Here is a 57,671-nt window from a genome sequence, read left to right as displayed (position 1 = left end):
GAACACAGCCTTTGACGGTGACACCATCGGCGAGCGCGCCATAGCTGGCACCGGTCTGCTTCAAGCTGCATTTACAAATGATTTCCGTGACTACTCACTTGAACTGCAGGTTACGTCTCCACAAGAGGAACGCTTAAGGGGTTTGGCCGGGTTAACCTATTATGACGAGGAAGAAATTGCGCAAAACCGCACGATTGGAACGAGCTTTGGCCCAATCCCAGGCACATTTGACCGGGTACAACCAGTTACCAGTACTGTAGAAAACTGGTCAGTTTATGCTCATGTTGAATATGATCTGACAGAAGACCTGACTTTTGTAGCTGAAGGTAGATACTCGGAAGACACAATTGGCGCTATTGCACCGGTTACAAGCACAGACGAGAGCGTCAAGTTTACAAGCTTCGCCCCGCGTATCAGTTTAGATTATCAAATGAATGATGATTTACTTTTTTATGGTCTCGTCTCCAAAGGAACCAAGCCAGGCGGCTTCAATGACGGACTGTTTGACGAATCCGACGCGTCCATCGCTGCGGCACGTGCGAACGGCACCATCGCCTTTGAAGAAGAAACGTCCTGGAACTATGAAGCTGGCATGAAGTCCACACTTATGGACGGACGCGCCACCTTTAACGTAAGTGGATACTTCATCGATTGGTCGAATCAAACATTGACCAACATCATTGAGGTAATTGATCGGCAGGGTGCCACAAGCTCCGCACCCATTCTCGTCAACCTCGGGGCTACAGAAATCTGGGGCGGGGAAGTTGAAGGAAATTGGGTCGCTACTGACGAATTAACCCTGGGCTTTGGTTACGGCCTTGCAAACTCGACCATCAAAAGATTCAATGATGATCAACATGCCTTGCTCACAGGCGAAGATGATCCAACCCTTGCCAACGGCGGTAACGTAGCTGGTAATCAGCTTCCAAAAAGCCCGAAACATACTTTGAACTTGAACGGTACTTATCGGGACAGCCTTTCTGCTGATGCAGACTGGTTTATTCGTGCAGACCTCAACATCGAGTCAAAGCGTTACACCTCTGTGTCTAACTTCCAGCACAATGGCGATTCCTACAAACTGAACCTGCGCATGGGCGTTGAAGCCGATAATTGGAAGCTGACCGGATATATCACCAATGCTTTGAACGACCTGACACCCAACAACATTCTCCGGTTCCGTGATTATCGCATCGCCTCAGGCAGCAACTTTTGTGGCGCAGCGGTTTGCGGGTCTTCCTCATGGCGCGGGTTCTTCTTCAATCAGCCTCGTGGCCGCGACTTTGGTGTAGAGGTGCAGTACAGCTTCTAAGACCAAGCTTTTAACATCGAAGAGAAGGGTCGGCCTCGTGCCGACCTTTTTTTATGCACCTAAGAAAGTTACGACTCGGTGCATCCAAAGGCTCTGCTTGGCGCATCTCTAAGGTAAGAACTGGTTTGCACACCCTCAACGACAGCCGTCCTTAATAAGGATGTGGAAAAACAAGCCAAATAGAAACGGTTGGAAAGGGCTATCCGATTGCCGCGATTACACGAATTGACGTTTGCAACCTAATAATCGCAGTAATTAGATACACAACAAAACTATGAACAAGAGTCCAATAACTTCATTATTATATAGTTTGGGAATATTTCTCACATATTACTTGGTCTATTACTGGGGTCACTGTATTCGTCTTTTTCAATACAAACATAGGCGTGTCTGTTTATTGATTTTTAATGAACCCAGGCGTAAGTTGTTAATTACTGAATACGCCTCTGGTTTAGCTGAGTGAGGACGATATGCTTACAGCTGAACCTAGTTTCGAAAGAATTGCGCTAAACCGCGTCACCTTTGGTGCGCGCGAAGTCGATGAAGCGTACGTCCAAGCTATTGGCTGGGACACGTATGTATCTGAGCAACTCAATCCCCCCCCTGGTGATGACAATGGCTTAGCAGCCCATCTTGCTTCTCAAACCATGAAAATCACCTACCGGGGACAACAGAACGCGCAAGGCGGCTGGCCCGACGTCGATGAAAACCGCCCGCTCAATTACCTAGCAGCCGATACTGAGACGCTTTTCAAAATTGCGATAGATGCTGGCAAAACTGTTTCATTCGCTGAGCAGGCCCGGATACAGCAAGAGATTGCCGCAGCATCTTGGATTAGAGCTGCACACGCGGAATTCCAAATCCGCGAATTCATGGTCGATTTTTGGCACAACCACTTCAATATCGGTCGGGGCGATAGTCAGTTTGGTTCGGCTACGCTTCCGGTTTATGACCGGGAACACATTCGCCCGCATGCGCTTGGAAACTTCCGTGAAATGCTCGAGTCCAATGCTACATCGACAGCAATGTTACTCTATCTGGACAATGCGAGCAGCGTCGCCAAGCTACCCAATGAGAACTACGGTCGTGAACTGTTAGAACTTCACACTTTGGGCGAAGAGGCCTACCTCGGCTATTCAGACCCTGCCGATCAAGGCCCCGTCGGCCTTGGGTCAGCTATTGGTGTGAAATCCGCTGGCTTCTCAGACTTAGACGTTATCGCAGCATCGCAAGCGCTGTCTGGCTGGACTGTTGAATTCGGACAACCAAACTCCCTTGGCGGTGGCCGCGCACCAATTACCGGGAACTTCTTTTACAATCCACTGCAACATAGTTCTGGTGCCCAGAAATTCATGGGCGTTTCTCTTTCGGGTAAAACTGAACCCATGGCGCAAGGGCAGGCCGTTTTGGATATCGCCGCGGGGCACGCATCAACCGCTGAGTTTGTATGCGGCAAACTTGTGCGTCGTATCTTCGGCGACAAACCACCTGAGGCTGTTCACAACCGCGCCGTTGCAGCTTGGAAACAACATCAAGATGCTCCCGATCAAATTAAGCGTGTGATGGAAGCTATTTTACTCGACGGTCCTGAAGTTGGACAAAACCCAACGGCCAAGATTCGCAGACCCTTCGAACGTATTATTGCTCTATTCAGAACAACCGATACCGTTGTGCATGCCCATCCCTGGATGGCCTATCTGCTGGAGCCACTGAAAGATGGCCTATTTACTTGGCCAGCACCGAATGGACGGCCAGATGTAAACGGCTATTGGTTCTCGACAACTGCAAATCTAACAACCTGGAACTTGTGTCTTTGGTTGTTTTATTTAAAAGAAATATCCACATCATTTGCCAATCAAACGCCATTAGACATTCAAGATTCACCCACGCAAATGGTTGAATTCTGGTTGGGGCGTATGATCGGGTACGAACCGTCAGAGCAGGTTGTAAACACTTTAATTGATGACGCTATTGGTCCTGCCGGTATTATGACAGGACTGAACTGGGGGGCAGCAGCGGATATTGAAAGTTCGTTCGCACGCCTAGCGGCACTAATTTCCACCACCGAAGAATTTTCCTTCCGATAGGAGAGACCCATGAGACTCACACGCAGAAATCTATTGCTCGGAGCTTCGGGTGGCGCATTTATGGCCACGATGGGTCCAGGGCTAAGAGTATCTATGGCAGCGGACAGCACGAATAATGAGATTCTCGTTGTTCTGTTTGCACGCGGCGGAGCCGATGGTCTGCAGCTTGTCGCACCGGCTGATGAAGCAGCCTATCAAAAAGCCCGCCCAAGCATCGCCGTCAAAGCGAATGGAATCAGCGCAGGGCTGCCTTTGGCAAACGGACTAAGCGGTGTCGACTTTTTTCTAAACCCTGATGCCCCGGAGCTTAACAACCTCTATAGCGGCGGCGACCTTGCTTTCATCCATGCCGCTGGAGTTCCAACAGAAAACCGTAGTCACTTTAAGTCCATGGATATGATGGAACGCGGCCTAGCTGATAATGAAAACAACCTAACGTCGGGCTGGCTAACGCGGCACTTGCAAACACTATCGCAAGACCGCCCATTACTCTCAACGATCTCAACCGCATCCAATAATCCGATATCCCTATTGGGATACCCTCAAGCCGTTAGTATTCCTGATGTGAAGGACTTTAATGTTGCGGGTGGAGACGTAAATGCTGAGGTAATCGCAGCCCTGAATTCAGGAAGTTCACCCTATCAGCAAGTGGCACAGCAAACTTTAGAGGCGATCAATACTGTACAAACGAAACTTGAAGGTCTGCCTGAAACTAACAATGATGACTCGTTATCTGAGAATGGTCCTGCCTATACGAATGGCCCCCTTTCTAAGGCGCTGAAGAACCTTGCCACTTTAATCAAAATGGACGTGGGACTGGATGTTGCAACTGTTGATCATGGCGGATGGGATCATCATAACAATCTAGTGAACGAATTCCGTGGTCAAGTGACGGAATTGTCTCAGTCGCTAGGCGCGTTCTGGGAAGATGTCGCAGACTACAAAGACCGCATTTCCCTTGTGTTCATGACAGAATTCGGTCGCCGACTGAACGAAAATGCCAGTAACGGAACAGATCATGGCTCCGGTTCGGTCATGATGGTGCTTTCAGGTAATGCAAATGGCGGACAAATGTACGGCGACTGGCCCGGCTTAAATACTGCAAATTTGGATAATGGGGACTTGGCCGTAACCACAGACTATCGCCAAGTGATCGCTGAGATTCTAGCAAAACGCCACAACAGCCCATCGCTTGAAACGGTATTTCCGACCGTGCCTTACGCCCCACTCGGAATAATTAACGGCGACGATACGGTGGTCACTCAACCGGCTCTTGCCAACACGACAACAGTGAGTGCGAGTTGAGAGAAGCTCTTTCGATAATCTCGAGGCTGTGCCTAAAACTTCAGATTAAATACTGAGCCAAATAGAATAAATATTTTGGCTAACAAGCCGTTGATGAGATCGCCACCTTAAATGAACTCGCCTAACGCTAAGTTTTAGCAGTCCAAGCGCCTAATTCATGGGCAACCTGATCCAAAACAGTGTCCCAGTCACCAACAGTAGGTTGACGAAAAACCCGGACATTTTGATACCATGGCACAGAATTGCCTTTTAATCCCCATCTCCATTCTGGGTAAGCCGGGACCATCACCCACACCTGTTGCCCCAAAGCCCCTGCCAGATGAACAGTCGTGTTGGACGTTGAGACCACCAAATCCATCGCAGCAACTTGCGAGGCTGCCGCATCAAAATCTTCCATCGGATTAACTGACTCATCAATAAAAATTTCAGCGCCGTATTGTTGAACTGCATCCCTAACGGTTTCTTTAACATCACCGTATTGCAATGAGACAAACAAAACGTTCTCCGTGGTTAGAATGGATCTCCAGTTATGCAACTGCAGTGATTTCGCTTGTCCAATTTGAGCGTTGATGCTGTGCCAAGAAATACCGACAATTTTCCGGCCAGAAGCCAACCGCTCATATGTCTTGCGAAGACGAGAGGTCTGCCCAATATCACTCTTTAGGTAAGCTTTAGGCTTTGGGAAAAATGATACATCCGATCTTAGGAATCGTCCTAAAGACCCCAAAGGAACCTGAGCGTCGAACTTTGGAACAAAATCCTCAGGCACCATGTCATATTCGTAGACTTCCAATAACGGGAAACTTCGGCGCAGTAACGTTACTAAACGTTTATCAACCTCAAGTGCAAAATGGGTCTTTCGGTCAACAAGGTCAGAGAGCTGACTGATAAACATAACCTGGTCTCCCAAGCCTTGTTCTCCCCAAATCAAGAGTTTCTCATCAGCCTGCGTTGAACCATTCCAAGCCGGAATCTTTTTAGTACGTGGGATAGAATTGAAATCTTTCATTCCCCACCTTGCCTCAAAGTTTTCCCAGCCGGTTGACCACTCTCGCTGTAATAGATCCAGACAAGCCAGAGCAAATTTTGCCGCCGCCGATTCTGGATCAAGTAAAACTGCTTTAGTGAAGTCCGCATAAGCACCATCAAGGTCTCCAAGCGGCTGCTTAACCTCTCCTCGATTAACGAGAGTCTGAGTGTTATCTGGACATACCCTTAAAACTGAATCATAAAACTCAAGAGCCTCCTCAATCGCTCCCTGTTGCTTTTTGATCAGGCCAAGAGTCATTTTTGCTTTTGCCCAGTTTATTGATCCAATCTCCGCTACTTTAACAGCGCGTTCCAGGTCAACCTGAGCCAAATCGTACTGTCCAGTTTCTCTATACAATTCCCCTCTGTTAAACAGCAGTTCTGCATTTGTCGGGGCAATAGTCAGAGCCGCCGCAAACACATTATCGGCCTCTATCACACGGTTGAGTTCCCATAACGCCAAAGCTTTGACATTGTGGGCCTCAATCAAATTAGGGTCGATTGCAGCAGCCCGCGCCGCCATTTCCAGAGCAGAAACAGCATGTCCATCATTAAGCTCATATCGCGCTATATTCGCGAGGACACTCGGAATGTTAGAGTCAATCACGAGCGCATCCTCAAAACACTTTCTAGCCTGAATCTGCTGCCCTAGCGCCTCATGAGCCATGCCGAGATCATTCAGAATACCGGCATCGGTTGGCCGCCGACGTAGTGCTTTTTCCAACCATTCTAAAGCCACATCAGGCTCTCCTAAGCCTAAAAAGGCAACGCCTTTCAACCACAATGCATCCGCTTGCAGAGGTTTCTTTTTTAGGACAGCAGAATAAGCAGAGATCGCAGCCTGAAGGTCCCCGACCTTATGACTTGCCAAGCCCTTATCAAGAAGCGCAGCAATCTTAGGAGTCAATGCGCTCACTCGCTACACCTCAAGAGGTGTGCCAACCAATGGTCAATTACCTCACATCTAAAATCGTCTAGAATCGGGCTCATAGACCTTATCGCCTTACATTTTAATTTACAGTGTCAGAATTTACTCCGATACCGTTTTATTACAAAGCATGAGGGTTGCACGATACATTTTAGCGTGGAAGTTTACAGATACTCTTCCGTTAGTATTTTGGTGTGATCGTAAAGATGGGTTGGCAATTTTGGGTAGACCGTGGCGGCACCTTCACAGATATCGTGGCCTGCTCTCCAGATGGGCGCATAATGACGTCGAAGTTGCTGTCGGAGAACCCTGAACACTATCAAGACGCCGCCGTCGAAGGTATTCGTAAACTCCTAAACATTCCCAAAAATGCGCCGTTCCCTTCACAAGATATTGACGCAATCAAAATGGGAACCACAGTTGCTACCAATGCACTATTAGAACGGGGCGGAGAAAAAACGCTACTCGCCATCACTAAAGGGTTTGCAGACGTACTTACCATTGGAACTCAACAACGCCCCTCACTGTTTGAATTGCATATCCGTCGGCCCTCGGCTTTGTATTCTGACGTCATCGAAATCAATGAACGGCTGTTGGCAACCGGGGATGTTGAAAAGCCGTTACACGAGTCCGACGCGTCTCACAAATTAAAGAAGGCTTTTGCTAAGGGGTATCGCTCAGTTGCTATCGTGTTGTTGCATGCAGACAGGCATCCACAACATGAATCCCGCGTTGCAGAACTGGCAAAAGAAATCGGCTTTACACAGATATCAACATCATATGACGTTATCCCATTGATGAGGGTCGTTAGCCGTGGAGAAACCACAGTGGCTGACGCCTATCTGTCCCCAATACTATCGCGTTATGTCAATCAGATCAGAGAAAGTATTGGAAATACACGTCTATTCTTCATGCAATCCAATGGTGGCTTAACAGACGCAGTGAAATTTAGAGGTAAGGATTCTGTTCTTTCCGGCCCCGCAGGTGGTGTTGTTGGTATGGCCGGAATTGCTAAGGATTCTGGAATAGATAAGGTCATCGGCTTTGATATGGGTGGCACATCTACAGACGTCTCGCATTATGCTGGCACGTTTGAACGCAGCTTTGACTCTGTCGTCGCGGGCGTAAAACTGCGCGCGCCGATGATGGACATTCATACTGTGGCAGCCGGTGGCGGGTCCTGTTGTGTTTTCGATGGCCTCCGCTTACGCGTCGGTCCGGAAAGTGCCGGCGCAAACCCCGGCCCCACCGCATATCGCCGCGATGGACCGCTAACAGTGACCGACTGCAATATTTTACTCGGTCGCATACAGCCTAAATACTTTCCAAATGTTTTCGGGAAGTGCGCCAACCAACCGTTAGATCTTAACGCCGTACAACGTAAGTTCTCTGAAATGGCACAGACAGTAAACTCTGCCCTAGGCGAAAAAAAGTCTGAGGAAATGCTGGCGCAAGGCTTTCTAGACCTTGCTATCGAAAATATGGCAAACGCCATCAAAACAATTTCAGTTCAAAAAGGACACGACGTCTCTGCATACACCTTAGTAAGTTTTGGCGGCGCAGGTGGGCAGCATGCCTGTCGGGTGGCCGATGTTCTTGGTATGACTCAAGTTCTTGTGCACCGATACGCAGGCGTATTATCAGCTTATGGCATGGGACTAGGCGCGTTGAGAGCTCTGAGAGAGCAAACTGTATCAAAAACGTTAGATCGAGCGAACCTGGCTCAGATTGGAATCATATTCGAAAAACTGACAGCAGCTGCAACGCAGGATTTGTTAGATCAAGGTGTGCCAGAACAACAGGTCGAAGTCATAAAACAAGTTCACGTGCGATATGATGGGTCCGACACCGGATTGCCGGTTTCTTTTGATCCACCTAGCGATATTACTAAGACTTTTGAGCGCTTTCACGAAGAGCTGTTCGGCTTCATCCAGGACGGCAAAGCCCTGGTTATAGAAACAGCTTCAGTCGAAGCGGTTAGCCGTCGCGATAGCAGTCGAGCAGACCAATCATTACCGTCAAAAAGTCCTGAGGCAAAACCACCCAGACCCATTGACAACATCGACATGTGGTCAGAATCAAATTGGATAACCGCACCTGTGTTTGATGCCAAAACATTAGAACCCGGAAAGTGCATTAGGGGACCGGCCCTCATTACTGCATCAGACGGAACCATTGTGGTCGAAGCAAATTGGCAATGCCACGTCCAACCTCAGCGCGATTTTTTATTAAAGCGTGCTGCAAAGAAGGCAGCTCGCATCGCAATCGGCACGCATGCTGATGCCATTCAAATTGAGATTTTTAACAGCCTTTTCATGTCAATTGCTGAACAGATGGGAGCGGTTCTTCAAAACACAGCCCATTCAGTTAACATCAAAGAGAGGCTGGATTTTTCCTGCGCCGTTTTTGATTCAACGGGCGCCCTTGTCGCGAATGCGCCACATATGCCCGTGCATCTAGGCTCCATGGGGGAAAGTGTGCGCGCCGTCATTCAAGCCCAGAAAGGACGCCTAAAGCCACAAAGCGCATTTGTTACCAATGCTCCCTACAACGGCGGCACTCATCTTCCAGACATTACAGTTGTAATGCCGATGTTTGATAAAACATCGGACGAACTAATATTTTTTGTCGCAGCGCGTGGCCATCATGCTGACATTGGTGGGTTAACCCCTGGCTCTATGCCCCCCCATAGCCATAACATCCTCGAGGAAGGCGTACTTTTAGATGCCTTACCGCTTGTTGTAGGTGGTCAATTTCTCGAACAAGAAATGTGCCAGATTCTGAGCGGCGGTTCCTATCCTTCGAGAAATGTGAGTCACAACATTGCCGATCTTAGGGCGCAACTGGCAGCCTGCAATAAAGGCGCAAAAGAACTGCAAAAGGTGGTTAACGAGTATGGCTTAGACGTCGTCAAAGCCTTCACACAGCATGTGCAAGACAATGCTGAGGAAGCTGTAAGGCGGGTGTTGGATTCTTTAACTGATGGGCGATTTACCGCACCGATGGACGATGGGGGAGAAATTCACGTCTCTATTGCTGTCAATCGTCAGGATAGATCAGCCACCATTGATTTTACGGGAACATCTCCGCAAAGACCTACTAACTACAATGCGCCTAGCGCAATTTGTAAAGCCGCAGTGTTATATGTGTTTCGTACTCTTGTTAATGATGACATCCCGATGAATGAAGGATGCCTGAAACCTTTAAACATCATTATTCCAGAAGGGTCGATGCTTAACCCAACGCACCCTGCAGCGGTCGTTGCTGGAAACGTAGAAACCTCACAAATTGTATGTGATGCATTGTATGCGGCATTAGGTCGCCTCGCAGCAAGCCAGGGCACTATGAACAATCTGACCTTTGGCAATGCGGAGCATCAGTACTACGAAACACTATGCGGCGGCACGGGGGCAAGTGCAGATTTTGATGGTGCAGATGCAGTTCACAGTCACATGACCAACTCTCGATTGACGGACCCCGAAATTCTGGAGTGGCGTTACCCAGTGATCGTAGATTCCTTTTCAATCCGAGCAAATTCAGGCGGCGCGGGTCATCACTGCGGTGGTCATGGTGCTGTGCGCAAAATAAGGTTCCTCGACTCTATGTCAGTCGCGATATTGTCTGGTCGTCGTACGACTTCCCCCTTCGGACTCAATGGCGGGGAAGACGGTTTGCGCGGCGAGACCCTTATAGAACGCGTCAATGGTGATATCGAAGCCCTTGCGTATTCGGATGCTGCTGACGTGCAGTCTGGAGATAGAATTATCGTCAAAACACCAGGTGGCGGTGGCTACGGCTCAAAGAACTAAGAACAAATAGCGTTTATCTGTTACTGAGCCACATCCTAAATTGACGAGCCCATATGAAAACGCCAACAACCTCAGCAACGCGACCTAAAGATGATGGATTCTTTATGCCACCGGAGTGGTGCCGCCACGCCCGCACATGGACGACCTGGCCAGCTTGTTCTGACGCCTCGGTCAACTCCGAACTCAAGGACACACTTTCAGAGATTATTCAATCGGTGAGAGAGCTTGAACCGATTACCGTCGTGGCAACCAAAGGCAGCTATGATGACGTTGCGAACCGTTGCGGTCCAAAACTAGATATCATTACAATCCCACACGACTCGCCTCGCATCAGAGATACTGGGCCCACATTTCTTGTCGATGGCAAAGGCGGGTCAGCCGCTGTAGATTGGAAATTCAATTCATGGGGTCAAAACGATCAGGGCAACGAAAGCGATTCAAAGTTAACTCACACCCTACTTGGGGAGGCTGAAGTAAGACGATTCCGCGCTCCGTTGACCCTCGAAAGCGGTACCTTTTGTAGTGACGACAATGGCACGCTCATCGTTTCATCTGCGGCTATTTTTGACAGCAAGCGCAACCCCAACTTGTCACGCCTGGATGCCTTCGACATCCTGACGTCTTGGCTCGGGGTTCGACACGTTATCTGGTGTGATCAGACACTGGGCAAAGATGTTTGGAAGAGTGAATTGCGACGCAGTTGCGTTTTTGCGCGCTCGGGACATGCCTTGGTCGGAAAATCTTCTGACGATGATATGGCTGGCCCGTTAGATTTAACTGCTCAACACCTGGCTCAATCAGAAGATGCTCGGGGAGCACGGCTTACCGTTGAACGTATTCCGGTGGTTTCCCTGCCAGAGGGGATTGCCACATACACAACTTTTTACGTCCTCAATGAAGCCGTCCTCTTACCTAAATATGGAGCGCCGGAAGACGATGTCGCGTTAAGCCTTATTCAGCCCTACTTTGCAAGTCGGAAGATCATCCAGATCAATTGTATTCCCTTGCTGAGAGCGAATTGCAGTCTCTCTAGCTTGCTGCAATATCAACCAGCACGACTACTGGAAAGGCATAAAGCAACACTGTTACCGAAATCTGCTTGGCACCGCCCCGTTCCTGACTATGAGGGCCTCTTGGACAGTTATATTGAGCGTCTAGAAAATGAGGATTAATCCCTCGTTCTCAGCATGAAAAGTCAAGGTTCTTGCCAATTGAAGCTCCGGCGCGTAGGACACCTTTACAGTTTAATTCCTGGATAGGCAGTATATCTTGTCGCAAGTCCTTCCTTATATTTATCTGATTATCGGCCTCGTTTTACTGAGCGGTGGTGCGGACTACCTCATTAAGGGGGCGGTGGCGGTAGCCGCTCGTTTCAATATATCGCCTCTGGTTGTTGGTCTAACCATTGTTGCTCTTGGAACCTCTCTCCCTGAATTGGTTGTGTGTGTGAGAGCCGCCTTGGAGGGAGCTTCAGGAATCGCCGTGGGTAACGTAGTGGGGAGCAATATCGCAAACATTCTTTTTATCCTCGGGGCTGGTGCAATAATGTGCCCAATTGCAGCCAACAGAGCGCATTTCATACGTGACAGTTCCATAATGATTGGCGCGACAGCATTATTCATCGGCGTAGCTTTTACAGGGTCGTTCGGTAGTGTTTCCGGAATGATTATGTTTGCACTACTGATCGCTTTTCTGTTTTTTTCTTATGCACAGGGCAAAAAACACGGGATAGACGATCTCAGCATGCTCGACCTTGATGAAGCCGTGCCGGAAGCTATTGTCGCACCGGCTGTTGCTGCTTTCTGGGTTATTGGTGGGCTGGCTGCCGTTGCCTTAGGAGCCGACCTTCTGGTCAACGGCGCAACGACAATTGCGCGCAGGATCGGCGTAAGTGAAGAAGTCATTGGCTTGACGATGGTCGCCGTTGGGACCTCTCTGCCAGAACTGGCCACCGTGGCAGCTGCGGCCGCAAAGCGCCATACCGACCTCATTGTTGGTAATGTGATGGGAAGTAACATCTTTAATATTCTTGGTGTTATGGGTGTAACAGCGATAGTTGAGGAGGTTCCAGTCGCTCATCAGATCTTATCGTTTGACGTTTGGGTCATGCTTGCAGCAGCTGTGATTCTGGTTCCTTTTATGCTCTCTGGTAACACGCTATCCAAACGTGAAGGACTTGTTTGTTTGCTTCTATACGTGGCCTACATTGGCATTCAATACGCAGGCGTTGAGAACTTTGTCTGATGGTACAGGAAACGCATAAAACCATTTTGATAACGGGCGGAGCCAAACGTATTGGCCGTGCACTGTCTGAAGCTTTAGCTGAAGATGGATGGAATATTGCCATTCACTATTTCGGCTCAAGTGAAAGCGCTGAAATCTTAGCGCACACTCTTCAACAACATGGCTGTCAGGTCGCAACGCTGTATGCCGACCTCAGTGATGAGGATGAAACACGGAAGTTAGTAGCGTCTGCAACAGATGCCCTTGGTCCCTTGGGTGCCCTAGTTAATAATGCTTCAATTTTTGAAGAAGAACAGTGGGATGAAGTAACCTCCTACTCTTGGGCACGGCATTTGAACGTGAATCTGCATGCCCCCTTTATCTTAAGCCAAGACTTTGCACGTGCATTGCCGTGTGAGTCCCACGGAATCATTACCAATATAATTGATCAAAGGGTGTTCAATCTCACACCAAATTTTTTCTCTTATACCATCAGCAAATCAGGGCTGTGGGCAATGACGCAGACCTTAGCCTTGGCGCTTGCGCCTCGGATACGGGTGAATGGTGTCGGCCCAGGCCCAACACTTGCGAACGAACACCAAACGGAAGAGACATTTATGGCTCAAGCGCGCGCTACTCCGCTTCAACGAAAAGTAGACGTTGAAGATATTGCAAATGCGGTTAAGTATTTGCTCGGTGCATCAGCCGTCACCGGGCAGATGATCGCCGTTGATAGTGGAGAGCACCTTGGATGGGCCCAACCGGTTGAAGGACGACATAAAGATGGCTGATATCAGAAAAAAACGAGTCATCGAGCCGTTATACATAGCAAATGCAGTGGATCAGGTCCGCCACGTCTTTGTTCGCGACCTTGTGCTCCCCTGCGATATTGGAATCCATCCTCACGAGAGAGGGGTGCCACAGAGAGTCCGCATCAATCTAGACCTCGCGGTCACTGATGATGGAAAACCGCTTTCAGACCGTCTTGAGAACGTGGTGTGCTATGAGGATGTTGTCACACGCATTCGTGCTATTACGGCTGACGGGCATACAAACTTAGTAGAAACTCTCGCAGAACGAATCGCACAAACGTGCTTGCAACACCCTGACTGCCATACGGTCAGGGTGCGTGTGGAAAAACTCGACGTTTTCGAAGACGTCGAGAGTGTCGGCGTAGAAATTGAGCGCCGCACCCCATCCTAAGACAGTCTCCAGGCATTTAACGTGTTGATTTGTAATAAAATCTAAACTTCGAATCAGCGTTACTCTCCAACTTAGAACTTTAGTCAAGTAAGTTGTGCACACGGATTTATTTGATCTTTGAACTCAATAGCAGGCGATGACTTTTCCCTATTTGCAACGTCTTGTTTTCCAGTTTATTATATTTTATCTATACATCTCAGATACTTAGAGGGTTTTTCAGAAAATAAACCTGAATAACTCTTTTCTTGGTTATTTTACATGGCCTATGGCTTGCAGTTCATATTCCCACAGACTTTTCCACAGCTTTCCTGGATATCCTCACCTTATTCCCTGAAGTTATGTTCAGCGGTTGACCGAACATGACATCAGTGCCAAATCCGGGGGATGGAACGTTCAAGCAACACAAAGAATTCTGGTAGAGACCAACCAGCTGAAGCCGTGCCTAAGGGTTCATATACGCCCGGTCAAAAGCTCGGCAACGGCTTAAAGGTCATTTCAGATGCCCTCAAGAACCTTCCAAGCCGCCCTGGTGTTTACAGAATGATAAATGCATCAGGAGATGCGCTTTACGTTGGCAAAGCCAAAAATCTAAAAAAGCGTGTCACCGCTTATACGAAGATAGAGCGCCTTCCTATGCGACTGCAGAGGATGGTCACCGAAACCGCTCATCTGGAAATTGTCACAACCCATACCGAAGCTGAGGCATTGCTGCTTGAAAGCAATCTCATCAAGCAACTTAAGCCACGATACAACATATTACTCAGAGACGATAAATCTTTCGCCTACATTATGATCACAGGAGATCACGCGTTTCCCCGTGTCATTAAACACAGAGGAGCACGCAAAGCTCAGCATCAATATTTTGGGCCCTTCGCTTCTGCAGGAGCCGTGAACCATACGCTGACCACATTGCAGAAAGCTTTTCTGCTCAGAACGTGTTCAGACAGTGTCTTCGAAAATCGATCAAGGCCGTGCTTACTCTATCAAATCAAAAAATGCTGCGCACCTTGTGTCGATGCAGTGCCACAGGAAGTCTATGCTGACCTGATACGTCAGTCGCGCGATTTCCTAAGTGGTGAGAGCCGTGAAATTCAACAAGACCTCTCCCGGCGCATGGAAACAGCCAGCGCAGAGTTAGATTTTGAAAATGCAGCAATATATCGTGATCGCATCCGTGCCTTAACGTCTGTTCAGAATCATCAAGATATTAACTTACCATCAACGGAAAACACCGATGTCATTGGTCTGCACCGTGAAGGTGGCCAATCTTGCATCCAAATCTTTTTCTTCCGTGGCGGCCAAAACTTTGGCAACCGCGCCTATTATCCGTCTCATTCTGCTGATGACGATGATGGCGAAATCATAGAAGCTTTTCTAGGGCAGTTTTACGATGCGGCCCCAGCCCCCCGCACCATACTTGTAAGCCATCCTCCCCCGCACAGGGCCCTCATATCAGAGGCTTTAGGTATACGCACCAATCATAAGGTCGACATCATAGCCCCACAAAGAGGGGCCCGCCGAAAACTGATTGATCATTCCAAATTGAATGCTCGAGAGGCATTAGGCAGACGCATGGCGGAAAGTTCGGCCCAACGAAAGCTGTTGGAAAGCGTTGCAGAAATATTTAGTTTACCAACTTCGCCTGATCGCATTGAAGTCTATGATAACTCGCATATATCAGGAACGCATATGGTCGGCGCTATGATTGTCACTGGCGCAAATGGCTTAGAGAAAAATTCTTATCGGAAATTCAACTTAAAATCTGAAGACCTGGTCCCGGGCGACGACTACGGTGCTATGAAAGAAGTTCTGCAGCGCCGATTTGGCCGCGCCCAAAAAGAAGATCCAGAACGCACCAAGGGAATATGGCCAGACCTTGTCCTTCTTGACGGCGGACAAGGTCAACTTTCGATCGCCTATCAGACGCTAGAAGAACTTGGTATTAATGACGTTCCAATGGTTGCCATTTCAAAAGGCCCAGATCGAAACGCTGGTAGGGAGCAATTTCACAGGCAAGACAAGCCGCCATTCACCTTGCCACCATCGCACCCGGCGCTTTATTTCCTGCAACGCTTGCGCGACGAAGCACATCGGTTTGCGATTTCATCGCACCGCAACAAACGATCTCGAGCAATAGTGCAATCTGAACTTGATCAGATTCCTGGCATTGGAGCCCAACGAAAAAAGGCACTTCTTCATCGTTTTGGATCAGCGAAGGCCATCGGGCAAGCTGGAACAGAGGATTTAGCCGCAGTTGATGGTATCAGTGCAGGGCTGGCAAAAAAGCTCTATGATCATTTTCACCCTGATCAATAAGTCATACTAAAAACTTAGGCCTGATGGAAATTACCTGTGCTCAACCTTCCCAACATTTTAACGCTTTCAAGAATTTTTATCATTCCTGTTGTCATTTCACTTTTTTACTGGGATAGCGCCACAACACGCTGGGTAATGCTCGGACTGTTTATTATCGCCGGAATCACAGACTTCTTTGACGGTTATATCGCCCGGCGGAGCAATCAGGTCTCACCGTTCGGTCGTTTTCTTGACCCAATTGCAGATAAGCTGCTGGTTGCCGCATTGCTTTTAATGCTCGTCGGGTTTGAGCGCATGAGTACCTGGGCTTATTTACCTGCGGTGGTTATTCTAACCCGTGAATTGTTAGTCTCAGGATTACGTGAGTTCCTTGCCCAAACACAGGTTAGTGTGCCCGTCTCAACTTTAGCGAAATGGAAAACCACGTTGCAAATGTTTGCTCTGGGATTCTTAATCGTCGGCACAGACGCCCCATCTTGGATACCGGCTCAATTGATTGGTGAGATTGGCCTATGGTTAGCCGCCCTGCTTACTCTCATTACGGGATATGATTATTTGAAGGCTGGCGTTGTTCATATGCTTGATGAAGAAGAGTCTATTGCAGCCAAAAACAGTAAAACTTTGGAGTAGATCTTCGTGGCAACGACCGTCCTATATTTTGCGTGGATCAAAGAGAGAATTGGCACTGGCAAAGAACATATAGAATTTCCTAATGATGTATCCACCGTTGCAGACGCGATCGGTGTCTTAAAACAATTGAGTCCCCAACATGCCAACGCTTTGCAAGATATGACTCGGGTGCGTGTTGCGGTTGACCAGACTCATGTGCCATTCGATGCTTCAATAAAAAATGCCAGTGAAATCGCATTTTTTCCTCCCGTTACAGGAGGGTAATTATGATACGCGTTCAAGATAATCCATTTGACCCAGGCGCTGAACTAAATACGTTCTTAGCACGCAACCCCAACTCTGGTGGTGTTGCCAACTTTGTCGGGCAGGTGCGCGATTTCAATAGCCTAGATGTTGATAATAACGAATCGCCACCATCACGACCTAAGAACATCATCTCCAGCTTGGAGCTTGAGCACTACCCAGGCATGACCGAGAAAGAACTGAAACGTATTTGTGATGAAGCAAAGTCTCGTTGGCCGCTAGACGATATGATTGTCATCCATCGATATGGTGTGATGACACCTGGGGATCCGATTGTACTGGTTTGCACGGCAGCCACCCACCGGGGAGATGCTTTTGCCGCCTGCGAATTTGTTATGGATTGGCTTAAGACTCACGCTCCCTTTTGGAAACGTGAGCATAGCAGCACAGGTGCCTCTTGGGTTGAGGCAAAAGAAGTTGATGATGACCGGTCGACCAGATGGAACAGATCCGCCACTGAATCAAAGATTAAATGAGACTAGGCTGCGCTAGACTCTGAACTTGCCGTTTTTCCAACGGTAATGTCGTAAGCTTCCATCAATGTCCGGCAAACTTTGCCAGGCGTAAAAGTATAGCTACCAATCGCGCTAACAGGAGTGACCTCAGCTGCTGTGCCGGTCAAAAAGCACTCATCTGCGTCGGCCATTTCCTCTGGCATTATGGCCCGCTCAATCACGTCGTATCCCTGTTCTTTGGCCAAACCAATAACAGTGCGACGCGTAATGCCGTCCAAGAAGCAATCCGGTGTAGGGGTATGCAACTTTCCTCCCATCACGAAAAAGACGTTTGCCCCTGTCGCTTCAGCAACCTGCCCACGCCAATCTAGGAGAAGCGCATCGTCTAGACCTTTCCGCTCTGCGGCATGCTTTGACAAGGTACAGATCATGTACAGTCCGGCAGCTTTTGCAAAAACAGGGGCTGTTTGTGGCGAAGGTCTACGCCACTCCGATAAGTCAAGTTTAAGGCCCTTTAATCGTGCTTCCGGAGAGAAGTAGGATGGCCATGGCCAGACAGCGATGGCGACATTTATTTTCGACGCTGCCGCAGTAATTCCCATTAATTCGCTACCACGCCATGCGATCGGACGAACATAACCATCCGTAATGTTGTTGGCGCGGATCGCTTCGTAGGTAGCGACATTGATGGCGTCCTGATCATAGGGAATTTTCATATCCAGCGTTTTCGCCGAGAAAAACAAGCGCTCCGTATGCTCTTCAAGCTTAAAAACCTTGCCGTTATAAATGCGCTCTCCTTCAAAGACTGAAGAGGCGTAATGCAAAGCGTGGGTCAACACGTGCAGCTTAGCGCCACGCCAAGGCTGGAGTTCACCGTTGAACCAAATATAGCCGTCCCGATCATCAAAGGGCTGTATAGACATTAGAGGAATCTTCCTTATGCCGTCTCTGTACGTCCTATGTGAGACATATTATTAATCAAAATGAACGTATGACGTAACATCCGAATTAATATATGTCAATATTACTGACTTATATTCAATCCTATTGACCTGAGCCCCAAGCGATGCGACCCAGAGTTATGGTTGAATCAAAACCCGGTACAAATCTGCTCTTTCTGCGCGATGAAGACCTGCGACAAGGCATCGAATTGCTGTTCTTTGCCTATAAAGACTTCACGGCAGAGGCAGATTCTATTTTAGCCAAACAAAGTTTCGGACGGGCGCACCACCGCGTGATTTATTTCGTTGGGCAATACCCTGATATGAGCGTCAGTGAATTGCTCGGCATCCTCTCAATCACCAAACAGAGTCTATCCCGTGTGCTTCGCCAACTCGTCGATGAGGGTTACATTCAACAGAAACCTGGCACTACAGATCGGCGGCAACGTCTGTTATCCCTGACCGATAAAGGCCAAGACCTAGAAAGGCTCCTGACCAGCGAGCAAAGGGCCCGCATCGCAGCCGCTTATAAAGACGCCGGCGCTGATGCAGTTGAAGGATTCCGAAAAGTAATGTTGGGCATCATGGAAGCTTCAGCCCGACACCGGTTCAATGAAGAGAAGTTATAAGGACTGAGGCGTGAAAGTGGCAAGAACAATAGCTGGTGATGTTACACCTGAGGGACTAATATCCCCTCAGGCTCATGTATTGGTTGTTGATGACGACACGCGGCTAAGGCGCTTAATCAAAAAGTATCTAAAAGAACAAGGCTTTATGGTAACAGATGCTGCATCAGCAAAAGATGCACGTCAGCACTTAAGTTCTCTGCAGTTTGATCTCATCGTTCTAGACGTCATGATGCCAGGCGAAGACGGAATGAGCTTCGCCAAACATGTGCGTACAGAAAGCAATGTTCCGATTCTAATGCTCACGGCAATGGGCGAAGCACAGCATCGCATCGCAGGTCTGGAACATGGCGTAGACGATTACATGGGCAAACCATTCGAACCAAGAGAACTGATGCTAAGGATCACCGCAATCCTGAGGCGCGCACCGCCTCCTGAAGATGACGGCCTGCATGAGTTGTCATTTGGCCAATGCCGTTATGATGTGACACGCAACACCCTCTTGCGTGATGGCGCTACTGTTCATCTCACATCAGCCGAATCTACATTATTAAGAACGCTTGCCCTCAACGCAAATACGCCAGTACAACGCAGTCAACTGGGTAACGACGAAACCGGGCAATCGAACCCACGTACGATTGATGTTCAGGTTACGCGATTACGCCGGAAAATTGAAAGTGACCCCAGGCAACCACGATACCTCCAGACGGTTCGAGGCACCGGTTATCTGTTGCGTACCGACTAAAGGGGTCTTGTCATGACCGGTCATACCGCAAATCATAACGCTATCGTGAGAACAATAAGCCAGTGGTTTAAAGAGTCAGGCTGGACCAAATGGTTGCCTGCGACCCTCATGGGCCGCTCTGCAATGATTATTCTCGTCCCTCTGATTCTGGTTCAGATTATTTCCACCTTTATCTTTTACGATAATCACTGGGAAACTCTTTCCCGTCGCTTAGCCCAGGGGCTCGCCGGAGATATCTCACTCATTCGGGTCTACTTACGCGACTATCCAGAAGAAGCGCGCTTTGAATGGATAGAAGTATCTGCCCGACAAACCATGCAATTAGAAATCACGTTTGACCAAGGCGCTGCCCTTCCAGCGGATCAAACCATCAATGCAGATGGACCGTTTCCTGATGTCTTAACACGTGAACTCTGGCGAGAATTACGGCGCCCCTTCACAATTGATTTCGAACATTCAGAGACTGAAATTGAAATCAACATGCAACTTCCGGATGGCGTTTTGCATGTCGTTGCCCCCCGCAAACGACTCTTTAGCTCCACCACTTACGTTTTTGTGTTGTGGATGGTTGGATCGTCTCTGGTGCTGTTTGGGGTTGCAGCATTGTTTCTGAATGTTCAGGTTCGGGCGGTCAGAAGACTCGCACGCGCGGCAGATAGTTTTGGTAAAGGACGAGACGTCCCAAATTTTAAGGCAGAAGGTGCAAAGGAAGTACGGCAAGCCGCTTGGGCTTTTACCGCCATGCGCAACCGTATCAAACGACAGATTGATCAAAGGACGGAAATGCTGGCAGGAGTATCCCATGACCTACGCACACCGCTGACCCGCCTGAGACTCCAGACTGAAATGCTGAACGGAGCCAACCCAGAAGACATTGCAGACATCAAACGCGACATTGATGAAATGGAACAAATGCTCAATGGGTATCTTGCTTTTGCACGTGGCGAAGGAGAGGAAGCTCCGGAGCCCACAAACTTAGAAGAATTGATCGAAGATATTTATGATCGGTTCAAAGAGTCCATAAAGGTTTTAAATCTCACGCTGCGAGAATTAGGTGGGCCTGTGACAACAAAACCAACCGCGTTTCGTCGAAGTCTGAGCAACCTCATCAGCAATGCATCCCGTTATGGAACACGTGTTGATATATCAGCCAAACGCGCGGGAGCTCACATTGAAATACATGTGGATGACAACGGCCCAGGAATTCCTGAAGATCAAATAGAAAGTGTGTTTAAAGCCTTCTACAGGGTGGATCCCTCGCGCAATCCCGAAACCGGCGGGGTAGGTCTTGGGCTTACAATCTCACGTGACATCGCGCGTGGCTTGGGTGGAGACATAGTGCTCAGTCAGAGCCCGCTGGGAGGGCTGCGCGCGACTTTACGCCTTCCGGTTTAAGAAGACCCAGCCTTACTAGAAGGCTTCATAAACATTTTCTGCAATTGCTCCAGTCGGTCTAAGCCTTTGTCCAGAGCAGACATTGTTTGCGCCATATCTGAGCTATCATCTTTAAGCCATGTACGAAGGGCCATGATGTATATCGCACCCAACGCATGCGCGCGAGCAACGCCAAACGGCCCAGTCGCATCAATGCCTGAGGCAATAAGTAGGAGCGCCATAGAATGAATCAGACCGGGAATCCGCATGAACATACTCAATGGTCGTCTTTGCATGGACCTTAGAATAGCGGCATACCCTGCGCGCTCTGCTTGCAAAGCATCAAACCGCATCATGAGAACTTCGAAAAGTCGGTCGCGCGGGCTCTCGTCATGATTAATCTTCGGAATTGCAGCCAACACAATCGAATCAACCCGGCTAAATAAATGCGCTGCGATACGGTCCGTCGTTGGAAACGCTTCAACAACAAGGCCGAATGGCTCTTTGGCGCTATTCGCCAGATCGGAAAGTGTCAGCTCACCCCAGCCCTGCTGAGACGCAGTCTTAAGAGCCACATCGGCGACTCTGTCTTTGAGTGACCGCTCAGTTTTGACCGGACGCGATGACTTGGATGTTTTTTTAGCTGCCATGGATTAAGAGCCTCCTCCTAGCGCTCTGCTTTAGATTTGATATTAATTCAGCTATTCAGCCAGCTCTTGTGAGCGCTTCACAGCAGCAGCAACGGCACGGGTCATCAAGTCCTGTAACTCGTTGTCTTTCATCAGAACATTTAATGCGGCTTCTGTGGTACCACCAGGGCTGGTTACATTCTGGCGTAGAAGGCTGGCTTCTTCTGGTTGCGCCTCCAACAACGCCCCTGCCCCGGAAACCGTCGCATTTGCTAATTGCTGAGCCAAAGCGGGTGCAAGCCCAGCATTAATTCCTGCCTGAGTCAGTGTTTCTGCGAGCAAAAATACATAAGCCGGACCGCTGCCGGAGACGGCCGTGACCGCATTCATTTCTGCTTCTTCTGTGACCCAGGCCGTAAGCCCAACCGCAGCCATCAACACCTTACAGACACGCTTCTGTGACGGGCCGACAACGTCGGAAGCGCATAAAACGCTTGCCCCTTTCCCTATGGCTGCCGGGGTGTTTGGCATGGCACGCACAATGGCAGCCTCTGCCCCCAACAAGGATTGCAGTTTACACAAAGTTATCCCCGCAATAATCGATAGGTAGACCGTACCGCCTTTGGCAAAGCGCGCGTAATCAGGTGCAACGTCAGGTAATAGTTGTGGCTTCACAGCAAAGATGACCGCGTCGGGTCTAAAATCACTTGGAATTTCTGAAGCCTGACTCAACACAGTAAGGGCAGGGTGACCCTTGGCAGCGGCAATAGAGGAACGACCAGCAGGTTCAACAACCATGATATCCACAGGACTAAGCCCGTGAGCAAACCACCCTTCTAACAGAGCGCCGCCCATCCTGCCGCAACCAACCAATAAAAGCGTGCCTTCAATCATGTGAAGAGTTTAACACAATCAGGGTGTTTTGAACGGCGTCTTTTGTTTTGAATCGAGAGACTGGAGCTTTACGCCTCACCAACCGTATCAAGCAAAGCGCAGGAAATCGCATCGTCCGGGCTTTTGCCACCCCATATCACGAACTGAAAGGCCGGATAGTAACGCTCACATTCGCTCCGTGCGAGATCAACAAGCTCGTCAATATGAGCCGCATCCAATCGGCCCCCATGACAATGAACGGTATGGCGGAACATGGGTATACCCTCATCGATCCATACGGCGAAATGGCCAATCCACAACCGCTCGTTAAGCTTGGCGATAAGCTCATAGATATTATTCAGAACTTTTGGCTGCACCCGCATATCAAGTGCGCAAGAGAAGTGAAGAGCGTCTAGCTCTTCTGACCAAGCAAAAAACAAGCCGAAATCACACCATGTGCCTGGAGCTTCAACCGCCATCTCTTCATCGCTGCGGCGATCAAAAACCCAATCTTTTACAGTGATAACTTCCTCAATCCGATCTAACGGATTGTCTGCCGGAGCGTCTTGGCTGACGGTGGTGGTGCGCATGGAATCCCCTCATTTGCCCCGGGCCAGCTCGAAATAGCGGCCCCCAAATTCGTAGCCTAAGAATCAAGATATAGTAGGTTTCCGAGCGCTTCAATAACAAATCTTAGTAGAACTGCCGAGTCGGCCAGTTTCACGTTGTTGTCATAGGACCTGCTTGCCGTATCGGCTTTGGACAATCAGGCAGAAGGGGCGGAGCGCTTTGGTTTTGCCGCCGTTTTAGTCTTCGCAGAGGTCGTCTTGTTGGGCACTGGTTTCGCGTGCTTTACGCTTGTCGCGGTTCCAGACTCCAGTTTCTCAAGGCGCTTAAGGAGTTTTTCTTGTTCAACCCGCGCCTCAGACAACATTGCCTTTACGACCTCAAATTCTTCGCGCGTTACAAGATCACGGTCGCTGAGAAAGCGGTCGACCCTCTGGCGAACGAGGCTTTCGACCTCTTGCTTGAGGCCACCCAACGCTCCTAAGGCACCACCGGCGACCTTAGCGATATCATCAAAAATTCTCTTCTGGCTCTGCACTGTAAGTCTCCAAGATAAAGCTACAATCATAATATCGGCGTAACCGGTGTTCCCTTCAACCCCACTTGATAACAATCTCTGGGCTTTGCTTCATTGCCGCTGCACTCATGCTCCGGCATAAATACAAAACACTATAGATATCGGGATTATTCATGTTTGTTGTGACAGGCGCATCAGGGTTCATCGGGTCAAACGTGTTGGCCGTTCTGGAGCAAAACAGAAAAAGCGCCATTGCAGCTGTGGATTTTCGTGAATCAAAGGCGAAAAGACTCAATACTCAAAAAAGAAAAGGGCTGACTTGGGTAGCTCCCACCGAAATCGAAGCCTTCCTCTTTAAACACGCACTAGACATAGAAGCCCTTATCCATCTTGGAGCAGAAACAGCCACAACGGCCACGGACCGTGAGGCTGTCTTCGCTGTTAACGTAGACCTCAGCAAATTTCTGTGGCGGTGGTGCATAGAAACAGACACCTCGCTTATCTACGCCTCTTCAGCCTCCGTATATGGGGATGGACAGCAGGGTTTTGAGGACAGGCAACAGTTGGTGGAGATGCAGCGCCTTAGGCCGCTTAACATTTATGGGGAAAGCAAACTGGCCTTCGACTGCTTTGTTGCAGAACAAGTTGAGGCCGGAGGGCCGACCCCTCCACAATGGGCGGGGCTCAGGTTCTTCAATGTCTTCGGGCCCAATGAAATGCACAAAGGCCCCCAAGCCAGCGTCGTCAGCCAAATGTATCCGGTAATTGCCGAAGGATCGCCATATCCGTTGTTTCGGTCTCATCGCACCGATGTTGCTGATGGAGAACAGAAGCGAGACTTTATTTTCGTCGATGATTGTATCGCTGTTATTCAGTGGCTATTAGAAAACACCGCGGTGTCGGGAGTATTTAATGTGGGAACGGGCCGCGCCAGAACCTTCCTGGATTTGGCACATGCCGTCTACGCCAGCGCCGGTCTTGAATCAAAAATCACTTGGCGGGACACACCGGAACACCTTAAAGCGCATTATCAATATTTTACAGAAGCTGACATGTCTCGTTTAAGGAAAGCCGGTTTCGAGAAACCGTTTACGTCACTTCAAGACGGTGTCACCATAACCATCCGAGATTACTTAAGTCAGGCAGACCCTTACCGGTAACAGAAAGCCACATGACAGTTTTTGCCCTCACGTTTCCTACTATTGACCCAGTGCTGATTGAATTGGGCCCCTTCGCCATACGTTGGTATGCTCTGGCCTACATCGCCGGGCTATTTGGTGGCGCATGGTATATGCGGCGTTTGGTCGTTCGTTCGCCAGCGCTCCTGACTCCGAAGCAAGTTGACGACTTTCTGATGTGGACCCTGGTTGGCATTATACTCGGCGGGCGGATTGGCTACGTTCTCTTTTACAAACCTGGTTATTACTTATCGAACCCGGGCGAAATATTGATGACCTGGGAAGGCGGCATGTCCTTCCATGGTGGCTTGATCGGAGTGACCATTGCCATCATCCTTTTTGCGCGGCGGCTTGGAGTAGACAAATGGTATGTAGCCGACAACGTGGGTTGCGTTGTGCCAATCGGCTTATTTCTTGGGCGCATTGCAAACTTTATCAATGGTGAACTCTATGGCCGCGCAGCACCCGATGTGCCTTGGGCCATGGCTTTCCCAGCGGGTGGACCCGCTCCACGCCATCCAAGCCAGCTTTATGAGGCGGCCCTGGAAGGTCTCGTTCTACTTGTCCTGCTGCATTGGCTGTGGCGCCAAGACGCAATCCGTCACCGTCCAGGTATTATTACAGGCTGTTTTTGCGCAGGGTACGCATTAGCCCGCATTTTTGTTGAGTTCTTCCGCGAACCTGATCGGCATTTAGGCATCGTCCTCTTCGGACTAACAATGGGGCAACTTTTATCCGCCGCTTTGCTTATATTCGGCATTTGGGTTGTCTGGAGATCAGTGAACCGCGAACCCCTTCAAAAGGGCAAGTCCTAAGATTGATGAGCACGTCACCCCCTCCCCCTTTAGCTGATGCGACAACAGAGACGGGTTGCACGGATCATCTGATCGAGCGCATCAAACGCAACGGGCCAATCAGCATCGCAGCATTTATGGAAACTGTCGTCGACACGTATTACGCGCGCGGCAACATTTTTGGCCGGTCTGGTGATTTTGTGACGGCGCCTGAAATTTCTCAAGTTTTTGGCGAACTGATTGGTTTGTGGTGCATCACTGCGTGGCAATGCTTGGATCAGCCAAGAGATTTTCACCTTGTTGAGTGTGGGCCAGGTCGTGGCACCTTGATGGCAGACATCATTCGTACAACATCGAAAGCTGCGCCAAGATTTGGTTATGCTGTATCTGTCCATCTTATCGAGCGCAGCGAGAAGCTGAGAGCAGAGCAAGAAAAAACTTTAATGGGGCACAATGTATCCTGGCACGAGGACCTGTCCACCCTCCCCGAGGGGCCTGTGATCCTTGTTGCTAACGAGTTTCTCGACGCACTGCCCATTACTCAATATGTCAAAACCTCTTCTGGTTGGTGTGAACGATTGGTAAATCACAATGGGCGTGAGTTTGTATTTACCGTCGCCGGCCTTCCGACACCGAATATCGATGATGCTTTTCATGATGCTCCGGAGGGCAGCATCCTGGAACATTCAACCGCAGTGCATAATGTCGTCAGTGACATCTCAAAATTATGCATAGAACGCCCAGGCATTGGCCTGTTGATTGATTATGGCTACGTCCGCACAGACATCGGAGACACCCTACAAGCCGTTAAAGACCACGCCTACGCGCCCGTCCTCAAAGCACCAGGCTTTTCTGACCTGACGGCGCACGTGGATTTCGCATTGGTGAGCGAGGCCGCAAGGTCAGTGGGCAGCGCTGTTTATGGTCCAGTCGAGCAGGGCTTATGGCTGAAACGTCTCGGCATCAAAGTGAGAGAGGCGCAACTTTCAGACGGTAAATCCAAGCAAGACGTTGAGACCATTCGCGCCAGCATTGCGCGCCTTATCGATCCAGAAGCTATGGGCTCGCTGTTCAAAGTACTGGCTATCGCGCCATCGCACATTGCCCCGCTCGCCGGTTTTGAGGCAAAGGTTAAATAATGCTTCAAGCGTCGACTCTAAGCTCCACACCGGGTCTCAAACACGGATTCTTTACACGCCAAAACGGCACCTCAAACGGCCTATACACAAGCCTAAATTGCGGCTTCGGCTCTTCTGACATCAAAGCGTCAGTGCAACAGAACCGTGTCATTTGCGCGGATGCCTTAGGTGTAACTGTAGACGACCTTTTGACCGTGCATCAAGAACACACCACAGACGTTGTGACAGTCACGGCACCATGGGATGACTACGGTCCGCCGATCGCAGATGGAATGGTTACCGCAACGCCTGGCCTAGCCATAGGAATTTTAACAGCAGACTGCACACCCGTTCTCTTTGTGGACCCGGAAGCAGGAGTCATTGGAGCCGCTCACGCAGGCTGGAAAGGAGCGTTTGGGGGTATTATAGAGAATACACTTCAAGCCATGGTGCAGATTGGCGCAAGGCGCCGCCAAATTTTAGTTGCCGTAGGACCTTGTATCGGTGCTTCATCCTATGAAATCGGACCAGAGTTTAAAGACCGATTTATTGATAAAGACCCTGAAACTGAGAAATTCTTCACGCCGTCCCCAAAAGCAGACCATGCTTTTTTCGATATCGGGCGTTACGTTTTTGATCTCGCAGATGCGGCTGGTGTACGCCAAGTGGAACGCCTTCTGCATGATACATATGAAGAGAAGGATTTGTTTTTCAGTTACCGCCGCTCTTTGCATACGAAAGAACCAGATTATGGGCGGCAGCTCTCAGGTATTTCCTGGCTACCATAAGACATGCTGAACCGTCGAAACGTTTCACTTCAACTTGCTAGCTTTGCCGCACTGATCAGTTTGGCGGGATGCGGTAATGTTCCCCAGCCTTTCCGGCGCGCACAGAACAATAGAAACCCCTTGCTCGCAAATCCCAGCGGGGCAGGAATTGGGATATTACCACCAGCAGGTCTTGATGACTCGTCAGGACGCTATGTTGCGAACAGCATTGCTGAGACGTTAAGGCAACAGGAAATTCCAGCAGAAGCCTTGGACCGCGCAGGCGTGCTTGGTTTTACCGTCGAAGGAAACCTCAATGATTCCACCATTGAAAACGGCGTCGCTCAGGTCGCATTCGATTGGCGATTGCTGAACAGGCTGGGAGAAATCATAGAGCGGTTAAACCAAGAGATTGAAATAAATAGCCTCGCCTGGACCGATAAAAACGAAGTGGCTTTAGATGCGATTGCCAACAACATATCAGCCCAACTGATTTTACTTTTAGCCCCGCCAGTTGCCACAACACCGAACCTGCCAGAGACCAAACCCTGGGCGGGTTTAACTGTGACCATCCAACGTCCTGAAACCGCCCCAGGCGACGGGGCCCAAGCTTTGGGCCGCGCACTTGCGAACCGGCTTCTTGCTGAAGGCTTCCAGCCCCCAGAAGACGAAGCAGACTTTATTATATCCGCCCGCATTTCACTCAGTATTTTCGATGCTGCACAGGACGACGTCTCAATCCTGTGGAGCATTCTCTCCCCAGACGGAGAAAACCTCGGTGACGTGAGGCTAGATAATCGAATCCCGCGCGGTCAGCTCGACGGGGCTTGGGGGCAAATTGCCGAAGCCATCGTCGATAGCGCTTTTCCAGGCCTACTTCAGATTGTTTCCTCACAGGTCGTACCGCGGCGATGAACCCAACAATCTGTGGATAAGCACTAGATTTCAAAGGATTCAGCGCGACAGAACGTTTACAGAGCTGTGACAGGTTGGTAGGTTTTCGCCGGTTCGATACGGCTGGAGAGCGGCACCAATAGCCGGGTTGTAGGGTGCATGCCGCGAGGGGGCTGACTTCATGAAATTATTGGCTGGCAACGCCAATCGGCCGCTCGCAGAAGCTATTGCGGCTTACTTACATGTGGAGATGACCAACGCGTCAGTGAAACGCTTTTCAGACATGGAGGTCTTTGTCGAGATCCACGAGAATGTGCGTGGCGAAGATGTATTCGTCGTTCAACCCACATCATATCCAGCAAACGATAACCTAATGGAGTTGCTGGTCACACTGGATGCCTTGCGCCGCGCCTCTGCAGAGCGCGTTACAGCCGTCATTCCCTATTACGGATATGCACGACAGGATCGCAAAACCGCACCGCGCACCCCGATTACAGCCAAATTGGTTGCAAATCTTATCAACCAAGCCGGTGCTAGCCGCGTTTTAACGCTTGATCTCCACTCCGGGCAAATTCAAGGATTCTTCGATATCCCCTTAGACAATCTCTATGCTCAGCCAGTCTTTGCCGATGACATCAAAGAACGTTACCAAGGCAACGGTGGCCCAATGATTATTTCACCGGATGTTGGTGGCGTTGTCAGAGCGCGGGCGATTGCGAAAAGACTCAATACTGATCTTGCGATTATCGATAAACGGCGCGAACGAGCCGGAGTTTCTGAAGTCATGAATATCATCGGCGATGTTAAAGACCGTGACTGCATTCTGGTCGACGATATTGTCGATTCGGCAGGAACGTTGTGCAATGCAGCCGTCGCTCTCATGAAAAATGGGGCTAAAACGGTCTCAGCCTACGTGACCCATGGGGTTCTTTCCGGTGGCGCGGTGGGACGCGTTTCAGCTTCACCTATGACTGAGTTGGTCATTACGGACAGCATTCAGGCTACAGAAGCCGTGAGATTGGCTGATAATGTGCGTCAAATCTCCATTGCACCGCTGATGGCGGAAGCTGTGAAGAGAATCAGCTCGGAATCCTCGGTTTCCAGTCTGTTTGACTAAAACCTGGGGCTTGAGCCCTGCCACGAATCCCTGTATTACCCCCATCTTCTCGGCCCTGCCCTCAATGGGCAGGGCATTAATGCTGGCGGCGACACCCCTGGAGGCCTGCCAGCGATTTACTTCGCAGAGTGCTGCGATGTTAACTTATAGGAGACCAGAAATGGCTGATATTAGCGCCCTGACAGTTCAGGAACGCGACCGGGCCGGCAAGGGGGCAGCCCGCGCAACACGTCGTGAAGGCCTCGTGCCTGGCGTGATTTATGGTGACAATCAGGATCCAACCCTGATTTCCATGACACCGCGCGATCTGTTCGTCGAAATGCATAAACCCGGTTTTGCAACTAGGATTTTCGACATCACAGTCGGCAGTAAAACGCAACGCGCCATGGCCCAAGATGTACAAATGCATCCTGTGCGTGACGTCCCCCTTCATATCGATTTTCGCCGTATTGGCAAAAACACCGTCGTGACAGTTGAAGTGCCAGTGCACTTCTCAAACGAAGATGCCTCGCCGGGCATCAAGCAAGGTGGCGTGGTCAACGTTGTGCGTCACGAAATTGAAGTGCGGGCCCGACCAGACGCTCTGCCGGAACAGTTTGAGATTGACCTCACCGGCCTCGAAATTGGTGACTCAGTGCATATTAGTAACATTGAAATGCCTGAGGGAGTGGCTCCGACCATTACGGACCGTGACTTTACGATTTGCACCATCGCAGCGCCGACAGTCTCCACAGCTTCTGACGAAGAAGATGAAGCTGAAGAAGGTGATGAAGGCGAAGGCGAAGATGCAAACGCCGAAGGCGAGTCCAAAGAAGAATAAAACACTAAGCTACATTGAGGGTCCGAGGTTGCTCGGACCCTCAATACCTATACGCTTTGAAATTCGCTTTCCTACTAGTCTGATTGTATCGCGAGACTGCCATGCGCCTGCTGGTCGGCCTGGGCAATCCGGGCGCCAAATACGCCAATACCCGACACAATCTGGGTTTCATGGCCGTTGACCGTGTTGTTGATCAATATCGACTGGGCACGTGGCGAACCAAGTTTCAAGGGCACACTGTACAGGGTGAGATAGACGACACCAAAGTCGCCGTTCTTAAACCTATGACGTTCATGAATGAATCCGGTCGCGCTGTCAGTGAGGCCATGACCTTCTACAAAATTGCCTTGGAAGACGTTCTGGTTTTCTTCGATGAAATCGAACTTTCCCCTGGCAAAATCAGGGTCAGACAGGGCGGCGGGCACGCTGGGCACAACGGCATACGCAGTCTGGTGAGCCATATTGGTGAAGCCTTTTGGCGCATTCGCCTCGGCGTTGGCCACCCTGGTGATAAAAACCGTGTCTCTGGATATGTCCTTCAAGACTTTGCGAAATCTGATGAAGACTGGGTTAACACATTGGTCGATGCCGCGTCAGATGCAGTACCCTTGCTGGTGAGCGGAGAAGATAACCGTTATATGACCCAGATCGCACAAACGATGCATGGTGTACCGACCCCCCCCTCACCGCGAGACAGTCTCGCCAGAAATGAAGAAGGATAGGCACGATGGGATTTAACTGTGGGATTTAATTGTGGGATCGTTGGTCTCCCAAATGTTGGTAAATCAACACTTTTCAATGCACTGACTTCTACGGCAGCAGCTCAGGCTGCAAATTTTCCGTTTTGCACCATTGAGCCAAACGTTGGCCGGGTTGCCGTTCCAGATGCTCGTCTGACTAAGATATCTGGCATCGCAAAATCTAAAGAGACAATCCCGACCCAGCTTGAATTCGTCGATATTGCTGGATTGGTAAAAGGGGCCAGTCGCGGTGAAGGTCTTGGCAACAAGTTTCTCGCCAACATCCGCGAGGTTGACGCCATCGTCCACGTTTTGCGCTGTTTTGATGATGGCAACATCACCCACGTGGATGGTTCCATTGACCCCGTACGAGATGCGGAAACTGTTGAAACCGAACTCATGATTGCCGACCTCGAAAGTCTAGAAAAACGAGCCGACGCGCTAACCAAAAAAGCAAAGTCTGGTGATAAAGACGCGAAAGATCAGCTCGCCGTTATCGACCCGGCGTTGGCCGCCTTAAGAGAAGGCAAGCCAGCCCGCACAGCGCGACCAGATGACGAAAATGCGCTGAAACTCTTCAGACAGTTACAACTGCTCACAGCCAAACCGGTTCTCTACGCTTGCAACGTTGAAGAGGGTAACGCGGCCAACGGAAATGCCCTCTCAGCCAAGGTCGAAGAAAAGGCTGTGGCTGAGAATGCGCTTTGCGTTGTTGTATCAGCAGCCATTGAGGCGGAAGTTTCACAGTTGGATGATCCGGAAGAACGCCAAGACTTTCTTGAGACGCTGGGGTTAGAGGAAACAGGCCTGACGCGAGTCATTCGGGCCGGATATGAGCTTCTTGATCTGCTGACCTTCTTTACCGTCGGCCCCAAGGAAGCCCGCGCCTGGACCGTGAGAGGCGGAGCAAAAGCGCCTCAAGCTGCGGGCGCTATTCACACAGACTTTGAGCGCGGCTTTATCCGGGCCGAGACAATTGCTTACGATGACTTTGTGAATTTAGGTGGCGAACAGGCCGCCAAAGATGCCGGAAAAATGCGCCAGGAAGGCAAAGAGTATCTCGTCAAAGACGGCGATATCATGCACTTCCTCTTCAACGTCTAAGCACGCACTCTCAAAGCATATCCAAAAATAAACCGCCGGTTTTGATACCGGCGGTTTATAATGATCTAATTTTTAGCTGAGCCTAATAGTAGACTTGCGCGTTCGCTTCTAGTGCTCAACATCCGCCCAAATACGGCGCTTAAGGAAGTAGGCCAGCACCGTAAAGACGAAGGTAAACAGCATCACACGAACGCCTGTGCGCTTACGCACTTCCAGCTTCGGCTCGGCTGCCCAATGCAAGAAGGCCGTAACGTCTTTAGACATCTGATGAACAGTTGCTGGTGTGCCATCGCTATACTCCAGCAAGTCGTCAAATAACTGCTGTGGCATAGCGATCTGATTGCCTTCAAAGATGGTATTGTAATACATGCCATCCATCAGTTCGGCTTCCACCTCAGCAGGTGGTTCGTCGTATCCCAGCATCAGATTGTAGAGATAGTCTGGACCGCCACTGCGCGCCTTGGTCATTAATGACAAATCAGGCGGCAAGGCTCCATTATTAGAAGCGCGCGCAAACTGCTCATTTGGATACGGGTTAGGAATGCGGTCTGCCGGGATCGCGTTTCTATCAATGATATCGCCCTGATCGTCACAGCACTCCTCGACGGAGTACTCGGACGCTAAGACCTTAACCTGATCTTCGCTGTAGCCAATTGATTCGAGGTTGCGGAACGCGATGTAGTCCAAACCGTGGCAAGATGCACACACTTCGCGGTAAACCTGAAAGCCGCGCTGAAGTTGTTGACGGTCAAAGCGGCCAAAAACACCATCAAACGACCAGTCCTGATGATCCAGTTCAGCCGCCTCTCCCGCCGCGTTCACGGTTGCTGGAGCGTATCCAAATAGCAGCGTAACTGCGGCAGCAAAAAGTAAAATTCTCATGTCTCTACTCCGCAGGCTTTGCCACAACGGGCGTACTTATACTGGTGGGTAAGGGTTTAGGCGTCTCAATCCAGCCAACAACCGGCAACAGCACAATGATGTGGAAGAAATACCAGAACGTACCAATACGGGTCAGAATGAGAGCTGTCCCTTCGGCAGGTTGTGATCCACACCATCCGAGAACAACGCAAACCAGCAAGAAGACCCAGAACAAGATTTTATAGATGGGTCTAAAGGTCGCGGATCTCACACGTGACGTGTCGAGCCAAGGCAGCACAAACATGATTAAGATGGACGCAAACATCAGAATCACACCCAGCAGTTTGTTATCGACCGAGCGTAAGATCGCGTAGAACGGTAGGAAGTACCATTCAGGTACGATGTGCGCAGGTGTCGAAAGCGGATTCGCTGGAATGTAGTTATCTGCGTGACCCAGAGCATTCGGGAACCAGAATACCATTGTGAAATAGGCCAGAAGAAATACACCAAGGCCGAATGCGTCTTTTGCCGTGTAGTAAGGGTGGAACGGGATTTTGTCTTTCGGTGTCGCATCAATGCCCAGTGGATTATTGGACCCTGGGATATGAAGCGCCCAAATGTGCAGAATGACAACGCCGACAATGACAAAAGGCAGCAAATAGTGAAGCGCAAAGAAGCGATTGAGAGTCGGATTATCAACAGCAAAACCGCCCCACAGCAAGGTCACAATTTCATCGCCGATCACGGGGATGGCTGAGAACAAGTTCGTAATAACGGTCGCACCCCAGAAGCTCATCTGCCCCCAAGGCAGCACATAGCCCATGAACGCCGTCGCCATCATCAACAACAGAATGATAATGCCCAACCACCACAAGACTTCGCGGGGAGACTTATAAGAGCCGTAATACAAGCCCCTAAAGATGTGGATGTAGACAGCAATGAAGAAAAAGCTTGCTCCATTGGCATGCATGTAACGCAGCAGCCAGCCGGAATTCACATCACGCATAATGCGTTCAACACTTTCGAACGCATAATCAACGTGCGGTGTGTATGACATCGCCAGCAAAATACCGGTGATAATCATGACCACCAGAATAAAACCGGCCAGAGCGCCGAAATTCCAGAAATAGTTCAGGTTTTTAGGGGCTGGATACTTGGATCCAACGGATTCATCGATGAAGGAAACGATAGGCAGGCGTTCTTCAAACCAATCGAAGGCTCGCATGCCCCAACCTTTTTCAGTGCTCATCGCGGCTGTGCTCCTTAACCGATGCGAACGTTTGTTTCAGAGAGGAAGGTGTACTCAGGCACCTCAAGATTCGTCGGCGCAGGCCCTTTGCGGATGCGCGCAGATTTATCGTAGTGAGAACCATGGCAGGGGCAGAAGTACCCCCCGTAATCGCCACGTGGCTCGGTTGTTTTCTGACCAAGAGGCACGCAGCCAAGGTGGGTGCAGACCCCAACCACGATAAGGTAGCGCTCATCTTGAACACGCTCTTCATCTGGCTGCGGATCCGGCATATCTTGCCAGCGCTCTGAGCGGGCCTCTTCAATTTCAGCCGGTGTGCGATAGCGCGCAAAAACAGGCTTGCCGCGCCAACTGATCGTAATCGCTTGCCCTTCTTGGAGGCTGGACAAACTCACTTCAACAGACGAGAGCGCCAAGGTATCGGCGGCCGGGTTCATGCTGTTAATTAAGGGCCATGTCGCAACAGCAACACCAACGGCACCAGTTGCAACTGTTGCATGGAGCAGAAAATCTCTGCGCGACTCTTCTTCGGTAGGAACCACTTGGTTTTCTGACGTATCCGCCATCTTTCGGGCCTCTCGGTTCTTGTTTTTACGCCAGGAGTGATACGCGAGACGCGGCAAGATTGAGAGCAAAACCGTCTCAAGTGCCAAAGCAGACTTCAGACCATAATGACCTTGAGTCGCCCTGTCTTGCTTCCCTTCCCCAACGAAACTCTAAGGAAAACAATGAGATGGGGTATAGGATATTTTATAGGCCGTGAAAAGACCTTTGACTGCCTGCAATTCATTATCAACATTGGATAAAATGTCGTGATTCGCCTTGTTCTATATCAACCGGATATCCCTCAAAATGTGGGGGCAATTCTTAGGCTTTCTGCGTGTTTCAATATGCCAGTCGATATTATCGAACCCTGTGGATTTATCTGGGATGATAAAAGGGTCAAGCGTACCGCTATGGACTACACCGATTTGGCAAGGGTCGAGCGGCATCGATCTTGGGAGACTTATCAAAGATCAGCAAACGAGGGACGGCTGGTTCTTTTGACCACCAAGGCCGCCGTGCCCTACCATTCATTCGCATTTTCAGCACAAGATCGTTTGATCTTTGGCCAGGAGAGCGCCGGAGTGCCCGACGAGGTTCACAGGGCCGCCGACGCACGCATCATTATCCCAATGTCACCAGCTGCCCGGTCCCTAAATCTGGCCCAATCCGCTGCAATTGCGTCTGCGGAAGCCCTACGGCAAACCGGCAGATTCCCTCAATAAAATGGGATAAATGACCCTATTAGACCGATATGACAGGCATGTAATGCTCCTGCAATCCTCCTGTAAGGCAGAAAAACCCATATTATTCTCCAGCAATTGTCGAAAAGACAAAGGATCCCCCCAGAGTCCTGCAGTTGCTGCTGCAAACTGGCCCCGTCTTTCCCCTAGGCGGGGTCAATTTTGTAATACACTTGGCATAGTGTATTACACTTGGCATAGTTTAAGACTTACTTTGCTCAGTGAAGATTATCTTTGAGACGCCGCATCAACTCAGCTTTGCTGGCCTTAAACCCTTCTTCGACCCACCTCACTTTGACAGCATCCAGAAGCTGTCCAATCTCCGGCCCTTGAGGCACCCCTAAATTTTGAACATCTTTGCCCATTAACGGGAAAATCACCGGGGGCCAGTCCTGAACAGCCCTGTAGAACGCGCTCCAGTCTTGGACTTCATCGTTTTTAGCCCGCGCAGAGGCTAAACGTATGCCAGCTAACGCCACCTCCGCGCCGTAAGCACCGCCAACATGCTCGTGGAGGTATCGATAAAGGTTCGGGGGCACTTGTGCCTCCGGCGCTGCCTTGGCCGCAGCTATGATCGCTTCTAAAATGCGGCATTGCTTGACTGAGAATTTCATCGCCGCCGCAGCATCAACAGCACTGTCAGACATTATAGCAATCCAGCGCGTCAGCCAGAAAACATCTGTTTGCCGTGAAACATCAAATTTCCCCTCCTGAGAAATCAGTTTTTCGAAGTCTGGGGCGACGCGTGCGCCTGCGAAAAGAACCTTCAAAACGCCTGTACTCGCCATAGCGTGAACTGAGAGCAAGGGGTTTTCTGTTGAAAGCAATTTCACGAACTCCCCAGCCACCCGCTCAGCTGACAATTGGGTAAGACCGGACCTCAAGTCCTTGCATGCTTTTAAGGTTTTTGGGTCAGGAGCCGCCCGGCCATGGCTGGCAAGAAACCTGAAGTAGCGGAGAATGCGTAAATAGTCCTCTTGAATACGATCTTTTGGTTCGCCGACAAACCGCACACGTCCAGCTTTTGCATCCACTGCTCCGCCGAAAGGATCAAACACCTGCCCGTCTGAAGAAAGTGACATCGCATTGAACGTAAAGTCGCGGCGCGATGCGTCCTCCTGCCAGTTTGTTGTGAATTCAACGGCCGCGTGACGCCCATCGCACGCGGTATCGCGGCGCAATGTGGTGACTTCAAAGCCTTGCCCCCCGGCGACCGCCGTAATGGTGCCGTGTATCAGGCCCGTGGGGACGGCTTTCAACCCCGCAGATTCAAGCTTAGCGACGATAACGTCTGGAATATCTGGCGTGGCAAGATCAATGTCCGTGATGGGTCGCCCCAAGATGGCATCCCGCACGCACCCCCCGACAAACCTGACATCAATATCAGGCGCACCCAAGGCCTTGAGCACCGCACGGACCGGGGGTGCTGTCATCCAGGGCGCTGAGATGTTCATGCCAGACAAGCTTAAGACCCTCATGTCAGACATCAAGGCCTAGTTTTCCTCCATTGTCCCGGGGATCACACGCCCGTCTTCATAACGTGGCGGGATATAATTGGTCGCATCCGGGTCAGCGCCGCGCATCAAAGCCGTTGTGGCCATTAAGGCGACCGTAAGGATAGCACCCAATAATAACAGGAACGGCCACGGCCCTTGTTCGATCTTTGGGGCTTCGCCGCCGTGCTTTTTCACGTAACCAATTCTGAACCACGCCCAGGTTAAATAGATCGTGAGCGGCAGAACTAGAGGTAGGATATAGATAAAAATTGTACGAATCATGGCGTATTCAAAACCTCGCTTAGGTTGACGATCATGCCCGCCGTTGCACCCCAGATATAATGCTTTTCATAAGGCATGGCGTAATAGGCACGCTCCAGTCCGTTGACGATACGCCGGACCTTTTGATGATTCACAGGATTAACTAGAAAAGAGAGCGGCACTTCAAAAATAGCCGCCACTTCGCCGGGTTCTGGCACAAAAGATTGCGGGGGATCAGAGATCAATCCAACAACGGGCAGCACCTCGAATCCGGTGATGGTAAGATAGGGATCAAGACACCCCAAGATATCGACCGTCTTGCGGTCCAAACCAACTTCTTCTTCAGCTTCACGGAGCGCCGCCTCAGTCTGATCTGCATCACCGGGGTCCATCCGTCCGCCCGGAAAGGCAACTTGCCCGGCATGCCGGTTTAGATCGTCGTGACGTCGTGTGAGCAACACAGTCAACTCCGTCTCACGCTTAAGAAGCGGCACCAACACGCCAGCATGCACGCGCTTGACCGCCACGCCCGGCGCACCAGCTCCTTTTTCGTAAGGAATACTGCTGGACGGAACAGGCCCGTATTCCTCGTCTTTGAACTCGCTCAGGCCAGCCTCGCTGAGAAGCTGTCGCCCGGACATAACATCTCCTCTTAGCGTTGAAGGACGGGCGCGAGACAACCGGTGCCGTATATGATCCGGCGTTACCATTCCTTTGGATCGCCAATTGGAAAAAACGTGTTGCGGCTCCAGACGCCAAATTTTTTGCCGTCCTCCGCGTGATGTTCCGTCGCCAATTCAACTAGGTGATAGAACACCGATCGCACCAAACGCGCGTCCAGGTTCTTTCCAGTATGAACATAGGGCGATGGTTCACCGGAGGCCGAATCAGTTTCAACGCGCAAGGCATGCTCCGAATCCAGGGGCACAATCACATCGAGATTGGTGCGAAAATCGATAACTTGGTTTGTCCCTTCTCCGGAATGGGTTAATTCGACAATCGTGTAGGGCACATCTTCAACGTCTATGCGCCCATTTTCGACAGGTGTTGTAAGCCAATAAGAGCCATCCTCCCGCCGGTTTAAAACCGTGGAGAACAGCTTAACTATAGGCTTACGGCCAATGGGCGAGCCTTGATAGTACCACGTCCCATTGCGATCGATACGAATACCAAAATCACCGCAATCCTCCTCCACAGACGCCCGGCTACCGGATGCCCTTAAGGAAGAGAGGGATTGCAACGCAGAATCTTCTTCTAACTTACCCACCTGAGCCTCCATACTCCCTACACCAGATGAGAAATCCTTTAGTTGGAGTTATTTAGGTGTCGGATACGATAACACATTCCAAAGACAGCACAGTCCCAGAGAACACAGCCCCAAAGAAGGCTGGCGAGGTCTCAGTGGATGACGTCGAGCGGGTCAGTGCGCAAATTGCTCAGGCTAAAGAAGCTGTAGAACAAGTCATTCTCGGCCAAAGCGCTGTGGTCGAGGAAAGCCTGATCACGCTGCTGGCTGGCGGCCACGTTTTGCTGATCGGCGTCCCAGGTCTCGCCAAAACCAAGCTGGTGCAAACCATTGGCACCGTGATGGGGCTGGAAGACAAGAGGGTTCAGTTCACACCGGATTTAATGCCCGCAGATATTCTAGGCTCTGAGATCCTGGACGAAAGTGAGGACGGTAAGCGCCATTTCCGTTTTGTCCGCGGTCCTGTCTTTAGCCAGCTTCTCATGGCAGATGAAATAAATCGGGCCAGCCCCCGAACACAGTCTGCTTTGCTGCAAGCCATGCAAGAGCGACGGGTGTCGATCTCTGGCCATTATCATGAGTTGCCGCAACCCTTTCATGTGCTAGCCACGCAAAACCCAATTGAGCAGGAAGGCACCTACCCACTTCCAGAGGCGCAACTCGACCGCTTTTTAATGCAAGTGGATATCACCTATCCGGATCACGACGCTGAGCGGCAGATCATCATCGCCACCACTGGGGTCTCAGAAGTTGAGCCCAAGCGGGTCATAGGCGCAAATGAGCTGATGGCAGCGCAAGCCGTGGTGCGCAACTTGCCCGTGGGCGAAAGTGTAATTGATGCCATTTTGCGATTGGTCCGCGCTGGCCGCCCAGAAACAACCGACATCCGCGAAGTACGGGATTGGGTGGCCTGGGGACCAGGGCCGCGCGCGAGTCAGGCGCTAATGCTGGCGGTCCGCGCACGAGCGCTGATGGAAGGCCGTTTGGCACCCTCTATTGATGACGTTCTGGCCCTCGCCAAACCCGTTCTCAAACACCGCATGGCTTTGAGTTTCGGCGCACGCGCCGATGGCAGAAATCTGAACGATGTCATCGACCGGCTGCGCGACGCCGCTGACGCTGCTGGAAGCAAGGGTTAGACGTTCGCGTTTATTATGCCCATCACATCTCAATCCCTTCAGCATAGCGCAGAGCATGCGGCTTCAACGCTGCCGCCATTATTGATCGACGCCAACCGCGTCGCGGCAACAGTATCCATGGGCAGTCATGGCCGCAGGCGGGCCGGGCCAGGAGACACGTTTTGGCAGTTCCGCCATTATGAGCAAGGCGATTCAAGCCAACTCGTTGACTGGCGACAATCGGCAAAATTCGGGGCCTTATTTGTGCGCGAGCGGGAATGGGATGCGGCGCAAACCGCCGCCCTGTGGTGTGATTGTTCACCGTCAATGGCGTTTCGGTCCGCAAAAAACCTCCCGGCAAAAGGCGAGCGGGCGAGCGTGCTGGGATTGAGCCTTGCGTCTTTAATGCTGGGCGGTGGAGAACGCGTTCGGCTTCTCGGCACCCCGCAATCTGCAGCTGCAGGGCGCTTGGCACTGTTGCAAATGGCGCATCACTTGGAACGCACCTTAAATGCCAATCAAACGGCGGACCTCCCCCAAGCGCCAGAGAGCTTACCCAGACATTCCGCCGTGGTGCTGATCAGTGACTTTCTGATGCCCTTGCCAGAAATAGAGGCCGCCATCGCCTCTTTCGCCGGTCGTGATGCGCGGGGTCACTTACTCCAGGTTTTAGATCCGGCTGAAGAAAACCTTCCTTATGCAGGACGGATTCGGTTTCAGGGCCTGGAAGAAGAAGGCCAGCTGTTGATTGAGCGCACGGAAGATATTCGCGACGAATACCAGCAGAAACTGGCCGCACATCGGGACGCTCTGGTTGCTATCACCAATCGGTTTGGCTGGACCTTTGGCGTTCATCATACCGACCGGCCGCCGCACACGGCCCTTGTGAGCCTGCACACGCGCCTGTCCGAACCGCCGCGATGACATTAGGCGCTTTAACATTTGCGTTCCCATGGGTGCTGATGGCGCTGGCCGTCTTGCCATTGATCTGGCTGTTGCTGCGCGTCACACCACCAGCCGCGCGCAGCTTAAGCTTCCCCGCCATCCGCTTGTTGTTTGGCCTGGTCTCCCCCGAAACATCCTCGGCCCGGACGCCCTGGTGGCTGATGCTGTTGCGACTGTTGTGTATCGCCTTGATTATTATTGCTTTGGCTGATCCCGTCCTAAACCAACGTCAATCTATGCAACAATCGCCTCTCGTGGTGGTGGTTGATGACGGTTGGGCGGCGGCCTCCGGCTGGGCAGAGCGACAAACTGCGTTGGTGCGCATTCTCGAAGGTGCAGACCGCGATCGGCGCGCGGTGCTGCTGGCCACAACGGCTCCGACTGAATCAGGTGAATTCGATCCACTGTCCTTCGCAACGGCTGGAACCGCTTTGGCAACCGCCCGCAGCCTCGAAGCAAAGCCCTGGGCTGCTGAGCGCAGTACGTTGTTAAAACGTCTGCAGAACAGCAACATCCGCCCTCCGGCGGAGGCAATATGGCTGACAGATAATGTTGCCGCTGAGTCTGATACGGAGATTGCTTCTTTTCTTCAAAAACTGGGCCGTCTGAGCGTTCTTACCAATGACTTGCGCTCTGGCCCGTTTGTATTAGGTCCTGCAAACCGCGTCCCTGAAGGGAATGAGAATATCATCGAAGTCACCGTGCGTCGTCCAGCAGATGATATGCTGCCAGCAGTAGCCCTCACCGTCAGAGCCTTAGACGAATCCGCGCGCGCCGTGGCCCAAGCCACTGCAGAATTCGCCGATGGAGAAACCATCGCAATAGCACGCTTTAACCTGCCGACAGAGTTGGGCAATCGTATGGCCCGCCTGACACTTGAAAACAGTGCCAGTGCTGCCGGCGTCTTTCTCCTGGATGATCGCTGGACACGGCGGCCCGTTGGCGTGGTGTCCGACAACCCTGACGGCATCATCACGCCGCTACTGGAAGACGGCTATTATGTGACGCAAGCGTTACTGCCCTATGCGGAAGTCAGAGGCGGTACGCTGGGCGACCTGCTGCAACGCGACCTAGCCCTGTTGGTGCTGGCCAGCGGTAATCGGGTCACCGCCCCCGAAGCGACTTTGATCGAGCCATGGATTGAACAGGGGGGCGTTCTTGTGCGCTTTGCCGGACCAACGCTCGACGGCAATGTGGATGACCTGCTGCCCGTGCGTCTGCGCGGTGGTGGACGCAGCTTTGGCGGCACTATGTCGTGGACAGAACCTGTCGGGCTCGCCACGTTTCCTAACAATAGTCCCTTCGCTGGGCTCGCTATCCCCGATGACGTTTTGGTGTCCTCTCAAGTTTTGGCTGAGCCCTCACCCGGCCTCACAGACCGCACTTGGGCGCGGTTGGAAGACGGCACCCCGCTGGTCACAGCCGAGCGACGTGGTCAGGGTTGGATTGTGCTGTTTCATGTGACGGCCACGCCGCAATGGTCAAGCCTGCCGTTATCGGGCGTAATGGTTGATATGCTACGGCGGGTGCTCGATTTGAGCCGCGGCGTTGCAGAGAGCTCTGCATCTTTGCCCGCCAGCCTGCCCGCGCGGGAAGTGCTGAATGGCGCAGGACAATTGATCATCCCGCCCCCCACAGTGCTCGCTCTTGAGCGCGATAATGTGAGAACACCAAACTTAGGCCCGACGCATCCGCCGGGCTATTACGGGGCAGGCACAACCCGCGTTGCGGTGAACCTCGGCCCGACCCTCGGCCCCTTCAGTGCACAACGGAACTGGCCCTCAAACGTGACCGTGACCAACTTCGACTCTGTGTCGGCGGAGCGCACACTACGACCCTGGTTGCTGTTTGCGGCGCTTACGCTGTTCACCTTGGACTTCATTATCTCTTTGGTGCTGCGTGGCATCTTACAAATACCCACTTTAAGGATGATACGCACGGCGGCGGTCCTTGCCGTTGGTTTAGGTTTTATGCTCACGCCTGACGCAGGGCTTGCAGACGATGCGATCATTGACTCATCAACCATCGACGCTGTGCTGGAAACGCGCCTGGCCTATGTACCTAGTGGACGGCCAAACCTCGATCAGTTATCGGCACAAGGTCTGACGGCTCTGACCGGCGTGCTGGCCGCACGCACTTCAGCCGAAATGGGAGAACCAGCGGAAGTCAATCCGGAAACCGACGATCTGTTTCCCTATCCAGTTGTGTATTGGCGCATTGCTCCAGATCAGGAACCACCGTCAGAACAAGCTGCAACACGCCTCAATGATTATCTCGGTCGGGGCGGCATGATTGTGTTCGATGCCCCCAATCAGATCGGGGCCAACGAAAGCGGCGAAGGCGATCAAGTGGGGCGAGCGCTGAATGGGGTGCTGGCCCGTCTTAACGTGTCCTCTCTGGTGCAGGTGCCGGAAGGCCATGTGCTGCGACGCAGCTTTTATCTGCTACCCGACCTGCCGGGCCGCTACACCGGCGCACCGGTCTATATTGAGCGGGGATCTGTGGCCAACGATGGCGTGTCGTCGATCATCATCGGCAGTCATGATTGGGCGGCGGCCTGGGCACGGGACAGCCGGGGCTTGCCGGTTTATCCGGTCGTGCCGGGTGGAGAACGTCAGCGCGAATGGTCGTATCGATTTGGCGTTAACCTTGTGATGTACGCCCTGACCGGGAACTACAAAGCCGATCAGGTGCACCTGCCCGCGATCATGCAGAGGCTGACTCAATGACCGGCGTAACATTCTCAGCGTTGGTTCCGCTGCCTCTATTGCTGACCCTGTTGGTCGCGGGGCTTGGGCTTGCGGGCTATGCCATGGCACGGAAGTCGCGTGCGGCGGGTCTGCGTATTCTGGCCTTGCTGTTATTGGGAGCGGCGGTGATGGACCCGCGCGCCACCATCGAAAACCGCACCCCCCTGAATGACGTGGCCGTTGTGGTGATTGATGAAAGCCAATCGCAGCAGTTGGCAGACCGACCACAGCGCACGGCAGAGACAGCCGAAGCGCTCAAGATCAACCTGGACCGGCTCAACGCAACGGACGTTCGGACCGTGAGACTGACACCAGAGTCTGCCGGTCTGAAAAGTGACGGCACACGCCTGTTTGATACCGTTGCCAAAACCATTGCGGACATTCCCAACAGCCGTCTGGCGGGTGTCATTCTGATCACCGACGGGATTGTCCATGACGTGCCGGCCCTGGCAGAGCAGTCGGGCATTAAAGCGCCCGTGCATGTGCTGCTGACCGGTCGCCAGGACGAACGTGATCGCCGCATCGTTGTGGTCGAAGCCCCGGAATTTGGTTTAGTGGATAAAACCGTCACCTTGCGCCTGCGGGCCGAAGACACAAGCTTCCAGGCAGGCGCGCCCATCTCTGCAAGCCTGCGGACCGACGGTGGCGCTGTGCAGCAATTTACCATGCGGACGGACGAAACTCTGGAAATCGTCGCGACGCTTGATCATCCGGGCACCAACGTGTTTGAGGTGGCTGTTGCCGACGTAGATGGAGAAATCTCGACCACCAACAACAGCACCCTGATCAGCGTCAACGCCATTCGGGATCGCCTGCGGGTGTTGCTGATTTCCGGACAACCGCATGTGGGCGAGCGCACCTGGCGCAACCTGCTGAAGTCTGATCCCAATGTGGATTTGGTGCACTTCACGATTCTGCGGCCCCTGTCCAAAGACGACGGCACCCCCTTGAATGAACTGGCGCTGATTTCCTTCCCCATTCGGGAATTGTTTGAAGAGCAGCTTTACGATTTTGATCTGGTTGTTTTTGACCGCTACAGCCGCCGCGGCCTGGTGCCGTTTCAGTTTATGATGAACATCGCCAGTTATGTGCTGGAAGGCGGCGCGGTGATGCTCTCGGTCGGACCTGAATACGCCGACTCGTTTTCCTTGTTCGACAGTCCCCTGCAAAACGTGCTGCCTGCTGCGCCCACAGGGGTGGTATTTGAACGGCCGTTTTTGCCCCGCGTCAGCGATGCGGGGCGTCGACATCCGGTGACGGCATCCTTGTCACCAGGCGAGATCGAACCGGCCTGGGGCCGCTGGCTGCGCCAAGTGGATGTTCAATCCTCCTCCGGACAGGAACTCATGACCGGCGCCGACGAACGGCCGCTGCTGATGCTGGATCGGGTTGGCAAAGGCCGCGTGTCGCTGCTGCTCAGTGACACCATGTGGCTCTGGAGCAAAGGTTTTGATGGTGGTGGCCCGCAATCCGAGATGCTGCGGCGTCTGGCCCACTGGCTGATGAAAGAGCCTGAGCTGGAAGAAGAAGCCCTGAACGCCACAGTCGAAGACGGCATGATCACGGTGGTGCGCTCCAGCTTGGAAGAGACTGTGCGTCCAGTGACGATCACCAACCCGGACGGAGACACCGAAGTGGTGCAGCCGGAGTATGCCGAGGCCGGACGGTTTCTCGCCCGCGTGCCTGCTGGCCCGGAAGGCTTATACCGCATTGACGATGGTGTGCTGTCGAACGTGGTCGCCGTCGGGGCCGCAAACCCCCTGGAAAACCGCGATGTGATTGCCACGGAAGAGCGCCTCACCCCGATCACCGAAGCCACAGGCGGCGGCATGTTCTGGGTGGTGGATGAGGGCGTGCCGTCGGTGCGGCGAGTGGCCCCGGACCGCATCGCCCGAGGACAGTCGTGGATTGGCCTGCAACGAAATGAACAGTACGTTGTTGATGGGGTGCGGGAAATTGCCCTGATCCCCGCCTGGCTGGCGCTCTTGGTGTTATTAACTTTACCACTGCTGACATGGTGGCGCGAAGGCCGATAAGCGTTACACTGCTGCCATGGAAACGCCTCTGGGGAGGGAAACATGGCGGATATCACCTCAGATTCTATCGCACGCAAAGACAGTAAGACCCGAATCACTGTGCGCCTGGTGCATCGTTGGGCCGGACTTATGGCCGTGGCGTGGCTTTCGGTGCTGGGTCTTACGGGCTGGATTCTGGATCATCACGATTGGCGCTGGACCCACCAGTGGACGGTGCCGGACTGGGTGACATCGGCGCGGATTGATCGTCTGGTGCCGGGCACGGTGATGCGCCACATTGAAGTCAGCCAGACCGACGATCAGCATTGGATTGGTGCCTCGGAACGCGGCTTGTGGGAAACCACGGACGGCGGCGCAACATGGCAAGACATCCCTTTTGAAGGCCAGAGCGGTCACCCACAAGTATTTCGCTTTCTGCCAACAGGTGGTGGCGGATTAGACCTGATTTACATGGCCACAGACGATGGCATTTGGACCGTCTCAGGCAGCGCTGGCGCTAACGCCGTGGCTAAGCCTTTTGCCTTAGAGGGAGACGTCGTCACAGCACTAAGCGCGGGCAGCACAGCAACAGAAATGGTTGGGGCTTTGCATCACGGCACGCTGTTTCGGCTGGATGTGAACACGCCGCGTGACGTGACCATGATTGAGGTAGATGACGTGACGGTGTCTGGCTTGCCCGAGAGCGTGACCCTCAATCGTTTTATCTTGGATCTGCATGTGGGCAAGGGCTTTCTGGAACAACCCTGGTCGATTCTGATCAATGACTATGGCGGCATCGCCATGTTCATCCTGGGCACAACCGGCTTTCTGTTCTGGTGGTTGCCGCGCAAGTGGCGCACGGAAAAACCGAATGGCACGCTGAAAACCCGGCAGAAAACCCTGCGTTGGCTATTCCGCTGTCATGGCCCGGTGATTGGGATTTTGGCGATCGTGCCGATCCTCTATCTCAGCATCACTGGCATCATGGTCGATCACATTTATACCCTGATTGAATACGGCAAATCAGTGCATCTGCCGCGCGAAAACCTGCCGCCAATTTATCAATACCGGTCCCTGGAAGGCGAGATCAGATATGTGATTGCCTACCCCGATGAGCCGAACCGCCTGTCTGTGTCGACGCGCTTTGGGGTGCTGGATACAAACGACGGCGGCAACACGTGGACCGGCGACAAAACATTGCCAGCGACGCTCGGCACAGATGCCGGTTTGGTCAACCTGCTGCGGGAAGACGACATGGTGTTTGTCGGCATTGGCACGGTTGGAAATGCGTATCGTAAGATTGATGAAACCGAGTGGACCTTTGTGGAGATGCCCGCTGATCATCTGGCCATCACTGATGTCAGCCGTCAGGGCGACATGTGGTATTTAAAAAACTCACGGATGATTTCAAAAGGCACATTAGGCGGCGGATTCGAAGCCTCCGGCGTGGCTTACCCGCCGATCACAGGCACAACGTTCTTCCTGTTTCTGGCCGACATTCACACCGGCAATATTGTGCATACTGAGTTCATTTGGGTGAATGATCTGGTCGCGCTGATGGCGATTATTCTGGCCATCACCGGGCCGATTGCCTGGTGGCGGCGCAAGTGGATGTAAGGCGAAAATAGAAGCGTGGGCTTTTTTGTACTGGCTCGTTCCCACTGAACGAGCCCATGGACCATGCTTTTTTTGAAGCAAAAGCGTGGCGTCTCAAGGCTTTACCCTGAAGACAATCGAGTATGCATAGAGATTCAGCCATAGCGCTTTGAGTCTGAAGGAAAAAAAGGCGCTTCAACGTCGCCGAACGGCGGCGCAGTATGTCTAACTCTTAGATTTTCGCGGGAGCCGCGATTAAATCTTCGCCGGGTCCGCGAGTCCTTGCAAAATCGGGCAGTCAGGACGCCCGTCACCATGGCAGGTGTTGACCAGATGATCCAGGGTCGCGCGCAGCTCCTGCAGTTCGAGGATTTTCGCGTCGATCTCGGTCAGGTGTTTCTGGGCAATGGCTTTGACGTCAGCAGACTGACGGTTTTTATCTTCATACAACGACAGCAATTGGGCGCACTCGTCGACAGAAAACCCAAGCCCGCGGCTGTGCCGCACAAATCTGAGCTTGTGCACATCGGAGTCAGAGTAATCCCGATAGCCGTTTTCAGCCCGAACAGGCGGGGCAATCAAACCCGTCGCTTCGTAATAGCGGATGGTCTTGGCCGGTAGTCCAGATAAGCGCGACGCTTCACCAATGTTCATGCCGTGACTCCTCTCCCCTCTCAGTTAAGCTTCCAGTGACTGGACGTGCAAGGGGGAGTCAGAAAAAGGGGAGTCAGAAACAGGGCGCTTTTGGCCCTGGACTTGGGGTTACGCCACCACCGACGTCTGGCCGGGCAGCGGCGCGCCAGCGGCAACGCTGTCATGCAGGTGAGCAATCAAACCCGGCTCAAGCTTGAGCCGCGCGCCAAGCATGCCAAGATAGCCCTTCTCAGCTGGTCCATCGGGATCAATGGCCAGCAAGGAGGCGGCATATATCTCGGCGGCTTCTTGTGGATTGGATGCGCCGGCAGCCACGGCGTCGATGTCCAACGGCGCACGCAGTTCATCCATAACAAAGGCTTTGTCGTCGTTGCTAAGCGGCATGCTGCCCATGCGCTCGAAAATCCGGGTTTGCTCGGCGCTGTCGATATGACCATCGGCTTTTGCGGCGGCGACCATGGCACGTAATAACGCCCGGGCGAGGGTTTCCTCTGCTTCCGGTGTCTGAGGAATGAATCCGGTGCCGGCTGGCGGCATCGGCAACGCCTGGGGGGCTGGTTGTTGGTGCAGTTGCTGTTGTGACGCGTGTTGTTGCGGCATAGGCTGCATTTGAGGCTGCTGCATCTGGGCCTGCTGGCCAGCTTTGTGATTCTGCCAGGCTTTGTAGGCCAGACCACCGACCAGAGCGACGCCGCCATAGGTGGCCGCTGTTTTGGCCATCTTGCGGGTTTTCTTCCCTCCGACGAGCAGACCAAGCAGACCACCCGTGGCCGCGCCTTTGGCGAAACTGCCGCCATCGCCAATGAATTGATTCAACAAACCTTTGCCATCGACCATTTCACAACTCCTGAAAACATCTGCCTTGTGAGGGTCATGTAGGCGCTGGGAAGAGCAACTCAAGGCGAGATTTGATGAATTTCGTCACGGCCACAGAACGGCGAGTGTGCACTTCCGGGCCAGACAGAGCCGAGGACGCGATCTATAGTGAGGCCGAGATCTGCCAGGGCAGAAGCAAGACAGAAAAGGACGACCGCTATGACGAGAGTTTTTATCGCACTGACATGCCTCTTGCTCGGCCTGGGGCCAATAGGCGCAGTGCCCGCCGCAGCGCAATCTGGCCTGCCCCAGCACAGCATGAACTGGCAAGCGTTGGCCCAGCGGATTGTGGATCAACTACAGCTTGAGCCCGGCGAAAAAGTGATCTCGGTCGCCCAGCCCGGTATGTTTGAAGAGTTCGTGCCGCACTTCCGCTACGCTGTGATGCAAGCCGGCGGCATCGACATGGGCGTGATTGATGTCCTCGACCCGCCCTACCCCGATGGTTGGGATCAGGGCGTGATTCGCGATGGCTTTGCCAAATCCAGTGATGCCTATGTGGAGATGCTGGAAGACATCGACGCCGCCGTGATGATGCCCGGTGCTAACCCCACCTTGCCCGCTTACAAAGCGCTGCAAATTCTGTTGCAGGAAAAAGCGGGACCACGCCGGACCATTCATTTTCATTGGACCGACGCTTACAGTCCCTCGGGCAACGATACAGGACTGACCGGAGTGAATGTGTTGCCGGGACATCCACCACCGCCGATGCAGGTGATTGATCGGGTGTATCAAAACGCGGTTCTGGAAACCGACCTGGCCGCATTGGACGAACACCAAGATCGCTTCATCGCAGCCCTGAAAGACGGCGACGTGCGGGTGACCTCGCCCGCTGGTACAGACATCCGGTTTCGCGTGGAAGGCCGCGATATCATTCAACAGAACGGCGATGCCTCTGCCAAACGCATGCGCCAAGATGCGCCCTTTCTCGACCGGGAGGTGGAAATTCCCGGCGGGGCCGTGCGGGTGGCCCCACTGGAAACCACCGTGCAGGGTCAAGTGGTGTATCCCTACTCCGCCTGGAACGGACAGAGCGTGACCAACGCCACCTTGGTGTACGAAAATGGCCGTATTGTTGACGTCAAAGCCGATGCCGGGTTGGAGCATCTGCAAGCGGAATTGGACAGGGCGCCGGAGACGGCAAAGTTCTTCAGGGAATTCGCGCTGGGGTTTAACCCTCTGCTCAGCCCCGAGGTGACTCGAGGCTGGATCGGGTATTACGGATATGGGGCGGGCGTTGTGCGCCTCGGCGTTGGCAACAACGGCGAACTCGGCGGCAACGTCAGTGGCCGCTTTTTCCGCTGGCGCGACCTGCTGATTGACTGCACCGTCACTATTGATGGCGAGGTCTGGCTCAAAGAGGGTAAGTTTGTGCGTTAGATCAAGACGCCTTAACATGTGAGGCTATGACCTTACTTATCATCTATGTTTCACTCGCCCTCGTGGTGTCTTTTTTATGCTCGATCAGTGAAGCAGTGCTGCTGAGCATCCGCCGCTCTTACGTGTTGACTCTGCAGGAAGAGAAACCAGACACCGCCAAAATGCTGACGTCTCTGCTGGAAGAACTCGACCGGCCCTTGGCAGCGATTCTGAGCCTGAACACCATCGCTCATACCGTTGGCGCGGCGGGTGCCGGTGCCCAGGCAGCGATTGTGTTTGGTGACGCGGCCGTGGGTGTGTTTTCGGGCGTGCTGACTCTGCTGATTCTGGTTCTGTCAGAAATTATTCCAAAAACCCTCGGCGCAACCCATTGGCGCGCCCTGGCCCCTGTGGTTGGTCGTAGTCTGGTGATTCTGATCGCCCTGCTCAAACCGTTTATCTGGCTGTCGGAATTGATCACCAGTGTGATCACCAAAGGCAAAGCGAGCATTGCCTTCACCCGCGAAGAGTTCGCTGCCATGGTGGATCTTGGAGCTAAGCAAGGTCAGCTTGAGAGCCACGAAACCAACGTGTTTATAAACATCATGAAGCTGGACCGCTTGCAGGTGCGCGATATTATGACGCCACGTCTGGTGATGTTCAGCGTGCCCGAAACCGACAGTGTGGCCGCGTTTACAGACGCCCACGCCACCCAACCCTTCTCGCGCATTCCCGTGTACGCCGACACGCCAGACGAGGTGACCGGCTTTGTGCTTAAAAACGAAGTGCTGACACGCTTTGCCCAAGGGGACAAAGACGTCGCATTACGTGACCTCATCCGCCCAATCCCAACGGTGATCGAAACACTTTCCCTCTCGGTGCTGTTTGAAACCCTGATTGAGAACCGCAATCACATCGCCCTGGTCGTGGATGAATATGGTGGTGTTGAGGGGCTGGTGACCCTGGAAGACGTGGTGGAGACGGTGCTGGGCCTGGAGATTGTTGACGAGCACGATACGGTTGAAGACATGCGGGCCCTGGCCCGGAAAAAATGGCGCGCGCGGGCTGCTGCCTTGGGCATTGATCCGCAGTCCCTTCAAGACACGCCTAAGGAAGACAATGTTGAGAAAGATGACTCCGAAGGAACCAAGGCCGTTCAGAAGCCCCAAAAACCTTAAACTAAACCGCGCTAAACCACCTTCTGAACGGCGACTAAGTTTTCACCTGCCCCCCTGCCTGCCTGGGCGTATACTTTCCTAATGATGCACAGCGGCTTTGAAAACAGCGGCTTTGAAAGCATCGGCTTTGAGCACAAGCGCTTGAGATGGAGAACAAAATAATGGGACATAAAATGAACGACCTAAAAAGGCTTCTGGTCAGTGCCATCAGCTTGGCCGTGATCTCCGCTGCGGGCGGCATCCCTTCTCCCCAGGCTGCCGATGTCGACACCCTAAAACAGAATGCGTGGTCGTGGCTGGACAGCCAGACGCAGGTTCTAGAAACCGCCAATCTCAATATTTGGTCCTACGCCGAGACCAGCCTGGAAGAAACCAAGTCGTCCAAGGAACTGCAAGCGCTGTTGGTGGACAATGGGTTCTCGGTGGAGTCTGGCGTGGCCGGCATGGAGACCGCGTTTGTCGCCACCTACGGATCTGGCAAGCCGGTGATTGGCATTCTGGCAGAGTTCGATGCTCTGCCCGGCGTCTCTCAAGCGGCTTCACCCAGCCCCAGCGTTGGCCCCAATCCGGCAGCAGGACATGCCTGCGGTCATTCGGTGTTTGGCGTGGGCTCCACTGGCGCGGCCATGGCGATTAAAGAATTGATCGCATCTGGCGCGTTTGAGGGCACCATTAAACTGTACGGCACGCCCGCCGAAGAAACCGGCATCGGCAAAGTCTACATGCTGCGCGACGGCTACTTTAAAGACGACGATGTGATTTTAAACTGGCATCCGACCGACCGGAACCGCGCCTCCTACGGCAACACCAAAGCCATTGTGAATGTGAAATTCCGGTTCAAAGGCTCCGCCGCACATGCCTCGGCCATGCCCTGGTCAGGGCGTTCGGCTTTGGATGGCGTGGAACTGATGAGTGCGGGCGTGAACTACATGCGCGAGCACATCAAGCCGGACGCGCGGATTCATTACGTGATTACCAAAGGTGGCGGTCAGCCCAATGTGGTACCGCCAGAAGCTGAGGTTTGGTATTACATCCGCGCCGATAAATTTACCGACGTGGTGAGTTACTTTGAATGGGTCAAAGAAATCGCGGAAGCCGCTGCCAAAATGAGCCGCACGGAGTTGGAAGCCGTTGAAGTGCAGTCCGAGATTCACGAAATGATTACGGTGCAGGCGCTGGCGGAACAAACCCACAAAAACCTGAGCGCCATTGGTGCGCCAAAATGGGAAACCCAGGAACTGGCTTTCGCGCGCACCACGCAAATGGAGTTCCAAGACCCCTTTGGCCGGGCCATTGGCGATGACGACACCCCAGCACTGGCCACCCATATTGAACCGCTGCCCGATCAACCAACCCCGGCGCGCGCCTCGACAGACGTGGGCGATATCTCCTGGTTTGTGCCCATTGGCGGACTAGGTGTGGCCTCTTACGGCCAAGGTTTACCAACGCACTCCTGGCCTGTGGTGGCCGCGACCGGCACCAGCATCGGCACTAAGGCGCTGGTGACGGCGGCGAAAACAATGACGGCAACGGCCATCGACCTTTACACCGACCCAGACCTGATGGCCCGTGTGAAAGCGGACTGGCGCGCAAGCCGGGGCGACGCGCCGTTCCAAACCCTGATCCCTGACGGGCAGCCCGCGCCGAAAAGCGTGCGGTAGAGAAAGGCAAAAAACCTAAGCCGCGCGACTCTCCTCAAGTGGCAACGCCGTGGTGTATTTGATTTCTTCCATGGCAAAGGACGACGACACATCGTGGAGCGATACCTTGGCGATGAGGGTTTTGTAGACACGATCGTAAGCTTCCGTGTCCTTGACGACGACGCGGAGCAGGTAATCGATCTCGCCAGCCATGCGATAGACCTCAACAATTTCCGGCATATCTTCGACAGCGCGCGCGAATTTCCGGAGCCAGACATCGTCATGCTCTTTGGTGCGAATTTGCACAAACACGGTCAGACCGAGATTGAGTTTTTTGCCGTTGAGCAACGCCACCTTGCCTTTGATGATTCCGGCGGTTTCCATTTTTTGGATGCGCTTCCAGCACGGGGTTTGCGAGAGCCCGACTTTCTCGGCGATATCGGCCAGAGATAACGAGGCGTCGGCCTGCAATAAACTGAGAATTTTACGGTCTATAAGGTCCATAGGAGGCATCCTGATTGGGAATATGGCCAAAGCGGCAAAGCTGGACATCGTGGTGTATTGTGCTCATATAGGAAATAATTTTCTAAATAAATCTATTTTTGGTAATATTTAAGGAAATTTTTCTATATTTTCACCGCCTTAACCACCTAATGAGGGCTTGAACGGCACGCCAACACAAGGGCGTGTATATCCTGCTGAAATGCGTATTTTTCTGATGAATAAGATTAAGACTCTTGGAAACTTGATGCCTCGAACTTAAGACCAGCCAACTTAGTACTCACGAGCCTAATGCCCCCGAATAAAGACCGAAACATGATGTCAAATATGATGGAGACCTTGCGGTCGATCCAACAACGCGATCCAGCAGCGCGGTCGTTGCTACAAATCGCTTTGCTATACCCCGGTGTGCGGATCATGGTGTTTCACCGTCTGGCCAACTTTCTGTGGCGGCACGGTTTGTATTTTCTTGGGCGTCTGGTGTCGGAGCTGGGCCGATTTTTCTGCGGCATCGAAATTCACCCTGGCGCCCGAATCGGCAAACGCTTTTTCATTGATCACGGCTTAGGCGTGGTGATTGGCGAAACCGCCGAAATAGGCGACGACGTAACCCTGTATCATGGCGTGACACTTGGTGGCTTATCGCCCGATAACGGGGTCGGCGGGAACCGGCATCCGAAAATCATGGACCGGGCCGTGATTGGCGCAGGCGCGCAAGTGCTTGGGCCGGTGGTGATCAATCCGTGCGCGCGGATCGGCGCCAATGCGGTCGTCATCAAAGATGTTCCTGCCTGCGCCATTGCCGTGGGCAATCCGGCGCGGGTGATCACCCAGACCGGAACACCAGAAACCACGGACACCTTTGAACCCTATGGCGTGACCCGGGATGACATCCCTGACCCGACAGCCAAGGTGATCAAAGGTCTGATGGCCGAGATCGCCGCCTTGCGCGCCCAGGTGGAAGACAGCCAGTCGGCCACGCCCCGCGCGCCAACAGCCTCCACTGAAGACCGCGCTGACCTTCAATAGGAAAATGGACCTAACGCCCCCAGAACCTCATGTTCAGCGGGCAAAGGCTCAATGTTAGGCGGGCAAAGCCCTGGTGTTTGGCGGGCAAAGCCCTTGCAACTATGCCCAATGGTCCCTAAGTCCTAATTTCTTAGTCGGACGGGGGCCTCATGGATTTTCTTGCGGAAGCTGCCATTTTTCTTGCTGCTGCGGTGCTGGTCGTGCCGCTGTCGCGGCGCCTCGGCCTTGGTGCCATTCTGGGCTACCTGATCGCCGGGGTGATTATCGGCCCCTTTGCCCTGGGACTGATCTCGGACGCGGAAGAGGTTCTGCACTTCGCTGAATTTGGTGTGGTGCTGCTGCTGTTCATTATTGGCCTTGAATTGCAACCGAGCCGATTGTGGGTGATGCGCAATGCGGTGTTTGGTCTGGGCGGTGCGCAGGTAACGCTAAGCGCCCTGCTCATTGGCGGCCTTGCCTATATGGCGGGCACCGGGTTTGGCCCAGCGGTGGTGATCGGGCTTGGTTTGGCGTTGTCATCGACCGCTTTTGTACTGCAATTGCTGGCTGAGAAAGGTCAACTGCCGACCCATCATGGCCGGTCCGCCTTCGCTATTCTGCTGTTCCAGGATGTGGCCGTCATTCCCATTCTGGCGGTGATTCCCATCCTTGGCGTGCAGGAAGCGACCGCCGATGGAGCATCGGTTTGGTTAGCGATTGGCCAAGTGGCGGGCGTGATCATCGCCGTCATCGTCGGCGGACACTATCTGTTGCGACCGGTGTTGCGCCTGGTGGCCTCGACCAAAATACCCGAACTCTTTACCGCCACCGGTTTGCTGATTGTGATCGGCACCTCATTGCTGATGTACACGGTCGGCGTGTCGATGGCCCTCGGGGCCTTTATGGCGGGCATGCTGTTGGCAGATTCCGAGTACAGCAAAGAGCTGGAAGCTGACATTGAGCCCTTTAAGGGCCTTTTGTTGGGCTTGTTCTTTATCTCGGTCGGTATGAGCGTCAACCTGGGTCTGGTGGCGGGCACCCCCGGCACGGTGTTCGGGCTGACCATCGCGCTCCTCACCTTGAAAGGTGCGATCCTGTATGTGTTGGGCCGTCTCTGGAAACTGAAACACCGGTCCGCCTTTGAACTGGCCTGTGTGCTGCCGCAGGGGGGAGAGTTTGCCTTTGTTATTTTCACCACGGCTGTAGTGGCCGGGGTGATGCCACAAAGCACGACAGACCTGCTGATCGTCGTGGTCGGATTGTCCATGGCCGCAACCCCTCTGCTGGGGCTGGCCAGTGAAAAAATGTTCAACAGACTGACCAAACCGTCAGAGCCGACCTATGAGAAACCGCCGGAAGAAGAAGGACATGTGATCATCGCGGGCTTCGGACGGTTTGGTCAGATCGTGGGGCGCATACTGGCGGCTCGAAAAATTCCCTTTACCGCCATGGACATCAGCGCCGCCCAAGTGGACTTCGTGAAACGCTACGGCAACAAAATCTACTACGGTGACGCCTCACGCCTTGATCTGCTGCGCGCGGCGAAGGCAGACGATGCACGGGCCTTTGTTCTGGCCATAGATGACGTTGAAGCCTCGCTGAAAACCGCAGCCGTGGTGCGCAAAAGCTTTCCCAAACTGGAAATATATGCGCGAGCCCGAAACCGACAGCATGCCTATCGCCTGATGGACCTGGGCATCATCATCATTTGGCGCGAGACCTTTGTGTCTTCGCTAGAGCTGACGCGGGATCTACTGGTTGGCCTGGGAGAAACGCAAAAACAGGCGGATGAATTTATTGATATCTTCCAAAATCATGATCGCATGCGGCTGTTCGAACATTACACACATCATTCCGACGATGAAAAAATGCAGGACCTGGCGAAAGAAGGTGCCAAGGAACTGGAAGAGATGTTCGCCCGGGATGCGGAAGAAACTGATCTGGCTCTAAAGCAACGGGCAGCTGAGTAAAACGAACGCATATGGGAGCCAAACGACGATCTTCAAACACGGCTCTCTCCTCTGCCAATGCCTCCCTGACGCTGCTCAAAGACGGCAAACCCAAACAAGCGCTCGACCACGCAGAACAGGCGCTGAAAGACGCACCGGCGCATCCTGCTCTGTGGCAAGTGATTGGACTCGCGGCTCTCAAATTGGGTCAAGCTGAGAAGTCAGCAACCGCCTTGGCCGCCTCTCTCAGCGCCAAGGCTGAGCAGCCCGGCATATGGGAAATCTACGGCGGTGTGTTGGAGAGTCTAGAGCGGCATGAGGATGCGCTGAACGCCTACACCCAAGCAACGCGATATTTTCCAAACACTCCAGATTCCTACCGCTTGCAAGGCGCCACATTACAGACGCTGATGCGCTTTGACGCGGCCATTTCTGCCTACGCTAAATCGCTGAGCCTGAATCCAAAACAGCCAGAGACGTGGTTGCAAAAAGGCACGTTGGAATTCACCACCGGAAACAGCACAGCCGCAGCACAGTCCTTCGCACAGGCGCTCTCCTACGATACGAATCTCGCGAAAGCCTGGCGCGGTCAGGGCGCAATACGGGCAGAACAAGGCAACCGTGAAGCGGCCATAGAAGACTTCCGTAAAGCCATCGCCCTGGACCCACGGGATGCGGCGACTCATCGTCAACTGGCCTCTGTGCTATGGGAGATGCACCACGTGGATCAAGCAGACGTGCTGTTTCAAAAGTCTCTGGCGCTTGACCCTGAGTGTGCCGCGACTTTGGCCAGCATGGCGGCCATGTATGAGCAAACCAATCGCCTTGAAGAGGCAGAAGCCGCAGCTGACCAAGCCCTGGCAAAAGACTCCCACAATACGCTCGCACAGATAGTCAAAGCGACCCTGGCCCGGCGCGCTGGCAAAAATGACATCGCGTTGCAGGCCCTCACCCAATTGTCAGCAACGGTGAGCACTCTCACGGAACGCGAAGCGGTGGCCTTTGAACTGGCGCGACTGCACGACAAACTGGGTCAGACGGAGGAGGCGTTTAAACATTTTTCAACTGGCAATGCGGCGCAAATTCAAAGTCCGACCGGTCAGCGTATCGATCACAAAAAGTACACCGCCCAGATCACACGTGAAGCCGAATTGCTTGAAACAGCAGCCCCTCTGCACCACCCATCCGCCCCGCTAATCGAGGGGCCCGCAGATCCGGTTTTTCTCATCGGGTTTCCACGATCGGGAACGACACTGTTGGATCAAGTGCTGAACAGCCATCC

At 52.5% G+C, this 57,671-nt stretch carries 52 protein-coding genes (2 of these 52 only partly in view); 36 read left to right on the top strand and 16 right to left on the bottom strand.

The window, feature by feature from the left end; genetic code table 11:
* The 3 genes from RIC29_06965 to RIC29_06955 form a co-directional block, all read left to right on the top strand.
* Positions 1-1,309, top strand: the 3' portion of a protein-coding gene (locus RIC29_06965; protein ID MEQ8734647.1) for a TonB-dependent receptor. Its footprint begins 1,133 nt before the window's first position; only the last 1,309 of its 2,442 coding nucleotides appear in the window; its start codon lies beyond the left edge, outside the window; its stop codon occupies positions 1,307-1,309.
* 470 nt (positions 1,310-1,779) lie between these two features.
* The gene (locus RIC29_06960) at positions 1,780-3,396 is read left to right on the top strand and encodes a DUF1800 domain-containing protein (GenBank protein MEQ8734646.1); all 1,617 of its coding nucleotides are present in this window, start codon (positions 1,780-1,782) and stop codon (positions 3,394-3,396) included.
* A gap of 9 nt (positions 3,397-3,405) precedes the next feature.
* Entirely contained in the window at positions 3,406-4,701 is a 1,296-nt protein-coding gene (locus RIC29_06955) for a DUF1501 domain-containing protein (protein MEQ8734645.1), read from the top strand.
* 127 nt (positions 4,702-4,828) lie between these two features.
* On the opposite strand, the gene RIC29_06950 is transcribed toward RIC29_06955, so the two are convergent.
* Positions 4,829-6,646, bottom strand: coding sequence for a tetratricopeptide repeat protein (locus RIC29_06950; GenBank protein MEQ8734644.1), 1,818 nt, complete (start codon positions 6,644-6,646; stop codon positions 4,829-4,831).
* A 218-nt stretch (positions 6,647-6,864) separates the two neighbouring features.
* Here RIC29_06950 and RIC29_06945 point away from each other — a divergent pair, with 218 nt between their 5' ends.
* The 9 genes from RIC29_06945 (at position 6,865) to RIC29_06905 (ending at position 17,618) form a co-directional block, all read left to right on the top strand.
* Positions 6,865-10,467 carry a hydantoinase B/oxoprolinase family protein gene (locus RIC29_06945; protein MEQ8734643.1) on the top strand — a complete coding sequence of 1,201 codons (3,603 nt, stop codon included), beginning with the start codon at positions 6,865-6,867 and terminating at the stop codon, positions 10,465-10,467.
* Positions 10,468-10,520: 53 nt separating this feature from the next.
* The gene (locus RIC29_06940) at positions 10,521-11,639 is read left to right on the top strand and encodes an agmatine deiminase family protein (protein ID MEQ8734642.1); all 1,119 of its coding nucleotides are present in this window, start codon (positions 10,521-10,523) and stop codon (positions 11,637-11,639) included.
* Positions 11,640-11,736: 97 nt separating this feature from the next.
* Positions 11,737-12,711, top strand: coding sequence for a calcium/sodium antiporter (locus tag RIC29_06935; GenBank protein MEQ8734641.1), 975 nt, complete (start codon positions 11,737-11,739; stop codon positions 12,709-12,711).
* Positions 12,711-13,481 (top strand): SDR family oxidoreductase, encoded by a 771-nt coding sequence (locus RIC29_06930; protein MEQ8734640.1) that lies wholly within the window; start codon positions 12,711-12,713, stop codon positions 13,479-13,481. Before RIC29_06935 ends, RIC29_06930 begins: the two co-directional genes overlap by 1 nt.
* The gene (locus tag RIC29_06925) at positions 13,474-13,893 is read left to right on the top strand and encodes a dihydroneopterin aldolase (GenBank protein ID MEQ8734639.1); all 420 of its coding nucleotides are present in this window, start codon (positions 13,474-13,476) and stop codon (positions 13,891-13,893) included. Before RIC29_06930 ends, RIC29_06925 begins: the two co-directional genes overlap by 8 nt.
* A 384-nt stretch (positions 13,894-14,277) precedes the next feature.
* Entirely contained in the window at positions 14,278-16,209 is a 1,932-nt protein-coding gene (uvrC, locus tag RIC29_06920) for an excinuclease ABC subunit UvrC (protein MEQ8734638.1), read from the top strand.
* A 36-nt stretch (positions 16,210-16,245) separates the two neighbouring features.
* Positions 16,246-16,839, top strand: coding sequence for a CDP-diacylglycerol--glycerol-3-phosphate 3-phosphatidyltransferase (gene pgsA, locus RIC29_06915; protein MEQ8734637.1), 594 nt, complete (start codon positions 16,246-16,248; stop codon positions 16,837-16,839).
* Positions 16,840-16,845: 6 nt separating this feature from the next.
* Positions 16,846-17,103, top strand: a complete 258-nt coding sequence (gene moaD, locus RIC29_06910; GenBank protein MEQ8734636.1) for a molybdopterin converting factor subunit 1 — start codon at positions 16,846-16,848, stop codon at positions 17,101-17,103.
* 2 nt (positions 17,104-17,105) lie between these two features.
* Positions 17,106-17,618, top strand: coding sequence for a molybdenum cofactor biosynthesis protein MoaE (locus RIC29_06905; GenBank protein MEQ8734635.1), 513 nt, complete (start codon positions 17,106-17,108; stop codon positions 17,616-17,618).
* A 2-nt stretch (positions 17,619-17,620) separates the two neighbouring features.
* On the opposite strand, the gene RIC29_06900 is transcribed toward RIC29_06905, so the two are convergent.
* Positions 17,621-18,520, bottom strand: coding sequence for a branched-chain amino acid aminotransferase (locus RIC29_06900; protein MEQ8734634.1), 900 nt, complete (start codon positions 18,518-18,520; stop codon positions 17,621-17,623).
* Between the two features lie 158 nt (positions 18,521-18,678).
* Here RIC29_06900 and RIC29_06895 point away from each other — a divergent pair, with 158 nt between their 5' ends.
* From RIC29_06895 to RIC29_06885, 3 genes are read left to right on the top strand one after another with little or no spacing between them, the layout of a single operon-like run.
* The gene (locus RIC29_06895) at positions 18,679-19,167 is read left to right on the top strand and encodes a MarR family transcriptional regulator (GenBank protein MEQ8734633.1); all 489 of its coding nucleotides are present in this window, start codon (positions 18,679-18,681) and stop codon (positions 19,165-19,167) included.
* Between the two features lie 16 nt (positions 19,168-19,183).
* Positions 19,184-19,909 carry a response regulator gene (locus RIC29_06890; GenBank protein ID MEQ8734632.1) on the top strand — a complete coding sequence of 242 codons (726 nt, stop codon included), beginning with the start codon at positions 19,184-19,186 and terminating at the stop codon, positions 19,907-19,909.
* Positions 19,910-19,921: 12 nt separating this feature from the next.
* Positions 19,922-21,304: an ATP-binding protein gene (locus tag RIC29_06885; GenBank protein ID MEQ8734631.1), complete on the top strand. Its 1,383-nt coding sequence runs from the start codon at positions 19,922-19,924 to the stop codon at positions 21,302-21,304.
* Here the strand turns inward: RIC29_06885 and RIC29_06880 are convergent.
* From RIC29_06880 to RIC29_06865, 4 genes are all read right to left on the bottom strand, one after another.
* Positions 21,301-21,933: a hypothetical protein gene (locus RIC29_06880; protein MEQ8734630.1), complete on the bottom strand. Its 633-nt coding sequence runs from the start codon at positions 21,931-21,933 to the stop codon at positions 21,301-21,303. The two genes, RIC29_06885 and RIC29_06880, sit on opposite strands and share 4 nt — an antisense overlap.
* A gap of 51 nt (positions 21,934-21,984) precedes the next feature.
* Positions 21,985-22,806 (bottom strand): pyrroline-5-carboxylate reductase, encoded by an 822-nt coding sequence (gene proC, locus RIC29_06875; GenBank protein ID MEQ8734629.1) that lies wholly within the window; start codon positions 22,804-22,806, stop codon positions 21,985-21,987.
* A 68-nt stretch (positions 22,807-22,874) separates the two neighbouring features.
* On the bottom strand, positions 22,875-23,375 hold the full coding sequence (locus RIC29_06870; protein ID MEQ8734628.1) for a YbjN domain-containing protein: 501 nt from the start codon (positions 23,373-23,375) through the stop codon (positions 22,875-22,877).
* Positions 23,376-23,551: 176 nt separating this feature from the next.
* The gene (locus RIC29_06865; protein MEQ8734627.1) at positions 23,552-23,890 is read right to left on the bottom strand and encodes an accessory factor UbiK family protein; all 339 of its coding nucleotides are present in this window, start codon (positions 23,888-23,890) and stop codon (positions 23,552-23,554) included.
* Between the two features lie 152 nt (positions 23,891-24,042).
* Here RIC29_06865 and rfaD point away from each other — a divergent pair, with 152 nt between their 5' ends.
* The 9 genes from rfaD to ychF all read left to right on the top strand — a co-directional run bounded on the left by rfaD (position 24,043) and on the right by ychF (position 32,401).
* Complete coding sequence (gene rfaD / locus RIC29_06860; GenBank protein ID MEQ8734626.1) at positions 24,043-25,029, top strand: ADP-glyceromanno-heptose 6-epimerase; 987 nt, start codon at positions 24,043-24,045, stop codon at positions 25,027-25,029.
* 11 nt (positions 25,030-25,040) lie between these two features.
* Positions 25,041-25,862: a prolipoprotein diacylglyceryl transferase gene (gene lgt, locus RIC29_06855; GenBank protein MEQ8734625.1), complete on the top strand. Its 822-nt coding sequence runs from the start codon at positions 25,041-25,043 to the stop codon at positions 25,860-25,862.
* A gap of 5 nt (positions 25,863-25,867) precedes the next feature.
* The gene (locus RIC29_06850; protein MEQ8734624.1) at positions 25,868-26,980 is read left to right on the top strand and encodes an SAM-dependent methyltransferase; all 1,113 of its coding nucleotides are present in this window, start codon (positions 25,868-25,870) and stop codon (positions 26,978-26,980) included.
* Positions 26,980-27,747, top strand: coding sequence for a peptidoglycan editing factor PgeF (gene pgeF / locus RIC29_06845; protein MEQ8734623.1), 768 nt, complete (start codon positions 26,980-26,982; stop codon positions 27,745-27,747). The genes RIC29_06850 and pgeF overlap by 1 nt, the downstream gene beginning before the upstream one ends.
* Before the next feature lie 3 nt (positions 27,748-27,750).
* On the top strand, positions 27,751-28,641 hold the full coding sequence (locus tag RIC29_06840) for a hypothetical protein (GenBank protein ID MEQ8734622.1): 891 nt from the start codon (positions 27,751-27,753) through the stop codon (positions 28,639-28,641).
* A 160-nt stretch (positions 28,642-28,801) separates the two neighbouring features.
* The gene (locus RIC29_06835) at positions 28,802-29,737 is read left to right on the top strand and encodes a ribose-phosphate pyrophosphokinase (protein MEQ8734621.1); all 936 of its coding nucleotides are present in this window, start codon (positions 28,802-28,804) and stop codon (positions 29,735-29,737) included.
* Positions 29,738-29,897: 160 nt separating this feature from the next.
* Positions 29,898-30,557, top strand: a complete 660-nt coding sequence (locus RIC29_06830; GenBank protein ID MEQ8734620.1) for a 50S ribosomal protein L25/general stress protein Ctc — start codon at positions 29,898-29,900, stop codon at positions 30,555-30,557.
* Positions 30,558-30,658: 101 nt separating this feature from the next.
* Complete coding sequence (gene pth / locus RIC29_06825) at positions 30,659-31,279, top strand: aminoacyl-tRNA hydrolase (protein MEQ8734619.1); 621 nt, start codon at positions 30,659-30,661, stop codon at positions 31,277-31,279.
* 18 nt (positions 31,280-31,297) lie between these two features.
* On the top strand, positions 31,298-32,401 hold the full coding sequence (gene ychF / locus RIC29_06820) for a redox-regulated ATPase YchF (GenBank protein MEQ8734618.1): 1,104 nt from the start codon (positions 31,298-31,300) through the stop codon (positions 32,399-32,401).
* A 108-nt stretch (positions 32,402-32,509) separates the two neighbouring features.
* On the opposite strand, the gene RIC29_06815 is transcribed toward ychF, so the two are convergent.
* From RIC29_06815 to petA, 3 genes are read right to left on the bottom strand one after another with little or no spacing between them, the layout of a single operon-like run.
* Positions 32,510-33,283: a cytochrome c1 gene (locus tag RIC29_06815; GenBank protein ID MEQ8734617.1), complete on the bottom strand. Its 774-nt coding sequence runs from the start codon at positions 33,281-33,283 to the stop codon at positions 32,510-32,512.
* A gap of 4 nt (positions 33,284-33,287) precedes the next feature.
* Entirely contained in the window at positions 33,288-34,511 is a 1,224-nt protein-coding gene (locus tag RIC29_06810; protein ID MEQ8734616.1) for a cytochrome b/b6, read from the bottom strand.
* 14 nt (positions 34,512-34,525) lie between these two features.
* Positions 34,526-35,077 (bottom strand): ubiquinol-cytochrome c reductase iron-sulfur subunit, encoded by a 552-nt coding sequence (gene petA / locus RIC29_06805; protein ID MEQ8734615.1) that lies wholly within the window; start codon positions 35,075-35,077, stop codon positions 34,526-34,528.
* Between the two features lie 246 nt (positions 35,078-35,323).
* Here petA and RIC29_06800 point away from each other — a divergent pair, with 246 nt between their 5' ends.
* Entirely contained in the window at positions 35,324-35,779 is a 456-nt protein-coding gene (locus tag RIC29_06800) for a tRNA (cytidine(34)-2'-O)-methyltransferase (protein ID MEQ8734614.1), read from the top strand.
* A gap of 236 nt (positions 35,780-36,015) precedes the next feature.
* Here RIC29_06800 and RIC29_06795 read toward each other — a convergent pair whose 3' ends face one another.
* The 4 genes from RIC29_06795 to RIC29_06780 all read right to left on the bottom strand — a co-directional run bounded on the left by RIC29_06795 (position 36,016) and on the right by RIC29_06780 (position 38,821).
* Positions 36,016-37,284 (bottom strand): CCA tRNA nucleotidyltransferase, encoded by a 1,269-nt coding sequence (locus tag RIC29_06795; protein ID MEQ8734613.1) that lies wholly within the window; start codon positions 37,282-37,284, stop codon positions 36,016-36,018.
* A gap of 6 nt (positions 37,285-37,290) precedes the next feature.
* A complete protein-coding gene (locus RIC29_06790) occupies positions 37,291-37,575 on the bottom strand; it encodes a hypothetical protein (GenBank protein MEQ8734612.1) in 285 nt (94 codons plus the stop codon).
* The gene (locus RIC29_06785; GenBank protein ID MEQ8734611.1) at positions 37,572-38,195 is read right to left on the bottom strand and encodes a CoA pyrophosphatase; all 624 of its coding nucleotides are present in this window, start codon (positions 38,193-38,195) and stop codon (positions 37,572-37,574) included. The genes RIC29_06790 and RIC29_06785 overlap by 4 nt, the downstream gene beginning before the upstream one ends.
* A 62-nt stretch (positions 38,196-38,257) precedes the next feature.
* Positions 38,258-38,821: a DUF1285 domain-containing protein gene (locus RIC29_06780; GenBank protein MEQ8734610.1), complete on the bottom strand. Its 564-nt coding sequence runs from the start codon at positions 38,819-38,821 to the stop codon at positions 38,258-38,260.
* 134 nt (positions 38,822-38,955) lie between these two features.
* On the opposite strand from RIC29_06780, the gene RIC29_06775 reads away from it, so the two are divergent.
* From RIC29_06775 to RIC29_06755, 5 genes are read left to right on the top strand one after another with little or no spacing between them, the layout of a single operon-like run.
* Complete coding sequence (locus tag RIC29_06775; protein MEQ8734609.1) at positions 38,956-39,939, top strand: MoxR family ATPase; 984 nt, start codon at positions 38,956-38,958, stop codon at positions 39,937-39,939.
* 15 nt (positions 39,940-39,954) lie between these two features.
* Positions 39,955-40,842, top strand: coding sequence for a DUF58 domain-containing protein (locus RIC29_06770; protein ID MEQ8734608.1), 888 nt, complete (start codon positions 39,955-39,957; stop codon positions 40,840-40,842).
* Positions 40,839-43,592, top strand: coding sequence for a DUF4159 domain-containing protein (locus RIC29_06765; protein MEQ8734607.1), 2,754 nt, complete (start codon positions 40,839-40,841; stop codon positions 43,590-43,592). Before RIC29_06770 ends, RIC29_06765 begins: the two co-directional genes overlap by 4 nt.
* On the top strand, positions 43,589-45,649 hold the full coding sequence (locus tag RIC29_06760; GenBank protein MEQ8734606.1) for a hypothetical protein: 2,061 nt from the start codon (positions 43,589-43,591) through the stop codon (positions 45,647-45,649). Before RIC29_06765 ends, RIC29_06760 begins: the two co-directional genes overlap by 4 nt.
* Before the next feature lie 42 nt (positions 45,650-45,691).
* A complete protein-coding gene (locus tag RIC29_06755; protein MEQ8734605.1) occupies positions 45,692-47,245 on the top strand; it encodes a PepSY domain-containing protein in 1,554 nt (517 codons plus the stop codon).
* A 234-nt stretch (positions 47,246-47,479) separates the two neighbouring features.
* Here the strand turns inward: RIC29_06755 and cueR are convergent, their stop codons facing one another.
* Positions 47,480-47,878, bottom strand: a complete 399-nt coding sequence (cueR, locus tag RIC29_06750) for a Cu(I)-responsive transcriptional regulator (GenBank protein MEQ8734604.1) — start codon at positions 47,876-47,878, stop codon at positions 47,480-47,482.
* Positions 47,879-47,986: 108 nt separating this feature from the next.
* On the bottom strand, positions 47,987-48,715 hold the full coding sequence (locus RIC29_06745; GenBank protein MEQ8734603.1) for a tellurite resistance TerB family protein: 729 nt from the start codon (positions 48,713-48,715) through the stop codon (positions 47,987-47,989).
* Between the two features lie 198 nt (positions 48,716-48,913).
* Here RIC29_06745 and RIC29_06740 point away from each other — a divergent pair, with 198 nt between their 5' ends.
* The 3 genes from RIC29_06740 to RIC29_06730 all read left to right on the top strand — a co-directional run bounded on the left by RIC29_06740 (position 48,914) and on the right by RIC29_06730 (position 52,952).
* Positions 48,914-50,134 carry an aminopeptidase gene (locus RIC29_06740; protein MEQ8734602.1) on the top strand — a complete coding sequence of 407 codons (1,221 nt, stop codon included), beginning with the start codon at positions 48,914-48,916 and terminating at the stop codon, positions 50,132-50,134.
* A 26-nt stretch (positions 50,135-50,160) separates the two neighbouring features.
* On the top strand, positions 50,161-51,291 hold the full coding sequence (locus RIC29_06735; protein MEQ8734601.1) for a hemolysin family protein: 1,131 nt from the start codon (positions 50,161-50,163) through the stop codon (positions 51,289-51,291).
* A 173-nt stretch (positions 51,292-51,464) separates the two neighbouring features.
* Entirely contained in the window at positions 51,465-52,952 is a 1,488-nt protein-coding gene (locus RIC29_06730) for an amidohydrolase (GenBank protein MEQ8734600.1), read from the top strand.
* A 15-nt stretch (positions 52,953-52,967) separates the two neighbouring features.
* Here RIC29_06730 and RIC29_06725 read toward each other — a convergent pair whose 3' ends face one another.
* Positions 52,968-53,435 (bottom strand): Lrp/AsnC family transcriptional regulator, encoded by a 468-nt coding sequence (locus tag RIC29_06725; GenBank protein MEQ8734599.1) that lies wholly within the window; start codon positions 53,433-53,435, stop codon positions 52,968-52,970.
* Positions 53,436-53,747: 312 nt separating this feature from the next.
* Between RIC29_06725 and epsC the strand changes: the two genes are divergently transcribed.
* From epsC to RIC29_06710, 3 genes are all read left to right on the top strand, one after another.
* Positions 53,748-54,461, top strand: a complete 714-nt coding sequence (epsC, locus tag RIC29_06720; protein MEQ8734598.1) for a serine O-acetyltransferase EpsC — start codon at positions 53,748-53,750, stop codon at positions 54,459-54,461.
* 149 nt (positions 54,462-54,610) lie between these two features.
* Complete coding sequence (locus RIC29_06715; protein ID MEQ8734597.1) at positions 54,611-56,410, top strand: monovalent cation:proton antiporter-2 (CPA2) family protein; 1,800 nt, start codon at positions 54,611-54,613, stop codon at positions 56,408-56,410.
* Positions 56,411-56,421: 11 nt separating this feature from the next.
* On the top strand, positions 56,422-57,671 hold the 5' portion of the coding sequence (locus RIC29_06710; GenBank protein MEQ8734596.1) for a sulfotransferase. 703 nt of this gene lie beyond the right edge of the window; only the first 1,250 of its 1,953 coding nucleotides appear in the window; its start codon is at positions 56,422-56,424; its stop codon lies off the right edge, out of view.

Source organism: Rhodospirillaceae bacterium, assembly GCA_040219235.1.
GTDB lineage: Bacteria > Pseudomonadota > Alphaproteobacteria > Rhodospirillales > Rhodospirillaceae > WLXB01.
This window is presented reverse-complemented; position numbering and strand designations above follow the sequence as displayed.

Coding starts and splice junctions, on each gene's coding strand:
- RIC29_06790 (MEQ8734612.1), bottom strand. CDS start 37,575: ATGATTCGTACAATTTTTATCTATATCCTACCTCTAGTTCTGCCGCTC.
- RIC29_06795 (MEQ8734613.1), bottom strand. CDS start 37,284: ATGTCTGACATGAGGGTCTTAAGCTTGTCTGGCATGAACATCTCAGCG.
- RIC29_06885 (MEQ8734631.1), top strand. CDS start 19,922: ATGACCGGTCATACCGCAAATCATAACGCTATCGTGAGAACAATAAGC.
- RIC29_06725 (MEQ8734599.1), bottom strand. CDS start 53,435: ATGGACCTTATAGACCGTAAAATTCTCAGTTTATTGCAGGCCGACGCC.
- RIC29_06740 (MEQ8734602.1), top strand. CDS start 48,914: ATGACGAGAGTTTTTATCGCACTGACATGCCTCTTGCTCGGCCTGGGG.
- petA (MEQ8734615.1), bottom strand. CDS start 35,077: ATGGCGGATACGTCAGAAAACCAAGTGGTTCCTACCGAAGAAGAGTCG.
- uvrC (MEQ8734638.1), top strand. CDS start 14,278: ATGGAACGTTCAAGCAACACAAAGAATTCTGGTAGAGACCAACCAGCT.
- RIC29_06850 (MEQ8734624.1), top strand. CDS start 25,868: ATGAGCACGTCACCCCCTCCCCCTTTAGCTGATGCGACAACAGAGACG.
- RIC29_06925 (MEQ8734639.1), top strand. CDS start 13,474: ATGGCTGATATCAGAAAAAAACGAGTCATCGAGCCGTTATACATAGCA.
- cueR (MEQ8734604.1), bottom strand. CDS start 47,878: ATGAACATTGGTGAAGCGTCGCGCTTATCTGGACTACCGGCCAAGACC.
- RIC29_06930 (MEQ8734640.1), top strand. CDS start 12,711: ATGGTACAGGAAACGCATAAAACCATTTTGATAACGGGCGGAGCCAAA.
- RIC29_06770 (MEQ8734608.1), top strand. CDS start 39,955: ATGCCCATCACATCTCAATCCCTTCAGCATAGCGCAGAGCATGCGGCT.
- RIC29_06815 (MEQ8734617.1), bottom strand. CDS start 33,283: ATGAGAATTTTACTTTTTGCTGCCGCAGTTACGCTGCTATTTGGATAC.
- RIC29_06735 (MEQ8734601.1), top strand. CDS start 50,161: ATGACCTTACTTATCATCTATGTTTCACTCGCCCTCGTGGTGTCTTTT.
- lgt (MEQ8734625.1), top strand. CDS start 25,041: ATGACAGTTTTTGCCCTCACGTTTCCTACTATTGACCCAGTGCTGATT.
- RIC29_06955 (MEQ8734645.1), top strand. CDS start 3,406: ATGAGACTCACACGCAGAAATCTATTGCTCGGAGCTTCGGGTGGCGCA.
- RIC29_06940 (MEQ8734642.1), top strand. CDS start 10,521: ATGAAAACGCCAACAACCTCAGCAACGCGACCTAAAGATGATGGATTC.
- RIC29_06730 (MEQ8734600.1), top strand. CDS start 51,465: ATGAACGACCTAAAAAGGCTTCTGGTCAGTGCCATCAGCTTGGCCGTG.
- RIC29_06880 (MEQ8734630.1), bottom strand. CDS start 21,933: ATGGCAGCTAAAAAAACATCCAAGTCATCGCGTCCGGTCAAAACTGAG.
- RIC29_06715 (MEQ8734597.1), top strand. CDS start 54,611: ATGGATTTTCTTGCGGAAGCTGCCATTTTTCTTGCTGCTGCGGTGCTG.
- RIC29_06785 (MEQ8734611.1), bottom strand. CDS start 38,195: ATGTCCGGGCGACAGCTTCTCAGCGAGGCTGGCCTGAGCGAGTTCAAA.
- RIC29_06905 (MEQ8734635.1), top strand. CDS start 17,106: ATGATACGCGTTCAAGATAATCCATTTGACCCAGGCGCTGAACTAAAT.
- proC (MEQ8734629.1), bottom strand. CDS start 22,806: ATGATTGAAGGCACGCTTTTATTGGTTGGTTGCGGCAGGATGGGCGGC.
- RIC29_06830 (MEQ8734620.1), top strand. CDS start 29,898: ATGGCTGATATTAGCGCCCTGACAGTTCAGGAACGCGACCGGGCCGGC.
- RIC29_06765 (MEQ8734607.1), top strand. CDS start 40,839: ATGACATTAGGCGCTTTAACATTTGCGTTCCCATGGGTGCTGATGGCG.
- RIC29_06760 (MEQ8734606.1), top strand. CDS start 43,589: ATGACCGGCGTAACATTCTCAGCGTTGGTTCCGCTGCCTCTATTGCTG.
- pth (MEQ8734619.1), top strand. CDS start 30,659: ATGCGCCTGCTGGTCGGCCTGGGCAATCCGGGCGCCAAATACGCCAAT.
- RIC29_06895 (MEQ8734633.1), top strand. CDS start 18,679: ATGGTTGAATCAAAACCCGGTACAAATCTGCTCTTTCTGCGCGATGAA.
- RIC29_06960 (MEQ8734646.1), top strand. CDS start 1,780: ATGCTTACAGCTGAACCTAGTTTCGAAAGAATTGCGCTAAACCGCGTC.
- RIC29_06755 (MEQ8734605.1), top strand. CDS start 45,692: ATGGCGGATATCACCTCAGATTCTATCGCACGCAAAGACAGTAAGACC.
- RIC29_06810 (MEQ8734616.1), bottom strand. CDS start 34,511: ATGAGCACTGAAAAAGGTTGGGGCATGCGAGCCTTCGATTGGTTTGAA.
- RIC29_06745 (MEQ8734603.1), bottom strand. CDS start 48,715: ATGGTCGATGGCAAAGGTTTGTTGAATCAATTCATTGGCGATGGCGGC.
- RIC29_06870 (MEQ8734628.1), bottom strand. CDS start 23,375: ATGCGCACCACCACCGTCAGCCAAGACGCTCCGGCAGACAATCCGTTA.
- RIC29_06840 (MEQ8734622.1), top strand. CDS start 27,751: ATGCTGAACCGTCGAAACGTTTCACTTCAACTTGCTAGCTTTGCCGCA.
- RIC29_06835 (MEQ8734621.1), top strand. CDS start 28,802: ATGAAATTATTGGCTGGCAACGCCAATCGGCCGCTCGCAGAAGCTATT.
- RIC29_06945 (MEQ8734643.1), top strand. CDS start 6,865: ATGGGTTGGCAATTTTGGGTAGACCGTGGCGGCACCTTCACAGATATC.
- rfaD (MEQ8734626.1), top strand. CDS start 24,043: ATGTTTGTTGTGACAGGCGCATCAGGGTTCATCGGGTCAAACGTGTTG.
- RIC29_06900 (MEQ8734634.1), bottom strand. CDS start 18,520: ATGTCTATACAGCCCTTTGATGATCGGGACGGCTATATTTGGTTCAAC.
- epsC (MEQ8734598.1), top strand. CDS start 53,748: ATGATGTCAAATATGATGGAGACCTTGCGGTCGATCCAACAACGCGAT.
- pgeF (MEQ8734623.1), top strand. CDS start 26,980: ATGCTTCAAGCGTCGACTCTAAGCTCCACACCGGGTCTCAAACACGGA.